Below are 55952 nucleotides of genomic sequence, written 5' to 3'. Positions count from 1 at the left end.
TTTTGAAGCCTTCACGTCACACGGTGTCATGTGCTTTGCCCCTGGAGGCCCGTGCGCAGTTCCTCTATAGCCATTCGTGCTTTCAGGATTAACGCAAGGTCGTCTTCGTAATGCGGGCTTGCACTGTTGTTTCCCTTGCCTTCGACCGTTGCTCGCATTTGTTGCAGCTCCTCGTCAAATGCCTTGATAGAGGACGCATCAATAATGCCGCTCTGGTTCATCGAGCGGATAACACTGCTGACAATCGCTGCGCAGCGCTCATGGATCTGGCGGTTGTTGGGTGTGTAAGTATCGAACCCGTCGAACAGCGCGGATTCGACAGAGCGTCGTTGCGTGGTTGTGATGGGGTGCAGCTTGCCATGCTTGGCCGCGTAGCAATGATCGTACGGATGGAAGGCGTTGGCAGTGATCACGGGAGAGTGGGTGGCCACGACGAAGCTGCATTCAAGGCTGCGGCTCAGGCTGTCGAGCAGCGCTGGCAGGGCTTGTTGCCAGGTCACGTGCAGGCTGATTTCTGGCTCGTCGATCAGCACCACCGAGCCGGGGGTGGCGTTGGCGGTAATTTTGATGATGAGTGACAGCAGTTGTTGTTCGCCTGAGCTCAATTCATCGAAGGGTGTGATAGCGCCGCCTCCGGAATCCCCGACCACACCTAGCTTGTAATCGGGGTGAAGGTCGAAGTCACTCATTAAGTTGTCAATCCGGTTTATATCGGAAAGCCCCCGGTCGTTCTCGATATCTGCCGATGTCATCCTCCAGGGCATTACATAATAACGCCCGGACAAGCCGAGGGCGCTGGAGGCTGATTGGAAGGCTGCGGTTCGAGACGCCGAGCGGTACAAGAGGCACATCATACCGGCCAGAGAGGTGCAGTGGTGCTTCAGCGCATTGGTACTACGCGGGCAACCGGTGCCCAGATATTGGAATGCGGCGGGCTTGTGGGTCGCCGCATAACCGAATCGATCTGTAAGACCAAAGGCAATACCAAAGGTGCTAACGCAACGTTCTGAAAGGGAAACGACCAGGTTGCGCAGTAGAAAGCTTTTACCTACGCCATTGTTGCCTATGACGTATAGGCACGCGCGGTCGCCGGTGTCGGGCGGTAATCCAGCAAGGAGTGGGGTGGCGTCCAACCCAACTGGAATCTGTGACTCATTCACCTGCGTAAGATAATTTGCCGCTCTGATCACGTTGGCTTTATAACTCAGCTTATCAGGGCTCAGGCGTTCGCAAATGCCGCTGACGTCTTGGTATCCCTCACTGAAGTTGGACAGGAAAAAGTTGTTCAGCAAGGTGGCGTAACGGTGTTCGCCAGAGAGGGGGTTGGGCTTTCCTCGATTCAGCCCCAGGGCCAGAATGTTGCCCGCCAATTCGGCAGCGGTTGTCAGCACGGCAGCATTGTTCCAGCGAGTCAGCTTGGTCACGTCGATGAAAAGAACCTTTTCATCAGCCAGTAAAGGGCTACGGCCAAGTATCACAGCCGTGGCGGTTTTAGTCCGCCCGGTAGGGCTGAGCGTCTCGAAATCGATGACGGCTCGGATCTGCTGGCTGGCGATGAGGCGCCTAGATACAGTGATTGGGAGCGGATTATGCAAGACCACCATGCTCAGCGGATAAAACCATGCGGGGGGGACGAGTATGTGCTCGATGATTTCTGGAAGCGGAGCGATATTCTGCTTTTTCAGCTGCTGGGCAGTTCGACCTCCCTGGTCGACCAACAGGAATCGTTTGGCGATGCCGAAATGCTCGGATGGAAATGTCGAGGCAGTTTCGAGGTTTATTTTGTACGCAAGCAGGCGTAAACGGAGCAGCCCATGATGGGGGGCTGTGTGGAACGTTGAAAGCTTACCTGACGTGTAACCACGTGCGTGTAGTGCAGCAATTTGAAAATCCCCCGTGTAGGGGAAGTACTCGTCCGCGAGTTCAAATGCTGAGAGCAGCGCTTTACTCAGCTGCGTGCTAATCAAGCAGTGCTGAGGGTGAACCACCTGTTGCAGGGCGACGATTTTTTCGAAAACAAATTCGAATATCGGGCGCCGCGCCCGGCGGTCTTGGAACGAGCGGTCGTTTGCAATGTGTTCCAGCGTTGCGTCAAGGTGCTCCTTGAGCAGCGCCTCTATCCTGTTAAAGTCGTCTTCTGAATAGTCGGCAGCTCGTAATGCGCGCCACACATGCTGGCGATAAAAGCCGTTTTTTAAAGCGTTTCCTGGTTCAGGTATTTCTCTGAAGCCCCAGAGGCCCAAGTCATGGGTGATAGCAAGTTCGCAATAGGGCGCAATAGCGTGGAATAAAACATAGCCGAGGTCTGTTTGCGATTCGAATCGGTCCATCAATACAAGGCTGCGTTCCCAAAAGTGTGCCGCGTCGACCTTCAACTCATCCTGCATAGGCTTCCCTGACAAAAAACGGTTCGCTGATGGTATTGTGCCATGCCAGGGTGAAGGATGCGATTTTGCCAATGGCTCAAGCCCAGTCAACTCAGTACGTGCAGGATCTTGTCGAATGTCCGTGTTCAGGAATGATGCATCAGGGTTCATGGCTTGCGACCGATTCGTCATCGAGCACCCAGCGATCTACAAGATGATGACCTACGGTGACCAAGAGGGACCGGGCAGCCTCCGCTTGCCTATCGTCAACTGGAATACCTGGGGTTTACCACCCCGCGGCATCCTAACGTGGCTTGGCGCACAAGCTCTGGGGGTTTACCGCTATCCGTGGCACCCTGACCAGTGTCAGGTCATGACGCCTCTAGGGAAAGACAAAGCCGGGGCGCTGACGGTACTCAGAGATCATTTTGGTACCCCAGAACAGGTACAGCTTGGCGTCAAACAGATGCAGCTTATTTATGCGCACACGCAGGCTGTGTTTCGCCGGCGCAATCAGAAAACCATCGTCCTGCACCGCAGCTTTCGCGACGATCTGCACACTGTAGAGGGGTATGCTGATCGGCTGATAAGCCAGCGATGCGCCGCCTTGCATCTAGGTCTGGACAGTTTCCAACTCAATACCAACCTGCTGACCTCCTGGTCCGAGAGCGACGGTTATGGGGGCTACCCTGTCACCATCAGCGTCGAGCACCCTGTCGAGAATGTCTTCTGGGGCAGCGACCTTATCGCTTCCAAGAGCTGGCACCCAGAGAAAGCTGCGGTAGAGGCGGGCGAGTGGGTCATTATCGACCGCAGTTTCGACGGCCGGCTGACAGTCCCTGTCAGCGGTGTGTCTCCGGGCCAGTTACCTGTCAATTGGAGGCCGCAGTATGAGCGGGGCTCGCATCGCACCTTGTCGGCTAACGGCCGCGCTGCGGCCGCGCAAGCCTACCTGTCAGCACAGGCCGATCGCCTTGAACCGTTGCAGCATCCGTTCCCCCCGTACTACCCAAGCAGGCGCTTGATGCTCTCTTTCAAGCAGCGTCTGAAGTTGGCTTGCTGGATCATCCGTGGCAAAGGGTAGTGTTCTCGCGGCCTTGCCCGCAAAGGCGGCTGCAAGCTTTTTGCTGGCAGGCACTCCGCCCGCTTGCTTAGCCGTGATTCGCGGCGTCTGCGGCAATCTACTGGATCCATTCCCGGCGCAAAATCCCGTGCGTTTCGCCAACGCTTGAGTACAATCGTCAGCTTTTCGCGGGCCCCCTGTCCCGACGCTGGAACTTCCAATGCTGACCGGTAGTTACTCCTCTTCGCTGGTGTTGATTTCACTGTGCGTGGCCATTCTTGCCTCCTATACCGCCCTTGACCTGTCCGGCCGCATTGCCACGGCCAAGGGCCGGGCCGTCTACCTCTGGATGGGCGGGGGGGCATTGGCGATGGGGATAGGGGTGTGGTCGATGCACTTCATCGGCATGCTCGCCTTCAGCCTGCCGGTGGATCTGGGCTACGACATTGGCCTCACCGCATTTTCATTACTTATCGCCATACTGTCGTCAGGGTTCGCCCTATGGTTGGTGAGTCAGCCACGCCTGCCGCTGTTGCAGCTGGCCTTTGGCGCGCTGGTCATGGGCGCCGGTATCGCCTGCATGCACTACACCGGCATGGCGGCGCTGCGCATGCTCCCGGGGATCGATTACGACCCGGGACTGTTCGGGGCGTCGCTGGCCATCGCCGTGGGTGCATCGGCGGCCGCCTTGTGGATCGCCTTCCGCCTGCGCCAGCACACGCCCTATGTCCGGCAGATCCGTGGCATGGCGGCGGTGCTGATGGGGCTTGCCATCGTCGGCATGCACTATACCGGCATGGCCGCGGCGAACTTCCCTGAGGGCAGCTTCTGCGGTGCCCTGGCGGGTGGCTTGCGAGGCGAGGGCCTGGTCTATCTGGTGCTCATCACCACCTTGGCGGTACTCGCGGTGGCGTTGCTGACGTCGGTGCTGGACGCTCGCCTGGAGGCCCGCACTGCGGAACTGGCCCGTTCGCTTACCCTGGCCAACCAAGAGCTGACCCAGCTGGCTTTGCATGACACCTTGACAGGGTTGCCGAACCGCACGCTGTTGTCCGACCGCATCGAGCAGGCGATTGGCAAGGTGGCAGAGCAGGGCGGTTGTTTTGCGCTGATGTTCATCGATCTGGATGGGTTCAAACCGGTCAATGACGCGTTTGGTCACCATGTCGGCGATCTGCTGCTCAAGGCGGTAGCTGCACGTTTGCGTGGCCACCTGCACAGTCAGGACACCCTGGCACGCATTGGCGGCGACGAGTTCGTATTGCTGGTGGAACTGCAGGAGCCGGACGACGCCATGGATGTGGCCGTCAAGCAGGTCAACCTGGTGTCGCGGGCGTTCCGCGTGGCCGAGCATGACCTGCAATTGACTGCGAGCCTGGGCATTGTCCTGTACCCCGGTAACGGCCAGGACCAGCAGGAGTTGCTACGCAACGCCGATGCCGCCATGTACCACGCCAAAAGCGGCGGCAAGAACGGCTACAGTTTCTTCGATGTCTCGATGAACAGTAACGCCCGCCAGCAGCTGCAACTGCTGCAAGACCTGCGCATGGCCCTTGAACAGCGCCAGTTCCGCTTGCACTACCAACCCAAGTTCGACGCCCAGGCGTGCCAGCCGATCGGCGCCGAGGCGTTGCTGCGCTGGGAGCACCCACAGCATGGCCTGCTGTTGCCGGATCGTTTCATAGGCTTGGCGGAGAAGACCGGCCTGATCATCCCGATTGGTGAGTGGGTACTGGACGAAGCCTGCCGGCAGATGCGTCAGTGGCTGGACCAAGGGCACCTGCAATGGCGTATGGCGGTCAACCTGTCTGCCATTCAGTTCTGTCACGCCGGCCTCGTCGACAGTGTTGCCCGCGCATTGCACGATAGCGGCTTGCCGGCGAACCACCTGACCTTGGAAATCACCGAAACCACGGCGATGCATGATGCCGATGCCAGCCTGACGGTATTGCAGCGTTTGTCCGACATGGGGGTGGACCTGTCGATCGACGATTTCGGGACTGGTTATTCCAGCTTGATGTACCTCAAGCGCTTGCCCGCCAATGAACTGAAGATCGACCGCGGCTTCGTGCGTGACCTTGAGCATGACAGAGATGCCGCAATCGTCTCGGCGATTGTCGCGCTGGGTCAGGCCTTGGGGCTGCGTATCGTGGCCGAAGGGGTGGAAACCGACCGCCAGCAGGATTTTCTGACCCGCTTGGGCTGCGATTCGCTGCAAGGCTACTTACTCGGCCAGCCGGTGCCAGCCGAGCAGTTCATGGGGACATTGCAGGCGTTGCACGCCGGTGCCGACGCGTTGGCTTAACCGGCGTCACGCAGGACGAAGGCGGGCAAAAAGGCATCCATCTCAGCCTCGACAGCCTCGATGATGCGTTCGACATCCGCCGCTGCCATGATGGAGGTGCACGGGATACCGGCAATGGCCAGCAAGGTCTCGCCCGTGGCCCTGTCGAACAGGCGGGCAATCATGCTGCGCGGCGCATCCATGCTGGCTTCGAAGCCCAGCGGGTGGAAGTGCCAGCGCATCACCTGGCAGGCGTTGGGGAACGTCATCTTGTTCATGCCAGCCTCCTTGTCCATGCCTGGACGCGGTGATTGGTTGGCCGCGAGCACGGCCGCCGGGAAACTAACCATAGCACCTGGCTGGGCAGCGCTGCGGTGAAAACCAGACCGATGTACTGATGCATGACGCCGTTCACACATCGCTCTTGGACGCCGTTTGGCAGCAAATGGCGTGGCAAACGTTTTCTCTGCACAGCGGCAGTAATCCTGATGCTCGGCTCTGCTATTTTTAACCCCGGTTTGACGCACGACAGTTTCGGACGAGCGGCGCGTGCTAGCCGAGCAGGCCGGCGGCGATATTGATGGTGAACCCGATAATCGCTGTATTGAAGATGAACCCGATCAGTGAATGGGCCAGCACCACCCGGCGCATGCCTCGGCCTGCGACGCCAATGTCGGATGTTTGCACGGCAACGCTGATGGTGAACGAGAAGTAATGGAAGTCCCAGTAATCGGGGTTGCATTCGCCGTCGGCGAAGCGCAGCACAGGTTCGCGCCCGTTGCCGGTATAGAACAGCCGAGCGTAGTGCAGGCTGAAGATACAGCCGATCAGCAACCAGGAGCCCGCCACTGTCAAACCGGTGTAAAGGTAGTGCAGCGCCAGGGCGTTGCCCTGCAGGCCACGGCTGGACACCAGTTGCAGCGTCACCGCCGCAAGGCTGGCAACAGCGGCAATGCTGACGGTGAACAGCACCAGGCCGGCGTTTTCGTCCTCCACCTGAGCAACGTTACGAACCCGGTCGGGCGTCGCCCGGCACGTCAGCCATAGCACCAGCACCAGGTACAGCCACACCCCCAGGTTCCAGCCGGCCAGGATATGCTGGATGATGTCGGCAGCCGGGATCAGCCAGGCGCCGGTGATGCCGACCAGCGCGGCGATGCTCAGGCGGGGATGGGTACGCGTCAGACGGTGAAGGGCCATGGAGTCTCATCGACAGGGAGTCATGGCTACCACGATAGCCTATGGGATAACATTTCGGCTCATGCCCGTGTCGAATCCCTTGAAAAATCAAGGTAATGGCATTGTTCGCTTCACGCCTGGAGGCTATCGCTCGCGCCAGGCTTCGCTACAGGATTCACGTTTTGTCCGACCTTTCGCAAAATCCGCTGTTGCAGTACCTGGCACGGCTGGCCCCCTCCAGCCAGCAGACCATGCGCTATATCCTTCAGGACGCCGCCGACCGGCTTGGTTTCGTCGATTGCAACCTGGTCGACGTGCCATGGCATCGGCTGGAACCGGGTCAGGTGATTGCCCTGGTGGCGGCCCTGCGTGCCGACGGCTACGCCCCCAACAGTTCATCACTTTATGTGAACGCTGTACGCGGGGTAATGAACGAAGCCTGGCGCCAAGGCCTCATCGGCCACGAGCAGTTGCTGCGTATCCGGGAAGTCAAACCGGCAACGGGCAGCCGCCTGCCGCCTGGGCGCAACCTGCGCCGCAGCCTGATCCGTGAATTGATGGACGTGTGCGCTGCTGACCCACGTCCCCAGGGCGTACGTGATGCGGCGATCATCGCCTTGCTGTACGGCACGGGCATGCGCAAGTCAGAGTCAGTGGACATAGACCTTGACCAGGTAGACTTCGAAGCACGCTGCCTTCAAGTGCTGGGCAAGGGCAACCGGCAGTTGATCAAGTACGCCCCGGCCTGGGCTTTTGAAAAGCTTCAGGCCTGGTTGGACCTGCGTCGCGAGGCCTTGCCCGAGGGCGCAACGGACGATCCGTTCCTGTTCAACCGCATCCGCCGGGGCAACCACATCACTCGCGCGCGCATCACCAAGCATGCGATTTACTACATCGCACGCCAACGGGGGGCACAAGTCGGGGTGAAGATCATGCCCCATGATTTCCGCCGGGCATTCATCACCCGGGTAATCGAGGAGCATGACCTGTCGATTGCGCAAAAGCTGGCCCACCATGCCAATATCCAGACCACTGCCAGTTATGACCGGCGGGATGACAACGAACGGCGGCGCGCGGTGGACCGGTTCGATTACTAGCCAGTGCCGCTGGCCCCTGGCGTGTCGAGTTTGGAGCGCTAGGGCGCCTTGATGCCTATTGGCTGCGGCCGCCCTCGCCAGCCCCCGACCCTGCGCTGCCTTCCGAGCCACTGCCATCCATTCCGGGCAGGTCGCGGTTGTCATTCTGCTGGGCAGGTGGACTCTCCGGGTCGTTACCCTGGATCCGTGGGTCAGTATCCCGAGGCATAGGCTTTTCGATTGGGTTGAGCGTGCTGTCGACCCCCGGCTGAGGAGCCGGATTGTGTGGGTCGTCGGGGTAGGTCGGGCCGGTGCCGACCGCCAGGGCCAGCGGCGAAGCAAGCAGGGCGGCGAGCAGCAGGGTTGATCGAGTCATGGGGCAGTCTCCTTTGCGAGGTAGGGCGGTATTACTGTTCGGCCCTACCCGCAACGACAAGGTGCCATTACCCCGATCAGCGGTCACACCACCATCGACAGCAACATGATGAAGAGGATGCCGACCACTGAAAGAATGGTCTCCATCATGCTCCAGGTCTTGAAGGTTTCAGCCACGGTCATGTTGAAGTACTGCTTCACCAGCCAGAAGCCAGCATCGTTCACGTGGGACAGAATCAGTGACCCGGCGCCGGTGGCCAGCACCAGCAATTCGCGGTTGACCCCGGGTACCAGGTCGATTACCGGGGCGACAATGCCAGCGCCGGTAATGGTCGCCACTGTCGCCGAGCCCGTGGCGATGCGGATCACCGCCGCCACCAGCCAGGCGAGCATGATGGGCGAGATCTCCGCCTGCACTGCCATCTGCCCGATCACGTTGCCGACCCCGGTATCTACCAGCATCTGCTTGAAGCCGCCCCCCGCGCCGACAATCAGCACGATGGCTGCTGTTGGCGCCAGGCTCTGATCAAGCATTTTCATGATCTGCTGGCGGTTGAAGCCCCGCGCCGAGCCGAAGGTATAGAACGCCAGCAGCAAGGCGGCGAGCAGGGCCGTGATGGGGTGCCCGATCAGGTCCATCCACTGGCGAATGATGTGCTCGGCCGGCAGCACTACGTCAGCAAAGGTCTTGAGCAGCATCAACGCCACCGGTAGCAGCACGGTGACCAGCGTGATGGTGAAGCTGGGCAGGTTGCTTTGGTCGGATTCCTTGGCAATCTGGTCCATCAGCGCCTGCGACGGGTTGCCGGGGATGTAGCGGGCAATGAAGTTGCCGTACAGCGGCCCGGCGATGATTGCCGTAGGCAGCGCAATTAGCAGGCCGTAAAAGATGGTTTTGCCGATGTCGGCGTGGAAAATGCCAATCGCCAGCAAAGGCCCAGGATGCGGTGGCACCAGCCCATGCACCACCGACAGCCCGGCCAGCAGCGGGATGCCGATCTTGATCAGGGAAACGCCCGAACGTCGAGCGACAATGAATACCAGCGGTATCAGCAGCACAAAGCCAATTTCGAAGAACAGCGGGATGCCAACCAGGAAGGCGGCGAACATCATGGCCCAGTGCACGTTCTTCTTGCCAAAGGCGCGGATCAAGGTTTGCGCGATCTGATCGGCGCCGCCGGAGTCGGCCATCAGCTTGCCGAGCATGGTACCCAGCGCGAGGACGATGCCGACAAAGCCCAGCACGCCACCGAACCCGTCCTGGAACGACTTCATGACCTTGGCCACCGGCATGCCGGAGGTCAGGCCGAGGAAGCCCGCCGCCAGGGTTAGGGCGACGAAGGGGTGAACTTTGAAATGGGTGATCAGCAGGATCAGCCCGACGATGGTTACCAGAGCGTCGAGCAGCAGGTAGGTATCTGTAGCCAGTCCGAACATGGTGTGTATGCCTCGGTCTTATCGTTGTTTTTGGCGTTGCTTAAATTGAACTTTTGCCGCCATCAGGCGTCGAGGTAGCGCTATCTTTGGTGAGCCGGAAGGACCGCCAGGTTCAGGCAGTCCGCGCCAGGGTCCGCTCACCGCGTGGCTTTAGCCAGGCATCGACCTTCTCGGCCAAGGCGGTTATCGGCAGGGTGGCGTCAAGAGGGAGCGTCAGGGGCTCACCGTGGGGCGGCTCCAGGGCCGCGAACTGGCTGTCGATCAAGCTGGCCGGCATGAAATGGCCTGGGCGGGCGAGCACGCGTTTTTCCGCTTCGGCGGGGGTCAGCTCCAGAAACACGAAGGCCAGCCCCGGCATCGCTTCGCGCAGCGTGTCGCGGTAGCGGCGTTTGAGCGCAGAACAGGTGAGGATCGGGCGCTCGCCGGCATTGACGGTGGCTTGCAGTTCCTCGCCCAGACGCACCAGCCAGCCCGCACGGTCGGTGTCGTCCAGTGGGATGCCGGCGCTCATCTTGCGGATGTTTTCGGCAGGGTGGAACGCGTCGCCTTCAATCAGACGACCACCGCTGCGGGCGGCAATGGCGGAGCCGACGCAGCTTTTGCCGCAACCAGCCACGCCCATCACCACGATGGCGGACAGCGAAGAATTCATCAGTACCTCCTGCGGGGTGAGATAGCGCTGTCTCGTGCTGAACGAAACGCCATCTGCCCGGTGTTATTGATCTTGTCGTTAAGCAGTATGGACGCATGGCAGGGAGCATGGGGTAGCCGCTACCAAAGATTACATTGCCTGCGTCCTGAGACAGCGCTACCTTAGTGGCCGTTCACATCCCTTGGCAAGTAGTAAAATTACAACATTCATGTCCCGCTCAGGCTCTCGTACTACCGGTCGTCCCACTCTGGCGGAAGTCGCCAGGTTATCCGGGGTTTCCCCGATTACTGCTTCGCGCGCCCTGCGTGGTGTCAGCACTGTTGCCCCGGCGCTGGTGGAAAAGGTCATTGCCGCAGCGGCGAGCCTGGGTTACGTCGCCAACCCGGCGGCGCGGGCGCTGGCGTCTGCACGCAGCCAGTCGGTCGTGGTGCTGATCCCGTCGTTGTCCAACCAGCTGTTCATCGACACCCTGGAGGCTATCCACGAAGTGATGCGCCCACGCGGGCTCGAGGTGTTGATCGGCAACTATCACTATGACAACGACGAAGAAGAAAACCTGATTCGCAACTATCTGGCCTACCAGCCGTGCGGCATGCTGCTGACCGGCTTCGATCGCAGCGACGCCGCACGGCAGATGCTGGCGGCCAGCGGTGTTCCTTGTGTGCACATGATGGAGCTGGGCGGCGAGGCGGGGGCGCTGTCGGTTGGCTTTTCCCAGCAGCAGGCCGGACGTGCTGCTGCCAGGCATCTGATCGAGCGGGGCCGGCGACGCCTGGCGTTCATCGCGGCGCAACTCGACCCACGGGTCATGCAGCGAGCAGAGGGTTTCCGCCAGGCGCTGGCCGAGGCCGGCCTGGCTGCCAACGAGCTGGAGGTATTGGCACCGCAACCATCGTCAATCGCGCTGGGCAGTGAACTGTTCACCCGCTTGCTGGCGCAGGCGCCGGATGTGGACGGCATCTTCTTCTGTAACGACGACCTTGCCCAAGGGGCTGTGTTACAAGCCCTGCGTCAAGGCATTGAAGTGCCACGCCGGGTGGCCATGGTCGGTTTCAATGATTTGCCCGCCTCGGCGCACATGGTCCCGCGGCTTACCTCGATTCGCACGCCCAGGGCTGCCGTTGGGCGAGGCGCGGCACTGGCCTTGCTGGCGTTGCTCGACGGCAAGCGTGTAGCCACCGAGCAGCAGGACCTGGGCTTCGAACTGGTGGTGCGAGAGAGTTCCTGATCGCCGAGCAATAGCAATGTGCTTGCATGCCGAGAACGCCGATCTATGCTCAGGAAACCCCGCGCATAAAGGACCCAGGCGCCATGTTCGACTTCCACCGCAAGTCAGATTTGATCGAGATTCAACGCACTCGCCAAGCCTTGGCCGACGCGCAAGCCAAGCTGGCCGCGATCAGCCGTTCCATGGCAATGATCGAGTTCTCACCTGACGGTACCATTCTCGACGCCAACGCCCATTTCTGTCAGGCGATGGGCTACAGCGTCGAAGAATTGCGCGGAAAGCACCATCGGCTGTTTTGCGACCCGGCCTATAGCAAAAGCGCCGAGTACCGTCAGCTATGGCTCGAATTGGGGCAGGGCAAGGCTATCAGCGGCACGTTCGAACGGGTCGACAAGGCAGGCCGCGAAGTCTGGCTGGAGGCCAGCTACATGCCAGTGCTCGATGAGCACCTGCAGGTCACCAGTGTGATCAAGGTGGCTGCCGATATCAGCCAGCGCGTAAAGGATGAGCATGAAAGCAAGAGCTTGCTCACCGCCATCGGCCGCTCCATGGCAGTCGTCGAATTCAGCCCAGAGGGGCGGGTGATCAAAGCCAACCAGAACTTTCTGACCACCATGGGCTACCGCCTGGAGGAGGTCGCTGGCCGTCACCATGGGCTGTTTTGCCATGCACACGAGCGAGAATCGGCTGGCTACCGTGAGTTCTGGGCTTCGCTGAACCGGGGCGAGTATCACGCTCACCGTTTCGAACGGGTCAACAAGCACGGCCAGACGGTGTACCTCGAGGCTTCCTACAACCCGATTTTCGATAACAAAGGCCGGTTGTACAAGGTGGTCAAGTTCGCCAGTGATATCACTGCCCAGGTCAGTACTCAGCAAAGCGCTGCCGAAGCGGCTCATGCCAGCTCGGTACAGACCGATGCCTGTGCGCGCAAAGGTACCGAAGTGGTGCAGCAGACCGTTCAGGTGATCGAGCAGATTTCCCAGGAACTCAACGACGCGGCGCGTAGCATCGACGCGGTCAGCAAACAGTCGGACGTGATCGGGCAGATTGTGCTGACCATTCGCGGCATCGCTGACCAGACCAACCTGCTGGCCCTCAATGCCGCCATCGAGGCAGCCCGCGCGGGTGAGCATGGTCGCGGCTTTGCCGTGGTCGCCGACGAGGTGCGCAACCTGGCTGCGCGCACCAGCAAGGCAACGCTGGAGATCGTTGATGTGGTGCGGCAGAACCACGACCTTTCGCTCACCGCGGTGGCCAGCATGCAGTCGAGCCTGTCGCGGACCGGGCGAGGGGTTGCCTTGGCCAACGAAGCCGGTACGGTGATCATGGAGATCCAGCAGGGCTCACGGCACGTGGTCGATGCCATCAGCCAGATCAACTCGACGCTTCAATTGCACTGAGGGCTTCGGCCAGCTCGCGCAGCAAGGTTCGTAGGCTGGTTTCGAGCTGCTGGCGTAGGGCGTCGGTGGGTATCCCCTGGGCGTGGGCCTGTTCAATGGCTTCGCAATCGCGCACCACGCCGCGCACCCTGAGCATCTTGGCGCCACCTTTGATACGGTGCACGACGGGGCGCAGGTCGTTGCCTTCCGGGGTGGCGCCGAGCGCGCACAGAGCAGCAAGGTCTTCACTGGCACTTTGCGCAAGTTGCTCAAGCAGGCGTCGAGCCAATTGCTCGTCGTCCTGGGTCAGGTGACGGAGTTCGTTCAGGTTGAAACCGCTGGCCCTGGCGGCCGGTGCGCTGGGGTCAGCGCCTGCTTGTGGCAGGTGTGCTTTGAGGGCGTTCAGGCCGATCGGCTTGAACAGGCAATCATCCATGCCGCTGGCCAGGCAACGCTCGCGTTCCTCGGCCTGGGCGTTGGCGGTGACACCGAGGATTCGGCAGCCGGGCAACCCGCGTTCGCGCTCCAGTTGGCGAATTCTGCGGGTCAGTTCGTGACCGTCCATGACCGGCATGCTGCAATCGGTAATCACCAGGTCGAACGCCGCATTCTGCCAGCAGGCCAGCGCTACTTCGCCATTTTTCGCCAGGGTGGTGCGATGGCCCAGGGTCGTGAGCTGTTTTTCCAGCAGCAGCAGGTTGGCGGGGTAGTCATCGACCACCAGAATGTCCAGCGGCCCGCGTTCGCCTGCCTGGGCAGGTGCGTGGTGTTCATCGGGCGCGGGTGCTTCGCAGGTCGATAGCAGCAAATGCACCTGCACCTTGGTGCCGATGCCCTGAACGCTTTGCAGGGTCACGGTGCCGCCCATCAGTTCGGCCAGCGTACGGCTGATCACCAGGCCCAGGCCGGCGCCCTGGCGCGCCCGCGGGCCTTCGGCTTGAACGAAGGCGTTGAACAACCGAGCCTGGTCGGCCGCGGCAATGCCAACGCCTGTATCCCGGACGCACAGCGCGACCTGCACCTGGTTGCCAGCGTTGGCTGGGGTAAGCATCAGGCTCGTGTGTACCTCCCCTCGCTCGGTGAACTTGATGGCATTACTCAGCAGGTTGGAGAGGATTTGCTTGATGCGCAGCGGGTCGGCCAGCACCCAGGCTGAGCCGTTGGGCAGCTCGCTTTGCAGGTGCAGGCCCTTGGTCCTCGCGTTGCCCTCGAACACTCGCACCGTGCCGCGCACCAGCTCGACCAGGTCGGTGGCGACTGGTTGCAGGGTCATGTGCCCGGATTCGACCCGTGAAATGTCGAGAATGTCGCCAATCAGGCCAAGCAGGCCAATGGCCGAATCGTAGGCGGTATGCAGGGTGAGGGGGTCACAGCGGCCGGCACGGCTGTCTTCCAGGGCCAATTCGAGCAGACCGATCACCGCATTCATGGGCGTGCGGATCTCGTGGCTCATGGTGGCCAGGAACGTACTCTTGGTCTGGCTGGCGAGCTCGGCGTCGTCTTTGGCCTGGCGCAGCTGTTCGAGCAGGCCACGGCTGAGGGCCAACTGCACCTGCAGCGCGCGCTGTGCTTCGGTACGTTGATGGATGAGCTTGCGCAGGTAACTGTTCCAGAACACCACACCCGCCAACAGCAGGGCAGACAACAGCAGCACCTGCAACACCAGCGTGCGGTAGTTTCGCCAGGGGCTGTCGCTGACCAATGAGCTGGTGCGCCAGCGATTGATCAACTGATCCAGCTCTTCCGGGGGGATGCTCAGCAGCGCCTTGTCCAGGATGGCCTGCAACTGCGGCTCGCCGGGGGTAACGGCGAAAGCCGCGATGGCTTGTTCATCGCCGAGCACACGGGCGATGCGCAATCGATCCTTGAATACGTGGCTGATGTAGTACGACGCGTTGATGTGGCTGCTGTACGCGACTTCTGCGTCGCCATTGGCCACCGCTTCCATCAAGCCCAGCGGATTGTTCACCTCGACAATCTGTGCATCCGGGTATCGCCCCTGCACATCTTCGCGCAGGTGCGAGCCATGCAGCAGGGCGATGCGCTGGCCAGGTAGGCTGCGGGTCAGCAGCGGCCAGGCAGGCTGGTTGCGGGTTACCAATACTCTGGGGCTGACCAGGTAGGGCCGGGTGTAGCGCAGATGTGTGGCGCGCTCGCTGCCGTAGCCCAAGGCACCGATCATCTGCGCCTCGCCACGTGCCACCTGTTCGACCATGGTTTGCACGCTGTCGCGCTCGATGAACCGGAACTGTAACCCGGTACGCAAACTGATCTGCTTGAGCAGGTCGACGGTAATACCACTTATGCGGTGCTGGGCGTCATTGAAAGTGAGCGGGGCCAGCGCCGTGTCCACCAGCACCGTGACGTTCGGATGGCGAGCTATCCACGCCTGCTCCTCATCGGTAAGGGCTGACAGCCGGCGCTCGAGCAACAAGCTGGTGTTGCCGCTGGTCCAGCGGCGCAGAATAGTCAGCCGCTCGCTTTCGGTGATCCTGCCCAGCGCGGCATTCACCAGACGGTGCAAGCGTACATTGTCATTGGCCATGGCGAAGGAGAAGCTGCCTGCAGGCCCTTGGCAGAAATGGTCGATCTTCAACGTACCCTGGAAGCTCTTACCGATCAGAAAGTCGGTACTGATGGCATCGCCCAGGTAGGCATCGGCCTCACCCATTTCGACTGCGGCCAGGCCGGTCAGGGTGGAGCGGTAGAGGCTCAGTTGTGCCTTGGGGTAAAGCGAGCGCGCGGACTCACCCGGCAGGTAGTGATCGACCATCGCCAGGCGCAGGCCGGCAAGGTCGGCGTCGTTTTTCAGTGTCCGTCCTTCGCGGGTGACAATGACGGGCAGATCATCAGCATAGGGAAGGCTGAGGCTGATGTGGGCATCGGCCGCCTCGAAGCCGTTGGAGCTACCCAGCAAGTCGATCTTGCCTTCACGCAGGGCTGTAATCGCTTCCTGGCGGCTGGAAAAGCGCCTGACCTCAATCGGTATGCCCAGCTGCTCGGCAATCAGCCCAGCATAATCGGCGCTGAGGCCTTCGTAGTCGGCCAGGCTGACATTGATCTCGAAGGGCGGGTAATCGGGGCGCGAGCTGCCCAGTAGCAACACGTTGCGCTGCTGTAGCCATTGCCGGTCTTCAGGGGCCAGTTGCATGGGTTGCGCCGCGCTGGCGGCGCGGGCCAGCAGGTGCCGTGGCTCGCTGTCGGCAAGCGCGGCGAGCGAGCTGCAGGCCAGGGCCATGACCAGGAGCACGGCTACCGGCACGCGTGTGATCATGGCTAAACGTTCAATTGACGTTGTTGCGCTTGGCCAGATCAACCATTTCCACCAATGACTCAGTCTTGAGTTTATCCATGATGCGGCCACGGTATGTGCTGATGGTTTTGGCGCTGAGGTTCATGCACGCGCCGATGTTCTTGTTGTTTTCGCCGCGGGCCAGACGCCTCAGCACTTCCATCTCTCGATTGGACAGGCTTTCCAGGCGCTTGGGTTCGCTGTCGAGGGTATTGCTGTTGACCGACATCTGGGGAAAGGTGGAATACCCCTTGACCAGCGCCTTCAACGCAAAGATCAGGGCTTCATGATCTTCGTCCTTGGTCACGAAGGCACCGATGCCAGCATCCAGACAGCGGCGCACGTACAAGTCTGTAGCCTGCCCGGTGAGCACCATGATTTTCGGTGCCGGCTCCAGCAACTGCAGGCGCTTGATGACCTCCATGCCATCCAGGCCTGGCAGGCCGATATCCAGTACGACCACATCAGGCCGCAGTTTGGAGGCGACTTGCGTCACTTCGCTGCCATCACCGAGTTCGCCAACGACTTGAAAGCGCTCACGCTCGAGAAGCAGGCGCAGGGAAAGCCGAACGATGGGGTGATCGTCGACGATCAGCACAGTTGTCATGAAGCTAGCTCCTGTCGGAATGGGGTCAGTTTCCTGCGGTTAAACAGGAAATGGCTGTAAGGGCGTCTGCAGGGCAGCACGATACGTCCATTCCGGTCACTTGATAATGGCGAGTATAGATCTGTAGAACAAGTACGGCGGATTTGTTGAAAAGTCCTACAAAATTCCCGAAATCAGGCATAGGTTGGCCATTTTCGACGCGGCTTAGGTAGCGCCAGGCCCACCCCGGCAGGGCGGGCCAGTCGGCCTGCGGCTTCTGCCGGTCTGGCAGTGTTCAGTCCGCTGGCCGATAAAGGTGAGCATGGCCAGCGCGGTACAGGGCCGAGTTTGCGAATGGGGCGTCGCCCAGTACATGGCCCACGAGGATCAGCGCGGTGCGCCGGAAACCCTTGGTGGCGACGCGCTCGACGATATCGCCCAAGGTGCCGCGCACCCAGTCCTGGTCTGGCCAGGTGGCGCGATGAACCACGGCGATCGGGCAGTCACGACCGTAATGGACAAGCAACTCATCGACAATGCGCGCCAGGTGCTTGACCCCGAGGTGAATGGCCAATGTAGCACCATGCCGGGCCAGGTCGCCCAGTTGCTCGCCCGCCGGCATGGGCGAGCTGTCGCCGTAACGGGTGAGGATGACCGTTTGTGCCACCTGCGGAAGGGTCAGCTCACAGCCGAGCAGCGCGGCGCTGGCGGCAGTGGCGGTAACCCCAGGGATGATCTGATAATCGATGGCCAGTTCGCGCAGGTGGCGGATCTGTTCGCCGATAGCGCCATACAGGCTAGGGTCACCACTGTGGACGCGGGCAACATCCTGGCCTTTTTCATGGGCCGCACGCATGGCGGCGATGATCTGTTCCAGGTGCAGTTCGGCACTGTTGATGACCGTCTCGGCCTGATGGCCTTCAAGCACCGCGGCAGGCACGAGGGACCCGGCATAGATGATCACCGGGCATTGGCGGATCAGGCGCTGGCCCTTGACCGTGATCAGTTCGGGGTCGCCGGGGCCGGCCCCGATGAAGTAGACCGTCATGGGAAATCCTTGCAGGTAAATAGAGGTAGCGATTATCCGCCGCAGGCGAGGGCGAGGGTAGCGGCGCCGAGCGATTGGCGCGGTACCAGCAGCGTGGCGGTGCCGTGCGCGTGGTAGGCCATGGCCAATGCGGCGCTTTCGGCAACGCCCCAGCAACCTGTGTGGGCGTAGGCCACGGCAGAACGGTGACTGAGCATAGGCTCGAAGGTTTGCAACCGGCTGGGCTCGAATGCCACAAGCGGCAGATCGTGGAGCTTGGCCAGTTGCTGCAGGCCAGGCTCATCGGCTTTCAAGGCAATGCTGGCAATGCCACGCAAGGCACTGAGCGGTAAACCCTGCTGATTCAAAACCTGGCGCAGCACTGTGTCGAGGACCTCCAGCGGGCAGCCGCGTCGGCATCCGAAGCCGGCGTATAGCGCCGGCTGGGTGCATTCGCTGGCCATCAGGCCTGGCTGGAGCGGCGATACAGCCAGGCGCTGAGCAAGCCCAGGGCCAGCCAGAAAGCCGCGTTGGTGACCCAGGAAGCGATCTTGAACTGGGTTTCCAGTGCCTCGGGAGCCAGGCTTTGGTGAACGTCTGGCTGTGGCGCGCCGATCACATGGGGCACGACCAGCAGAACCGCACCGAGTACCTTGAACAACCAATGCCGGGCGAACACCAACAGTGCCAGGCCGAGCGCGGTCGCGGCAGCGGTACCGATCCACCAGCTCTGTCGCTGGCCGAGGTCAGCGGCGGCGGTGCCTGGCAACTCCGGCGGCAGGCCAAGGGTGGGCGCGAGGCAAAACACGGCAAAACCGGCCAGGCCCCAGAGAGCGCCGGTGGTGACGCGGTTGGGTTCGCGCAGGCTGTACAAGGCTGCCAGGATCAGGGCAAAGCCGACCGCGACGACCAGATTACCGCCGGTGGTCGAAAGGATGCGCTGCCAGCCGTCTTCCGGCGACCAGGCTTCGTCGTTGTGCTCGTGGCCACCGGCCTCTTCGCCATGGCTGTGATGCTCGGCGGCCGGGGCTGCCGACTCATAGGTTTCCGCCTGGAGGATCAACGGTGCGACCCAGAAGCTTTGCAGCAGCGTCAACAACAGGGCTGCAAGCAGGCCGCTGAACCCGGCGGTGCGGGCAATGCGCTTGATCATGGGGCGGTCTCAGTGGCAGGGGAAGGCGGCGCTGTGACGGGTGTCGTGCGCGGCGTTATGCACCGCTTCGATGTGCGAGAAGCCGGCGAAATAGATCAGGCACAGGCCCAGCAGGCTGGCGCCGAAGGCAATAACCACGCGCTGGCTGAGGGTGACGGGGGTGGCGATGCTGTGTTTGGCGCTGGTGACGGGCATGTCGCGTTCCTCTACTTGCTTCTATTAAGGGGCAACGGGCAAGCGCGGCAGCCCCGGGTGCGGATGGCCCAGGGGAATGCGACAGCGCCCGCCCACCGCGGGGTGTTCATAAGCGCCAGGCCGGTCTCCGGGCTTGCGAGGAAGAGCAGGGCTCTTGGAAAGCATCACCTTCCCATGCCTGACGACGTGGCACAGTGGTCTGGACGCTTCGCTCGCTTACCGTTGCGGGGGCAGCACCGGCTCTGTCCGGCCCTGATCGAGGGCCTGCGACGCACCGGTTTCCCGTTTCACCCCCGTGGGGGCACCTGAACGCAAGGTGTAAGGAGAGCACGGGGGAGGGGTTGCGTCAATCGCAGCGCGCGCCAACAGTTGACCACCCGCCACCCCCCGCGTAGCCTTGCCGCTTCGAGGTTCTTCGGCCACGCCGAAGCTAAGACGGGAACGCGGTCCAAGCCGCGGCTGCCCCCGCAACTGTAAGCACCGACAACGGATCGACACTGCCACTGCGCCCTGGCGCGGGAAGGCGTCATCCGACCAGGCCTTGTTCGACCAGGCCGGGACGGTGCAAGCCAGGAGACCTGCCTCGAGACGATTTCGACTCTCAACCGGGCGGGGTGATCCGGTGGCGAACGAGCCCGGCCAGCCTGGCCTGCGGCTTTCGTCCCGCATGCCCGCGCCATCCTGCCAAGGGCAACGCGACATGAAAACACTGGCCAAGCTCCCCGTCACCATCGTTACCGGCTTCCTCGGCTCGGGCAAGACCACCTTGCTTCGGCACATGCTCGATAATGCCCAGGGCCGCCGTATTGCAGTGATCGTCAACGAGTTCGGTGAGCTCGGTATCGACGGTGAGATCCTCAAGCAGTGCAGCATCGGCTGTACTGAAGAAGAGGCCACTGGCCGAGTGTATGAGTTGGCCAACGGCTGCCTGTGCTGCACCGTGCAGGAAGAGTTCTTCCCGGTCATGCGGGAACTGGTTGCCCGGCGTGGCGACCTTGACCACATCCTGATCGAAACCAGCGGCCTGGCCCTGCCCAAGCCCCTGGTGCAAGCTTTCCAATGGCCAGAAATTCGCAATGCCTGCACCGTCGACGCCGTGATCACCGTTGTCGACAGCCCGGCCGTGGCTGCCGGTACCTTCGCCGCCTTCCCGGACCAGGTCGACGCGCAGCGCAAGCTTGACCCCAACCTGGACCATGAATCACCGCTGCACGAACTGTTCGCCGACCAGTTGGCCAGTGCCGACCTGGTGGTGCTCAACAAGGCCGACCTGATCGACGCCGAAGGCCTGGCCAAGGTGCGCGCCGAGGTTGCCGAAGAACTGCCGCCGGCGGTGAAGGTGATCGAGGCCAGCAGCGGCCGCCTGCCAGTGGATGTGCTGTTGGGGGTCGGCGCGCAGTCCGAGGTACACATCGACGGCCGCCGTACCCACCATGATTCGCACCACGACGGCGACGATCATGACGACCATGACCATGATGCCTTCGATTCCATTTCCATCGACCTGCCCGAGGCCGACGAGGCCCTGCTGCTCGACGCCCTCACTCAGTTGGTCGTGGAGTTCGGCATTCTGCGCGCCAAGGGGTTTGCAGCGATCCCTGGCAAGCCGATGCGCCTGCTGATCCAAGGAGTAGGCACTCGGTTCGACAAGCACTTCGACCGCGCCTGGCGTGCCGACGAGCCGCGCATCACGCGCCTGGTGCTCATTGGTCAGGACCTGGACGCCGTGCAACTGGAAGCTCGCCTGCGCAACGCGCTGGGCGCCTGACCCATGCACCTGCTGCGGGCCCAGCCCGGCGGCTTCGTGCCGGACGACAGCATCGCCGACCTCGGCCAGACACCCGCCGAGCTGGTGATTCTCTGCAGCGGCGACTCACACCTGGCGTTGCTTGCCGAAACCGCCGAGCAGTTGCCGGGTGATTTCCCCAGCCTGCGCCTGGCCAACCCGATGCAGGTGCAGAACCATGCCTCGGTCGACCTGTATGTCGACCAGGTGCTGCGCCATGCCAAGGTCATCCTGGTGTCGTTGCATGGCGGCGTCGGCTACTGGCGTTACGGTGTCGAACAACTGGTGGCGCTCGCATCGCGGGGTGTGCAACTGATTCTGGTGCCCGGTGACGACCGCCCAGACCCGGAGCTGACCGGGTTGGGCAGCGTCACCGGTGCGCCAGCCGAACGCCTCTGGCACTACCTGCGCCAAGGCGGCAAGGCCAATGCCGTGAACCTGTTCCACTGCCTGGCCAACCAATGGCTGGGCCGCGACTACCCGTGGGACGAGCCCCAGCCGCTGCCACGCACCGCCCTGTACCACCCGGCCAAGGCCAGTGCGGTGCTCGACGATTGGTATGGCCAGTGGCACCCGGACTTTCCCATGGCGCCGCTGCTGTTCTACCGCTCTCACCTGCAGGCGGCCAATACGGCCTTCATCGACGTATTTTGCGAACGCCTGCAGGCGGCCGGGCTCAACCCGCTGCCCATTGCCGTCGCCAGCCTCAAGGAGCACGCCTGCCTGGAGCAGGTGGAGAGCTGGCTGGATGAGGTTGGTGCCGAGGTGCTGATCAACACCACCGGTTTTGCCCTGTCCAGCCCGGAGCGCCCCAATCTGCGGCCGTTCCGCCGTGACATCCCGGTGCTGCAGGCCATCTGTGCGCAGGACAATCAGCCCGGTTGGGAGGCCAGCGAGCAGGGGCTGGGTGCCCGCGACCTGGCCATGCACATCGTCCTGCCCGAGCTGGATGGGCGTATCATCACCCGCCCAGTGAGTTTCAAGGACATGGCGTGGCGTAGCGAGCGCAGCCAGTCCGATGTGGTCTGCTACCGTGCCCACCCCGAGCGCATGGACTTCGTCGCCGAACTGGCCAGGCGCTGGGTGGAACTGGCGCGCCTGCCCCATGGGCAAAAGCGCGTGGCGCTGGTGCTGGCCAACTACCCGACCCGTGACGGGCGTATTGGCAATGGCGTTGGGCTGGATACCCCCGCGGCCGCGTTGAATATCCTCAAGGCGCTGCAGGCCGAAGGCTATCCCGTGGGCGGACTGCCGAGCAGCGGCACGCAGTTGATCCAGCAACTGCTGGGCGGAGTGACCAACGACCTCGATCACCTCGACCAGCGCCCCTGCGCCCAGAGCCTGAGCCTGGTTGACTACCAGGCGGCGTTCGAGCGCCTGCCCGAGGCCAACCGCCGGGCCGTCCTGGAGCGCTGGGGAGCGCCCGAGCAAGACCCAATGCACCGCAGCGGCCGCATGATGGTGGCCGGCCTGCGTTTTGGCCTGACGTTCGTGGGTATTCAGCCGGCCCGTGGTTATCAGGTCGACCCTAGTGCCGTGTACCACGACCCGGATCTGGTGCCGCCGCATGGTTACCTGGCCTTCCACTTCTGGTTGCGCCATACCTTTGCCGCCGATGCGGTGATCCACGTAGGCAAGCATGGCAACCTGGAGTGGCTGCCTGGCAAGGGTGTCGGTCTGTCTGCCGAGTGTTGGCCCGATGCATTGCTTGGCCCGCTGCCCAACATTTACCCGTTCATCGTCAACGACCCCGGCGAGGGTGCCCAGGCCAAGCGGCGCACCCAGGCGGTGATCATCGACCACCTGATGCCGCCATTGACCCGTGCCGAAACCTACGGCCCGTTGCGCCATCTGGAGCAACTGGCCGATGAGTTCTATGAAGCGCAGATGCTCGATCCACGGCGCGCCCGTGAACTGCAGCGCGATATTCTTGAATTGGTCAAGGCCAACCACATCGACCGCGAACTGCAGCTTGAAGGGCAGCTCGACGATGCCACGGTGTGGTTGCCGCGTCTGGACACCTATTTGTGCGACCTCAAGGAGTCGCAGATCCGCGACGGCCTGCATGTGTTCGGTCAATCCCCGCAGGCACGGCTGCGCATCGACACGTTGCTGGCTTTGCTGCGGGTGGAGCGGGCTGATGGGCGCGGGGGCAATGCCAGCCTGCTGCGCATGCTCGCCAAGGCGCTGGAACTGGGCTTCGACCCGCTGGACTGCGACCTTGGGCAACCTTGGCCAGGCCCGCGCCCCGCGCGGTTGCAGGCCTTGAGTGACGCGCCATGGCGCACCTGCGGTGACACCCGCGAGCGCCTTGAGCTGTTGGCACTGCAGGTGATCGAACAGGCGCTGGGCGATCACCTGCAACTGCCTGGGGATGCGCAATGGCAGCCTGTGCACGAGGTAGTCCGAGCATTGCGCGAGCAGGTAGCGCCTGACCTGGATGCCTGCGGCCCCGCGGAGCTCAACGGCCTGCTTGCGGCCCTGGCGGGGCGCTTCGTGCCAGCAGGCCCCAGCGGCGCACCCAGCCGGGGGCGCCTGGATGTGCTGCCCACAGGGCGCAATTTCTATACCGTGGATGTGCGCAACTTGCCGACCACCACGGCCTGGCGGCTGGGGTTCGCGTCGGCGAACCTCATCCTCGAGCGCCATTTGCAGGACCATGGCGACCACCTGCGCCAGCTCGGCTTGTCAGTATGGGGCACCGCGACCATGCGCACCGGGGGTGACGACATTGCCCAGGCCATGGCGCTGATGGGCGTGCGCCCGGTATGGGCCAACGGCAGCCAGCGTGTCGACGATTTCGAAATCCTGCCCTTGAGCGTGCTCGACCGCCCTCGGGTGGACGTCACCTTGCGTGTCTCGGGCTTTTTCCGCGATGCCTTCGGCAACCTGATCCGCCTGTTCGATGCAGCGGTGCAGGCGGTGGCAGCGCTGGACGAACCGGAGGCGTTCAACCCCTTGGCAGCGCGGGTGCGTAGCGAACGCGAGACGTTGCAAGCACAGGGAGTGGCCGCCGAGCAGGCTGCTCGTCAGGCCGGCTGGCGGGTATTCGGAGCCAAGCCTGGCGCCTATGGTGCCGGAGTGCAGAATGCCATCGATGGCCGCTTGTGGCACAGCCGAGACGACCTGGCCGAGGTGTATCTGAACCATGGCGGTTACGCGTATGGCGCCAGCGACGACGGCACACCGGCGCGGGCGCAGTTTGCCCGACGCCTGGGCCAGGTCCAGGCCGTACTGCAGAACCAGGACAACCATGAGCATGACCTGCTCGATTCCAATGACTACTACCAGTTCCAAGGGGGCATGCTGGCGGCGTCCGAGACGTTGTCCGGCGCGGCGGTGGCCAGCTATCACGGTGATCACAGCCAGGTCGACAGGCCGCGCATCCGTACCCTGAAAGAGGAACTTAACCGCGTCATTCGGGCCCGCGCCTTGAACCCCAAGTGGATCGACGGGGTGAAACGCCACGGCTACAAGGGTGCGTTCGAGCTGGCGGCAACGGTCGACAATCTGTTTGCCTTCGATGCCACCACGCACCTGATCGACGACCACCACTACCAGGCGTTGGCCGAGGCCTATGTGCTTGACCCAGCGACCCGCGACTTCATGCGTGAGCATAACCCCGAGGCGCTGCGCGACCTCACTGAGCGCCTGCTGGAAGCCCAGCAGCGTGGGCTATGGGAAGCCCCCGGTGACTATCGCGAAGCCCTTGAGGAGCAACTGCTCGATGGCGAGGAACAGGCTTGAAATGAGTGAACCCGTGCAATTTCCACTGGCCGCCGTCGTCGGTGCCGACGACCTCAAACTGGCTCTGTGCCTGACCGCCATTGACCCGAAGATTGGTGGTGTGCTGATCGAGGGACCGCGTGGCATGGCGAAAAGCACCTTGGCCCGTGGTTTGGCTGACCTGCTCGGCGAGGGGCCGTTCGTCACCTTGCCGCTGGGCGCCAGTGAGGAGCGCCTGATAGGCACGCTCGACCTCGATGCCGCGCTGGGCCAGGGCAAGGCCCAGTTTTCGCCCGGCGTGCTGGCCCAGGCGGACGGTGGCGTGCTGTATGTCGATGAGGTCAACCTGCTGCCCGATACCTTGGTGGATCTGCTGCTCGACGTGGCCGCAAGTGGCACCAATCGGATCGAGCGTGATGGTATTTCCCATCGCCACAGTGCCCGTTTCGTTCTGATTGGTACCATGAACCCCGAGGAAGGCGAGCTGCGTCCGCAGTTGCTGGACCGCTTTGGCCTGAACGTGGTGCTCGAAGGTTTGCCAGCGCCAGAGGCACGCCAGCAGATCATTCGCCGGCGTTTGGCCTTCGACACTGACCCACAAGGTTTCTGCGAACAGTGGGCTGCGGCTCAGGCACAACTGCGCGAGCGCTGTCGGGCCGCGCGACAACAACTGGCGGCCATTGCCCTGGATGACCAGGCGCTGGCCTGGATCACCGAGCGTTGCTACGCCGCTGGGGTTGATGGCCTGCGTGCAGACTTGGTCTGGTTGCGTGCTGCCCGGGCACATTGTGCCTGGCGAGGGGGTGAAACGATTGAGCAGGGCGATGTGGACGCTGTGGCGGAGTTCGCATTGCGCCATCGGCGCCGCGTGTCCCCCGACACCGTGCAGCCGTCTACCCCGCCTCCGGCCGGCCGCCAGGATACACAAAGCCAGGGCGGGCAGGGCGATTGGGGGGCGCTGCCGGCGCAACCGGTGGCCAGCGGTGCCCGGCGCGAGGTGCCAGACTGGGCAAAAAAGCCCTGAGCATCCGCCCATCTGGCTTGAAGGTGACGGATGCCATGCCCCGGCTTGGTAAGCAGCCTGGCGCCACCCGTGGCCGGGCAGTGGCGGCCGGTATAGGTGCCGTGGCTTGGCTTCCCACGTTGCTCAAGGGCCGCCCGCGACTGCGCCAGGACCTCTGCTGGCAGCAGCGCAAGGCCCGCACTGCCGAGTTATGGCTGGTGATAGTCGATGCCTCGGCGTCGACCCGACGTCACCAGGCGCTGGCCCAGAGCAAAGGGCTGTTGGCCACTCTGTTCGACCAGGCGTATCGCCAGCGCGCCCGTTTGGCATTGCTCACGGCCAGCGGCGGTACACCGCAGTGGCAACGCCATGGCCTGAAGGCTTCGGCAGCTTTGCAGCCATGGCTGCAAGCACTGGGGGCTGGAGGGGGGACACCGCTGATCGCCGCGTTGGAACAGGCCCAGCGTTGGTTACAAGCGCGGCACAAGGCCCACCCTCACGAGACGCAGCGCTGCCTGATCTTTACCGATGGTCGCCTGCAGCGTTGGCAGGCCGTGCAACCGCTGCCTTGTGCCACACTGCTGGTGGACATGGAGTTGGCGCCGGTTCGCCTGGGGCGTGCACGTCTTTTGGCCGAACAATTACAGGCCCAATACCAGCATCTTGAGCAGTTCAAGGTAAAGAACTGAGTAATAACCAACACAGCTGGCGCGACACTATGTCGCAATAGGAATATTATCGCACAGGGTAATTAGCGCGTGATGCAAGTGCGCGCCGGGTACGCACTTGCAAGCCACCGCGGCTATTACTTGGGCATCGACCAAGGCTGCAGGTCATAACCTTTCTGGCTCAGTTCGGCGCGCACTTCTTCGATCAGGCTGGCCCACTGGGCCGGGTCAGAATAGATGCGCGAGGAGACTTGTTTGCTGCCAATGCGGGTGCTGGTCCGGTCGATCACTGCCAGGCTCAGTTCACCAGTGCCATTGGGTGCATCCCAGGCTACGCACTGGAAGGGTTCGAAGGCGTGGTCAGCAATCAGCAGTGCTTCGTTGACACGGAGCGGGGCATTCATGGTTCGGTCTCTCTGTTGGTCCCAAACATTCATATGAAGTCCGCGGTACTGCAATGTCGCTTCAGTCGATGGCGATCTGCAGCGCGGGGTTACTTGTACTGATGCTCCAAGTTAGGGGTGGAGTCACACCCGCGTTGTATTTTTTTTCATGCAATAAAGATTTTTTTCCTGCGCCGCCTGTGACGCTGATAACGTTGAAAAATTCCCGGCGTTGCGCAAAAAAGAAGAGAACTTGGCAGACAAACGGTACTGGGCGCCGTCAAGTTCGTTGCTACTGTTAAACAGGCGCCGCAACTTACTGTTTTGTCAAAAAAAACCACAAATTGGCGCCAAGGATCGGTCATGCCGGAAACCGCCTCCCTTCGCCGCTTGCTCATCGTCGACCCGTGCGACGATTGTCACCGTCTGCTTCCAGGCCTGGAAAGCGCCGGCTGGGACGTCCACAGCTGCAGCCTGGATCTGGCGTTGGAGCACCGTTGCGATATCGGCCTGTTGCGTCTGCACGCGTCGCACCTGCGCCACCCGGATGCCGTCAAGGACATGATCAAACGCAGCAACACCGAATGGATCGCGGTGCTCAACGCCGAGCAGTTGCGGATGCAGAACGTTGGTGACTTCGTCTGCGAATGGTTTTTCGATTTCCATACCCTACCGTTCGACGTTTCACGGGTATTGGTAACGCTGGGGCGCGCCTTTGGCATGGCGCGCTTGCGTGGCAAGGGTGCAGTACCGGTCGACGGGCTGGCGCACGAGCTGTTGGGTGACAGCCAACCGATTATCGAACTGCGCAAATTGCTGGGCAAACTGGCGCCCACCGAATCGCCGGTGCTCATACGCGGCGAAAGTGGCACGGGCAAGGAATTGGTGGCGCGTACACTGCACCGCCAATCACAGCGTTGCGAGATGCCGTTCATTGCCATCAATTGCGGGGCCATACCGGAGCATCTGATCCAGTCCGAGCTGTTCGGACATGAGAAAGGAGCCTTCACCGGTGCGCATCAGCGCAAGGTGGGCCGCATCGAAGCGGCGCATGGTGGCACGTTGTTCCTCGACGAGATCGGCGACCTGCCGCTGGAGCTGCAGGCCAATCTGCTGCGGTTCCTGCAGGAGAAGCATATCGAGCGGGTCGGGGGCAGCCAGCCGATACCGGTTGATGTACGGGTGTTGGCAGCGACCCATGTCGACTTGGAAAAAGCCATCGAGCAGGGGCGTTTTCGTGAGGACTTGTACTACCGGCTGAATGTGCTGCAGGTGGTGACTGCACCCTTGCGCGACCGGCATGGTGACCTTTCGATGCTGGCCAACCATTTTTCGCATTTCTACAGCCTGGAGACAGGCCGCCGGCCGCGCTCGTTCAGCGATCACGCTCTGGCAGCCATGGGGCGCCACACCTGGCCGGGCAATGTTCGAGAGCTGGCCAACCGTGTGCGGCGGGGGCTGGTGTTGGCCGAAGGCCGGCAGATCGAAGCCCAGGACCTTGGCCTGCAGGAGCTGGAGCGCGGGGAGCAGCCGCTGGGCACCCTGGAAGACTACAAGCATCGGGCCGAGCGCCAAGCACTGTGTGACGTACTGGACAGGCACAGCAACAACCTGAGCATTGCTGCCAAAGTGCTGGGGGTATCGCGCCCGACCTTTTACCGCCTGCTGCACAAGCATCAGATCCGCTAACCCCCGGCAATTACAGCAGCACAGGCGGCGGATTAGCTCGATTGGGCAATATGCCCGTCGGACAGATCCTCAAGCGGTTCTTCCTCGCCCGGCAGCGCCGTGATCACACTGAACTCACTGACCTCGACCTCGCCACCGCCATAGCCCAGCAAGTGGAAGGAGAACGCTTTGCGCAGCGTCGGGTTGTCGAAGCCGAACTCCATCTCCAACGGCTCGTCGGCGGTTACCCGGATCTCTTCGGGCAAACCCAGTGCTACATCCTGTTCCCGCTCCTTGGCTTTAAGCTGTATATAGGCAGCGTGCTGCGGGTCGAGAGCACGCACCTTGACCCGTACCCGGGTGTGCGAACCTTCTGGCATTTCCAGGTACTGCGCGCCAATCAGGTTATCTGCCCAGTCATCACGAATGCGTGCCTGTAGCTGGATCGGCGACGGCCCCCCGAACTGGTAACGCAGGTTGAGCGGGGTTTGCAGCAGGGACTGGTCGAGCACACCAGCAAGGCCGGTGATCTGCTGCCCCAGGACATTGTCGCCAAGGCCGAGGTATTGAGCCTGGTCGGCGATGAACCCCTCACTGGCATAGCGACGGCAGCGCTGCTGGAAGTCGCACTCGGTGAGGACGCCCTGGCCGTCGTGGTACCGCAGCATGCCGTTGGTGTACGAGATCATCTCCCGGCCACTGTCGTAGTCGCGATACAGGGAGCGGCCCGCCAAAGCGACTGGAATCGGCAGGGCAAAGTAGTCGAGCAGCGACGTGGCCAGGTCAATGTGGCCATAGGTGCCTTGCTTGATGCGTGGCAATTGCGCCTGTTCGGGGGCCAGGGTCAGGTTGAAACCCCAGGAAGAAGCCAGGCGTACGCCGTCGATGCCGTGTGATTCGTCCGAGGTCACGACGACCAGGGTGTCCTTGAGCACACCCTGGCGCTCGAGGCTGTCGAGGAACCCACCGATCGCATCGTCCAGGTAAGCTACCGCCGCTTGTTTGGGGGTGTCATAACGCTCCAGGTAGTCGGCGGGCGCCGAGTAGGGCTGGTGGGTGCCCACGGTCAGCAGGGTGAGCATCCAAGGGCGCTGCTGTTGCCGCAGTTGGCCCACGTAGTCAAGGGCACCCTCGAAGAACGCCCGATCATCCTTGCCCCAGGGGAACTCCAGGTAATTGTCATTGCTGAACCATTCCAGGCCATGAACCGCGTCGAAGCCGATGTGCGGCATGATGCGGTCCTTGGCCATGAAACGCAGGCCCGCGCCCTGCAGGTAATGGGTGGTAAAGCCGGCCTCGCGCAGTTGCGCCGGCAAGCAGGCCTGGTTGCGCTGGTGCTGGGTGAGCAGTTCCACACCTTTGGGCGTGCCATTGGCCAGCTTGTCGTAGTCGCCGCACAGCATGGCATACAGGCCGCGAATGGTCTGATGGGTATGCACGACATAGTCGGGCGTGTTCATACCGCGCTCCGCCCAGCGGCTGAGCTTGGGCATCAGATCTTCTTCGAAGCGGCTGTGCAGCGCCTGGCGATTGGGCCGTACATAGGCGCCCGGGATGCCTTCGAGGGTGATGACCAGCAGGTTGCGGGCACTACCGGGGGCGCTCAGCAGTTTCTGGCCATGCAGGTCGGACTGGGTCAGGCCACTGCTGGGCAGTGGGGTGACTGGTTGTTGCTGTCCGGCCCATCCAAGGGCGCGGTACTGCAGGTTGGCAACGCCAGCGGAGAGTAGCTGGTGGGAGAGGGTGTACTGACGCCACTGGTCGGCATCGGAGGGGGCCAGGCGCTGGCTGCCCCAATGCAGGCCGAACAGTACCAAAGGCACGGCCAAGGTGCTCAGTGGCAAGCGTGCAGCCAGTCGTGCACGACTGCGCCACACGCTGACCGACCAGCTCAGCAGACCTGCAGCCAGCAAACCGGGTAGCCAAGGGTGGGCCAGCCCGCCACCGGTGGAGTTCTCCATGAATTGGGGGTCGAACAGATAGCCCAGGTCGGCGCTGGTCGGTAGCCGGCCAACGGCACTGACCAGTTCGGCTGACGCCACCCACAGCACGGCCCATGCCAGCAGCACAGGCGCGGCGAGCCACCAGGGCCGGCCGTGCAAAAGCACCAACAGCAGGCTACCGAGCGCCAGGTCTGAGATAAAGCCGAGCGGGTTGGACCACCCCAGAAGCGCGCGCGCAGCAAGGGGTATCACCAGCACCAGGGACGCCAGGGCGACGAGCCGGGTATGCGGGTGGCCGAGCAGGTTTTTCACGAAAACTTTCCTTAATTGCCGTTAAAACGTCACATAACTGTGGGCGATGATAACAGGCTGGGGTCAGGAAAGCCGGGGGCTACAAGGTTGGTTACCAAAAGCCGAGCCCGCACCGCGGGCCCGGCCTGGCAAGGTCAGAAGTAATACGGGAATTTCAGGCTGAAGGAGAAGTCCGGTGCGTCGTCGGTCAGGCCGATCGACAAGTTGGGCACGATGGTCAGGTTGTTGCTGGCGGCGAAGGTCAAGCCGATGTTGAAGTTGGCGGCGTTGTAGTCGCTGTTGCTGATCGACTGCCAGTCACCGCCATCGGGTTTGATCTTGCTCTTGCGGGCGAACTGGTCGGTGACCGAGAACGACATGCTCATCTTCTCGTTCAAGGCGAATGCAATACCGCCGCCGATCTGCCAGGAGTCGCCGAGTTTCACGTCGCCCGGCACCTTGGTGTTGACCGTGGGGCTGATGTCGCTGAACGAATCCTGCATGTTGTAGGTGTAGGACAGGCTACCGAACAGCACGGCCGGGTCGAATGTCTTGACCAGCGAGATGCCGGGCGTGATCGCCCACACACCGTTGCCGGTCGGCAAGTCTTCTGGAATGGCCAGGTTGTCGTTGCCAGGATCCTGGATGAGCTTGATGCCGTAAGGGTCCTTGCCGGTCGGCGCTTTGACACGCAGCGTGGCCACCGCATCAGGCCAGTTTTCCGATTCGTCGATGAACTTGTAGGCCACGCCGACGTTGATGTCGCCGATGGTCGGGTCACGGGTGACGGTGCCGTCCGAACTCACCCCGGCAGCCCCCCCGGCACCGCCGGAAGAGTAGGTCGACTCACGATAGACGACCGGAACGTTGATATCGAACTGCCAACGCTGGTCGACGTTGTAACGGGCAGTCAGGTCCAGGGTCCAGTTGTCCGCCTTGATGCGGTCGATATTGATATTGCCGAGGAAAATCGAGTCGAGCGCCAGAAAGCCGTTGAGCGTCAGGGCACGGGTGTCGTAGTGGGTGTAGGTCAGGCCGGTCTCTACGCTGAACTTGCCGCCCCCAAAGAAACCGCTGGCCTCGTCATAGAGGTTGGAAACGCTTTGCGCCGGTTCTGAGTCGTCCTTGAGCGATTGCCCATAAGAGCTGGACGAGCTGCCTGGCGCACCGGACGCCACCGTCTGGCCGCCCTTGACCCCTTCGCTTGGCGACTTGGTCAGGCGCCTCGGCGCCGGAGCGGGCGGTGCTTCTTCGACCTGGCGCAGGCGTTGTTCCAGTACCATCAATGCATTCTGTTGGGCTTCGTAACGTTGTTTCAGCGCGATAAGTTCTTGTTTTAGTGCTTCAACCTGTGGGTCGGATGCCGCTTCAAGCAGGCCAGCCGGAGCCAAGGTAGTCAAACAAACGATAGCTCTCAACGTAAACATACGATGCATGGATTAGCCGTCCCTTCTGACTACTTGTTCGATGAGACTGAGCGTAGATCAGTATCCGGAATTGCGAAGGCCTTTGAGCTGATCAAGATTGGCGTTCATCGGGCCGGCAGCGGCGGGGCCGTCGCGCAGCACCACATTGAGCGAGGTCAGGTTGCGCACCTGGTTGCCGGCGCCCAGCAGGGTAGCGTTCTGCATCAGCCCACCTTGGGCCAGTCGTTGCATGGTGCTGCCCTGGTTGTTGTTGGCAACGATATCGAGCTGCACGCCGGAACCTGCAGCCGAAACGCTCAGTGAACCGGCACCGTTGGCGCCTACCAGGGTCGAGCCTGCGGCCAGAGCCTGGCCCTGCGGCTGCACGGCGGGTGCTTCGTTGCCCTTGCTGACATTGATGTCGACGTTGTTGTAAGCCGTGTTGTAGTCGCCGGCAGCGCGTACCGCCTGGGTCACGCCTTGGGTGGTATTGAGGCCGCCGCCACCGGTGACGGTGCCAGTGCCGGGGTTTTGCGGCTGTGAGGAGCCATTGCCTTTCTCGTTGATCATCGATACATAGAACTGCGGCTTGATGGTGTTTTGCTGGATCTGCATCGAGGACGTTGCGCCAATCACTTCGCCGTTGGCGTTTTGCCAAGTGCTGGTCATGACGATGCCAAAGCTGACGATCCGCCCTGGTAACACATAACGCCCGCGCAAGTTCGCCAGCTCCTGATCCTTCAGTTCAATGGGTTTGAACGTCTGTGCCTGGGTCGGCAAACTGGCGGCCAGGCAAATGGCAGCCAGCCACAGTGCAGTCTTCATGGGATGCTCCTGGACGTCTTGGGCGTCATGCCCCTTGTCATTAGAAGAAGTCGCTTTGGATAAAGCCAAAATCCATCAATTCCGCGTCCTTAACCGGGCTGAAGTTATTGATGCGGTTCTTGGCGCTGAGCGGCAGCGGTGGGTCGAGCAGGGCGTTGGTCTTGTCGTAGCCCTGGCCGATGATGGCGAAGATGATGCCGTTCCAGCCTTTGACGAAATCGTCGATCTTGAAGCGTTTGTGGCCCAGAACCGGATCACCGATGTACACCCAGCCGCGGTCGACCTTCTGCATCACGACGAAGTGCTTGTAGCCGCGGATGTCCATCAGCACTACCACCGGAATGCGAATGTCGTGCAAGGTCTCGGGAGCCACTCGGTAACCCCGTGCACGCATGCCCAGGCTTTCCACGTAGCGTTTCATGTCGAGCATCGAGAAGCCTTGGGTGCGCACCAGGTCCTCGTCGGCGTTGGCCAGCATGCCTTCGATGACGTGTTGCTCGTCCACGTCCAGCCAATAGGCCTGGCGCAGGATGGTCGCCAGCGACGCGGCGCCGCAACTGAAGTCGGTCTTCTGTTGCACCAGGTCGGCGAACTTGCGTTCGCGTATGCTCTGGATAGGCTTGTAGATCACCGCGCCGCCCGGCAGGACGGATAGCGGCATTTGGGCTGCCTCGCTCACACTGGCCATGCACAGCAGCAATGCCAAGGCGATAATGCGCATGTTCGATGCCCCCGATGATTACGGTTGAAAGAAGGCCCCCCGAAGGGGACCTTCCAGGCCACAGCGGTTACATCGAGGTGTTGGAGATGGCCAGCGAGTTGCTTTGCTGGTTGCCCACACCGGCTGCCACGTTGACGCCCAGGTTGCCGCTGCCACCATTGACCGAACCACTCAGGGTTGCGGTGTTGGTCACAGGGTTGGCCCAGCCGGTCGGGGTCAGCACTTGGAAGGAAACAGTGTTGCTCAGGTCAAACGAGTTGGCCTCGCTGTAGCTCTTCGAGATGCTGTCCGAAGATTGCGATGCTTTCTCACCGGATTTTTCGTACGCCGATTCGCGGGACTTGTCGTACGAGGATTGGCGGGTCTTGTCGTACGAAGAGTCATACGATTTTTCGAACGAACTATCGTGGGACTTGGTGTACGAGTTGTCGTAGGCGCTTTCATTCGACTTGTCGATCGACGCGTTGAGCGAGGCGTCGAGCGAGCCATCGAAGGTAGCGCTGCGGGTGCGCTCGCGGCGGCCATCATCCGTGGTCACAGTGGCGGCAGCGGTGGCGGCGGCGGTCAGCGAGGCGTTCACAGAAGCACTCGAAGAGGAGCTTGCGCTGCCACTGTTGGCGCCGCTGGCATTCCAGCTGCTGGAGCCGCTGGCATTGGCGCTGTTGGACCCACTCGCACTGCTGCTGTGGGAGCCGCTGGCACTGCTGCTGTTGGAACCGGCTACGTTGAAGCTGGAACTGGAGCTCTTGTCGACGCTGGCGTCGAACGTGCCATTGCGTGAGGACGAACCGCTGGACGAGGTGGTGAAGGTCAGCGTATCCACGCGGTATTCACGGTCTGCGTAGTTGTTGACGGTCAGGCCCGGGCCGTTCTGATTAGCAGACGCGGTAGCGGTGGAGGTACCAATTGGCGCACTGTTGTTGGCAATGGCCATGGTATTTTTCTGCTGGTTCAGGTCGCCGCCAGCAATGTTGATGCCCACGTTGCCGCTGCTGCCGTCAGCCGAGCCGCTCATGACGGCGGAGCTTTGGGTCGACCAGTTGCTGACCGTGTTGTTGTTACTGTATTGATCGACTTTGGCAGTGGCAGTAGCGCTGCCGAAGACGAAGCTGTTGTCGATCGCAGCATTGTCGGACGCGGTGTTGGCGATGGCCGCCGCGTTGTCTTGTTGGTTGCCGTTACCGGCTGCCACGTTGACGCCCACGTTGCCACTTGCGCCGGCGGCAGAACTGCTCATCTCGGCTTCGTTGACGGTGCCTTCGTTGTGGATGCGGTTACCGGTGCTGCTTTGTGCGTCTGTGGCCTTGGCCGTGGCACTGGTGTAGACCGCTTTTGCCGGGGGTGTGTGATTGTTGTTATTGCCGTGACCACGCCGGTCGTTCTGATCCGCTTGTGCGGCAACAGCCATGACCGCAGCAATTGCGAAAACCAGAGGCTTGATTGCCATCGAGGGTTTCATGGTGTTTCTCCGTCTTCTTTAGGTTAAGTGTTGTTCTTACCTGTTTGGGTCAGTCCGCGACCCGGACGCTGAGGGTGTTGGCCATGCGGTTTCCCACCCCTGCGCTCTGATTCAACTGGATCACCCCACGGCTACCGGTGAAGGCCTGGTCACTCGTGGTGACCTGGCGATGGCCAGGTGCAGAGCCAGTTGCATCGGAGTTGTAGACCAGCGCCACGTTCTGTTGCAGGAGGACGCTGTCGTCGAGACTTTGCGGCTGTGCACCGATGCTGATACGCAGCGCGTTGGCTTGTTGGGTGTTGGCACCGGCGCTCTGGTTCACACCCAGGGCGCCACTGCCACGGCTGAAGGCGTCACCCTGGATGCTGGAACGGGCGTCCATGTTGGGGTCTACGGGGGCATTCTGGCGTTGGCGGATCTGCGTGGTCGCGCTGGCCCCCTGGCCGATCGCGAACGCTCGGGCGTTGGCTTGCTGCTGCAGGTCGCCGGCCGCCTGGTTGACGCTGAAATTGCCTTGGTACTGCGCACCGGACGTGTCGATGGAGGCCTCATTGATCACAGGGACCGGGGATTGGGCCAGTGCCGAGGCACAGCAGAGCGAAGCCAGGATGAACAGCACATGCCTCATCTCATTGGCCTCCGGTCAGGATCTGCAGGGGCGCCAGGCCACGCTGCACGCTTGAATTGACCATGTTGGCGATGCCGCTGCCCGAGCCCGTGCCACGGCCTGCGGCAAGGTTGGGCAGTTGCGTCTGGGTATTGATGTTGCCACCCAGGTTGTTGGTCTGCTGGGTGATAAGCGAACTGATGCCTGCACCGCTGCTGATGCCGGCAAAGTCACCATCGCTCAACTCGTTGGTCTGTTTGAGCACGTACGCGGACGGGTTGGCGTTAGCGGTGGTCGGGTAGGGGTCGGGCGCCAGGGGCGCGCGGGTGGCGATGCGCGGCTGCACATCACGGGTGATGACGATGATCCCGTTCTCGGCCTGCACGGGCACGCTGAAGCTCGCGGCCAATGCACAACCGACCAACAGGAGGCGGCACGTGCCTTTATCCAGTTTCCCCATGACGGCAATTCCTTCTTCGAGCGCTGGCCAAATACAGCGTTGCGAGGAAGGAGAGCAGAACCCGTGCCGCTTTTTGGTAATGCTTTGCAATCAGCGGCTTACACCGACTGCTTGGGCGCGGCGGTAAGTTGCTGTATCAGCGCTGAGACAGTATTTCCGCAAAATGGCGTTTTGCCCGCAATGGGCGTTGCTCGAAGGGCTTTTTCCGGCGATGTATCACCCGTGTGACACTGTTCCCTCAAAGGGGGGCAGGAGCGCGCAACGACGGGGCTTACGCCGCTTCCAAGTGTGTCACCGGTTTAACACTCGGTGGCGCAGGCGGGTGTTTGCCCCTGTAGCAAGCGGTGTACCGCATGCAGCGCAGCTGCACTGCGTTGGGGCCAGTCACCTTCGATGATCTGCAGTGCTTGCCGATGGTGTTGCAGCCATTGCAGGCTGTCATCAAAGAAGGTCTGACGGTCTGCTAGGTCCGGCTGGCTGCGTTGGCCGTCGGCCACCCAACCCACCCCCTGCGGGCTGAGCAAAAGGTGCAGGTCGTAGTGGCGCGCAAGCAAGGCTTGCTCCAGCCAGGGCGGGCAGTCGTGAAACAGTGCGCGGCTCCAGAGCATGTTGCTGAGCAGGTGGGTATCGAGAATGAGCAGCTCCGGGGCCTGCCCCCGGGCCTGGTCTTCCCAGCGCAACTGGCCCTGGGCGATGGGGGTGATGTCGGCATAACAGGTGTCGCGGCATTGCTGGTCGATGAAGTGGCGCACGTATTCGCCCACCACCACACCGCCGAAATGTGCCTGGATCTCGCCACTGAGCCAGCTCTTGCCGCTGGACTCGGGGCCGCACAGTACCAGCACCTTCATGGCAGCACCTTGGCTGCTTGCAGCGCCGGGTCACGGCGCCACTCCAGCCAGCCACGCACGGCAATTACAGTGAGCACGGCGAAGAAACCGGCGGTGAAGTACAGCTGCTGGTGCAGGTACTGGCCCACATAGGCCACGTCGACCACGATCCACAGCAGCCAGCACTGCACGCGCTTTTGTGCCATCCACAGTTGTGCGACTAGGCTGAACCCGGTCAGCGTAGCGTCGAGCCAAGGCAGCGCCGCATCGGTCCAGTGCGCCATGGCCGCGCCCAATGCCCCACTGAGCACCAGGCCTGCCGTGAGCCCGCTAAGCAGGGCGCCGGTCCGCAGGCGCGACACCTGGCGGGCGTGCTCGACCTGCCCTGGGCGCTTCCATTGCCACCAGCCATACAGCTGCAGCCCGGCGTAGGCCAGTTGCAGGAGCATGCCCGAATACAACTTCACCTCGAAAAACAGCCAGCCATATATAAGCACCATCACCAGGCCGATCGGCCAACACCAGGCGTTCTGTTTCACGGTGAGCCACACCGCAGTGACGCCAAGCACGGCGGCGATGAGTTCGAGGCCGGACATCGGCGAATCCTTGGTGGCTGGAAAGGGGGCGCGATTGTAGCGTGTGTGGCAGGGTAGGAGTAGAAGGCCCGAGGTTTCGGGCCAAGCCGGCGCCCCTCGATGAGCGCCGCGCTGGCGGCGGTTGGGCCGATCAGCGCGATAAGCTCACACCCGGAACTGGCGCAGCAGTTGCTCCAGCTCTTCACTCAAGCGGCCCAGTGCCATGCCCGCATCGCTCGACTGGCGCGCAGCATTGGCGGTTTGCTGCGACAGCCCGGCGGTGTCGAGCACACTGCGGTTGATGTCTTCGACCACATGGGACTGCTGCAATGTGGCGCTGGCGATCGTGGCATTGAGCACGGTGAGGTTGTGCAGCGCCTGGCTGATGGCGTCCAGGCTCGAGCCTGCCTCGCGGGCCTGCTCGACGGTCTGGCGCGAGGCTTCGCTGCTGGTGTCGATGGCCCGGACTGCAGCGTCCGACTGGCTTTGCAGGTGCTCGATCATGGTGTGGATCTCCGCGGTCGACTGCGCACTGCGTTGGGCCAGCAGGCGCACCTCATCGGCCACCACGGCAAAGCCGCGGCCCTGCTCGCCAGCGCGGGCCGCCTCGATGGCTGCGTTGAGCGCCAGCAGGTTGGTCTGCTCGGCGATGGAACGGATCACGTCCAGCACCCCACCGATCTTCGAGCTGTGCCCGGCCAGGTCGCGAATCACCTGCACGGCCTGGTCGATGGTGGCCGAAAGGCAGTCGATCTGCTGCAGGCTGCCGTGGATGGCCTGCTGGCCATGCTCCACCTGCTGTTGCGCTGCGCGCATTTCAACGGCGGCCTGCTCGGCGGTCTTGGCCACGTCCTGTACCGCATAGGTCACTTCGTTGACGGCGGTGGCTACCTGGTCCATTTGCATCGACTGCTGGGCGCTGTGCTGTTGCGCGGCACCCGCGTTACTACCCACGTGCCCGGCTGATTGCGCCAGTGCATGCGCGGCCCCCTGCAATTGGCCGACCACGCCCTGCAGCTTGCCGTTGAAACGGTTGAAATGCTCGCCCAGATGAGTGATCTCGTCACGTCCATGCACGTCCAGGCGCCGGGTCAGATCACTTTCGCCACTGGCAATGTTGCCCATGGCTTGCACCGCCTCCTGCAATGGCCGGGCGATGCTGCGGGCGATGAGCCTGACTACCAGGGCCATCAGCAGGGCAATGCCCAGACCTAGCAGTGACGCGTCGCGCAACTGACGGGCGAACTCGGCCTGCACGTCGTCGATGTAGACACCAGAGCCGATGATCCAGCCCCAGGGCTTGAACAGTTGTATGTATGACGTCTTGGCAACCGGCTCGCTGGCACCGGGCTTGGGCCACCGGTAGTTAACCGGGCCTTCGCCCTGGCTGCGGGCGAGTGCGGCCATCTCGTTGAACACGGCAAAGCCGTCAGGGTCGCGAACGGCCGAGAGATCCTGGCCATCGAGCTTGGGGTTGGCCGGATGCATGATCATCGTCGGCCCCAGGTCATTGATCCAGAAATAGTCATCGTGGTCGTAGCGCAGCGTGCGCACTACCTGCAGGGCTTGCTGCTGGGCCGCTTCACGGCTCAACGTACCGGCGGCCTCAAGGCCCTGGTAGTAGGCCAGTACACCCGCGGCCGTCTGTACGACGTGACGGGTTTTCTCGGCCTTGGCCTGGTACAGATCACCATGGATCTGACGTAGCATGAGCAGGCCAAGAATGACCAGCATCGCTACTGCAACCAACAGGATCAGCCACAGGCGGCGGCTGATCGACATCGACCTCAAGCTCTTCATTGACGGCACTCCAGCCTTGTTCTTGTTATTCAAGTGCATCCAAGCATGCTTTGTGTCTGACCCCCACACGACTAATGGCTAAGTGCCATTTTTCGCCTAGTCTGCAGGTTGCCGTGCAAGCCATTGCAAAGCCGCTCTGATAGGATTTCGGCCGCGAAAGATGAAACCTTTAGGCAGACTGAACTTTTCTGCTGGCGCTGGTCCCAGCATCGCTGTAAAAAGCCGCGCCGCATTCGGCAAACACAAGCAAACCAAGAACAAGGGGCCTGCAACGTGCAGCGCTCCAACGGGGGAATGATGGATTTTTGGACTGCCTTCCAGGCAATCATCTTAGGCGTGGTCGAAGGGCTGACAGAGTTTCTGCCGATCTCCAGCACCGGGCACCAGATCATCGTTGCCGACCTGATCGGCTTCGATGGCGAACGGGCCATGGCCTTCAACATCATCATTCAGCTGGCGGCCATCCTTGCGGTGGTGTGGGAGTTTCGGCGCAAGATTTTCGAGGTGGTCTTCGGCCTGCGCAGCCAGCCGACGGCGCGGCGCTTCAGCGCCAACCTGCTGTTGGGGTTCCTTCCGGCCCTGGTGTTGGGTGTGTTGTTTGCCGACCTGATCCATGAATACCTGTTCAACCCGATCACCGTGGCGACGGCGCTGGTGATCGGCGGTGTGATCATGCTCTGGGCCGAGCGCCGCACGCACCGTGTGCAGGTCGAGCATGTCGATGAAATGCGCTGGTCGCACGCCCTCAAGATCGGCTTCGTCCAGTGCCTGGCGATGATCCCCGGTACCTCGCGTTCAGGTTCGACCATCATCGGCGGCCTGCTGTTTGGCCTGTCGCGCAAGGCAGCCACCGAGTTCTCGTTCTTCCTGGCGATGCCGACCATGGTCGGCGCGGCGGTGTACTCGGGTTACAAGTACCGCCACCTGTTCCAGCCCGACGACCTGCCGGTGTTTGCCCTGGGGTTCGTCACCTCGTTCATCTTCGCCATGATCGCGGTGCGTGCATTGCTCAAGTTCATCGCCAACCACAGCTATGCGGCGTTTGCCTGGTACCGTATCGTCTTTGGCCTGCTGATTCTGGCGACCTGGCAGTTTGGTTGGGTCGACTGGTCGACGGCGCACCCCTGACATGGCGCGCACACAAACGGCCAAGGAGGGCGCCGCTCGCAAAGTGGAGGGTGTACGCAACGTACGCCTGAAACTGCTGATACTGGCTGCGCTGTGCCTGCTCCCGGCAGTGGGTGCGGCGCAAATGGCGTGGCGCGGGGGCTCATGGTGGCCGTTGGCGGTATATCCGGCGGCGAGCCTGATCACCCTGTTGCTGTACTGGCAAGACAAGCACCAGGCCCGCACCCAGGCGTGGCGCACGCCCGAAAAGGTGCTGCACGCCAGTGAGTTGCTGGGAGGCTGGCCGGGCGCACTGGTGGCCCAGCAGTTGTTTCGCCACAAGACCCGCAAGGTGTCGTATCAGGTCGTGTTCTGGGGGATTGTGCTGGTACATCAAGCGTTCTGGGCCGACCACCTGTTTCTGGGGCAGCTTGCGTCGTTGATATAACGGCTGCCTGGCGCCCCAGGCGATTCACATCAGCAAACCCACCTGCAATCGCTTCGCCAGTCGTCGCACCACCAGTTGATGCGAGCGCTGCAGCAGGTCGCATAGCTCATCCCTGCCCATGGGGTAGGGCGGTGCCATGCTGATCCACCGCGCCCGCGCCAGATAGGGGGCCGGGCGCACGCCGGGCCGGTCGCAGTAGCCCAGAAACAGCTCATCGGCCACCTTGAACGACAACCCCGCACCCGCAAGATCGAGTACCGCGAACATCTTGTTGCCGGCGACCGAAAACACCCGGATACCGCCCCATTTGTAGTCTTCCTGCGCCCCAGGCAGGCTCAGACAGAAGGCGGCAACCTGCGCTTCGTTCATTGTGTGTTTAGACATAACGCTCTCCACATGCCTCGAACGACGCCGCCAGGTGGTCGATCCATACCCGTACTGCCGGCAACAAACCACGCCGGTGGGGGTACACCGCCTGCAGGTAGCCGCCAGGCAACGACCAGTCGGGCAACAGGCGCACCAGTTCGCCGCGTGCCAGTTCTTCTTCGCAAAACATGCTGGGCAGGGCGGTAAAGCCTAGCCCGGCGCGCACGGCAGCGTTGCGCACCACAAAATCATCAATTGCCAGGCGCGGCTCCAGGGCAATGTCCTGTTGGCGGCCCTGGGGCCCGAGCAGGCGAAAATGCACCAGCCGGTCTGCCTCTGCTGCGCCAAGCACCGGCAACGAGGCCAGTTCGGCCGGCTCGCGGATATGGTCGGCGAAGCCCGGCGCGGCGACCAGTTGCATCTGTGCCTGACGCAGCCGGCGGGTGACCAGTGCCGGGTCTTCGTCACCCAGGTCACGCACCCGCAGGGCAACGTCGATGCCCTCCGAAATGAGGTCGACGCGGCGGTTGAGCAAGACCATGTCCAATTGCACTTGTGGGTATTGTTCCAGGAAGCGGCTGATCACCTGCGGCAGGAACGCATGGGCCAAAGCCACCGGGCAAGACACCCGCAAGCGCCCACGGGGTTCGCTGCTCATGCTTGCCACCACCTCGTCGGCGGCCTCGGCCTCCAATAGCATGGACTGGCAATGGTGCAGGTAGCGTTCGCCCACGGCGGTCAGCTTGAGCTGGCGCGTGGTGCGTTGCAGCAAGCGGGTGCCCAGGCGCTCTTCAAGCTCGGCGATGCGTCGCGACAGGCGCGACTTGGGGATGCCCAGCTGGCGCCCGGCAGCCGCGAAACCGCCGGCTTCGACCACGCGGGCGAAATAAAAGAGGTCGTTGAGGTCTTGCATCGCAGGGGCTCACTGTTCTATCTGTGGGACAAACTAACGCATTTTTACTGACTTATCACTCATTAGGCGCCTCGGTAGGATTCTCCCCATTGTGATCGCCCAACGCCGCGGTCTTCATTCGCAGGAGAGTCCCATGAAACTGTTGCACATCGATTCGAGCATCCTGGGCGACAATTCCGCCTCGCGCCAACTGAGCCGTGAAGTGGTCCAAGCCTGGAAAGCCGCCGACCCGAGTATCGAAGTGGTGTACCGCGACCTGGCCGCCGATGCCATCGCTCACTTCTCCGCAGCTACCCTGGTGGCTGCAGCTACGCCAGAAGACGTGCGTGACGCCGCGCAGGCGTTCGAGGCCAAGCTCAGCGCCGAAACCCTGGACGAATTCCTGGCCGCCGACGCCGTGGTCATCGGTGCGCCGATGTACAACTTCGGCGTGCCGACCCAGCTCAAGGCCTGGATCGACCGTGTCGCCGTTGCCGGCAAGACCTTCAGCTACACCGAAGCTGGCCCGCAGGGCCTGTGCGGTGACAAGAAAGTGGTGCTGGTATCGACTGCCGGCGGTGTGCACGCAGGCCAGCCGACCGGGGTTGGCCATGAGGACTACCTCAATGTGTTCCTGGGTTTCATCGGCATCACCGACCTGGAGATCGTTCGCGCCCAAGGCCTGGCCTACGGCCCGGAACACCGCAGCAAGGCCATCGACGCCGCCCAGGCGCAGATTGCCAACGCGCTGTTCGCGGCGGCCTGATCGGCCCTTGTGACAAACCGGCTGTCGCAGACGCGCCAGCCGGTTTTTTCATCCATTTTTCATCTGCCATCACACTGGGCAGTTCTATCCTCACGCTATCCCCTCGCTGCGCGTGGAATAGCGGCTGATGAACATTGCCCCTTGCTTGCTGGCACTGCTCCTGCTTGGCGGCCTGTTGCCCACTGCCGAGGCGGCATCCTGGGTGGCCGGCCTGCACCACATGATCTTGGATGACCCGGTCGATGCCCGCCCCATGCAGGCACTCGCCTTTTATCCGGCCCAAGGTACTCCCCACAGCCTGCACATCGACGGTTACCCGGTCGAGGTCGCTGAAGAGGCTCCGGTCGCCCTTGGCCAGTTCCCGCTGCTGGTGCTCTCCCACGGCAACACTGGCAGCCCGCTGGCCTTGCACTACCTGGCCACCTCGCTGGCACGTCAGGGCTTTGTCGTGGTGGCCGTGGTGCATCCAGGCGACAACGCCCGCGACCATAGCCGCCTGGGTACCTTGAGTAATCTCTATGGCCGACCGCTGCAGGTCAGTGCCGCCATCACAGCGGCCCGTGACGACGCATTGCTCGGGCCTTATCTGAACGACGGCAAGGTGGGCGTGATCGGCTATTCGGCCGGCGGGGAGACTGCGCTGATCCTGTCGGGTGCGCAGCCCGATCTCGACCGTCTTCGCCAATATTGCCTGGAGCGCCCGACCGACGCCGACGCCTGCAAGACCCACGGTGTGCTGATTACCGACCGCAGTGAGCTGACACCCACGGCTGACGCCCGCGTGGGAGCCGTGATGCTGATGGCACCCTTGAGCCTGATGTTCGGTCGCCACGCCTTGGCCGGGGTCAAGGTGCCGGCCTTGATTTACACCGGGGACAACGACCAACTGCTGGCAGTGGACCGCAATGCCGAAGCGCTGGCCCGCAAGCTGCCGGTCACCCCGGATTATCGCCTGCTGGCCGGTGCCGGGCACTTTGTGTTCATGGCCCGTTGCGATGACGAGCAGCGGGTGCGCATGGCGGCCTTGTGCAAAGATGCCGACGGCGTCGATCGCCGCCATATCCACCATTCACTGCAACAGGACACCGCGGCGTTTTTCAGCCAGGCGCTGGGTGCCCCGGAGCAGGCTGAGCGCTCAGCCGCGCTGGCTGCGCCTGGCCAGCAGCAACGTTAAACCAACCCCGGCCAGCGCCAGCAGGGCCGCAACGCAGAATATCGAGGCATAGCCCAAGTGCACCGCCACGGCACCCATTAGCGGGCCGGCGATGGCCAATGCCAAGTCGAAGAACACCGCATAGGCACCCAGCCCGGCTCCGCGGCTGCTGCTGGGCACCTGCCTGATCGCTTCCACCCCCAGGGCCGGGTATACCAATGACAACCCGAAGCCAGTCAAGCCGGCGCCGATCAATGCCCAGGCAGGCGAGGGCGCGAGCCAGAGCAGGCTCAGGCCAGCCACCTCGGTGGCCATGCAAACGACGGCGACGTTGTAGCCGCCAAAGCGGTTTATCGCGTTGACGAACAGCAACCGCGAAATGATGAAGCACAGCCCAAAAGCGCTCAGGCACCAGGCCGCACCAACCCAGCCACGCTCTAGGTAATACAGCGTGACGAAGGTCGTCAGGGTGCCGTAACCGATCGATGCCAGGGTAAGCCCCAGGCCGCAAGGGGCCACGCGGCCGAATGCCGACCAGAACGGCAGGCGCTCACCGCGCACCACCACCACGTCCGGGCGCTTGTGCAGCACCACCAGGGCGAGCGCGGCAAGCCCTAGCAACGCTAGGCCCAGCACGCTGAAGTTCAGGCCATCGACTGCCAGCACGCCCAGCGGCGCGCCAATGGCAATGGCCCCATACGAGGCGATGCCGTTCCAGGAAATGACCCTCGCTGTGTGCTCAGGCCCCACCTGGTTGATGCCCCAGCTCAGGGTGGCGACACCGATCAGCCCTTGGGCGAGCCCCAGCGCCAGGCGCCCGACGAGCAAAAGCGCCAAGCTCAAAAGCGGCAAGCTCACGGTCCAGGCCGAAAGCAAGGTCAGCACCCCGCAGCCGGCAATGCCCAGCAGGCCATAGCGCACAGCGCGCTTGCCGCCGAGGGTGTCAGCCACCCGCCCGGCGAACGGGCGGCTGAGGAGGGTGGCCAGGTACTGCAAGCCAATGGTCAACCCCGCGATTACCGCACCAAAGCCCAACTGGTCATGCACATGGCTGGGCAACACCGCGATCGGCAGGCCGATGCAGAGAAACGCTATGAAGGTGTAGAAGACAATCGTCAGGATCTGCAGGGTGATAGTGAAGGTATGGCTGGCGGGGGCGGGTTGTTGCGCGGTCATGGGCTCGTTCGCGGGCGGGCGGTTGGGCGTGGCGTCATCATGGCCGTTGCGCGAAGAAAATGAAAGCAGGCTAACGGAAATGCCGTGCTTCGGGGGGAGTGCCTCTTCGCGGGTGCACCCGCGAAGAGGCTAGCCCAGTCCCCTCAAGGAAACCAAGCGTGCTCAGCGACCTTAGACCACCACACCCTGGCTGCGCAGGTAGTCGTCATAGGTCCCGCTGAAGTCCACCACACCATCCGCTGTCAGCTCGATGATGCGGGTCGCCAGGGACGACACGAACTCCCGGTCATGGCTGACGAACAGCAGGGTACCCGGGTAGTTTTCCAGTGCCAGGTTCAGCGCCTCGATCGATTCCATGTCCAGGTGGTTGGTCGGTTCATCCATCACCAGCACGTTCGGTTTTTGCAGGATCAGCTTGCCGAACAGCATGCGGCCTTGTTCACCACCCGAAATCACTTTGACCGATTTCAGAATCTCGTCGTTGGAGAACAGCATGCGGCCGAGCGTGCCACGGATCACCTGTTCACCGGTGGTCCATTGGCCCATCCAGTCGAACAGGCTCACGTCGTCCTCGAAGTCGTGGGCGTGGTCCTGGGCGTAATAGCCCACTTCGGCGCTGTCGGTCCATTTCACTTCACCCTTGTCCGGCGTCATTTCACCCACTAGGGTGCGCAGCAGGGTGGTCTTGCCGATACCGTTCGGGCCGATGATCGCCACACGCTCGCCGGCTTCGATGGTGAAGCTGAAGTCCTTGAACAGCACCTTGTCGTCGAAGGCTTTGGCCATTTTCTCGACGGTTACCGCCTGACGGTGCAGCTTCTTGGTTTGCTCGAAGCGGATGAACGGGCTCACCCGGCTCGACGGCTTGACCTCGGCCAGCTGGATCTTGTCGATCTGCTTGGCGCGCGAAGTGGCCTGCTTGGCTTTGGAGGCGTTGGCCGAGAAGCGGCTGACGAATGTCTGCAGTTCGGCGATCTGGGCTTTCTTCTTGGCGTTGTCCGACAGCAACTGCTCGCGTGCCTGGGTAGCGGCAGTCATGTATTCGTCATAGTTGCCCGGGAACACGCGCAGCTCACCGTAGTCCAGGTCGGCCATGTGGGTGCAGACGCTGTTGAGGAAGTGCCGGTCGTGGGAAATGATCACCATGGTGCTGTTGCGCGCGGTGAGGATGGTCTCCAGCCAGCGGATAGTGTTGATGTCCAGGTGGTTGGTCGGTTCGTCGAGCAGCAGCACGTCCGGGTCCGAGAACAGGGCCTGGGCCAGCAACACGCGCAGCTTCCAGCCCGGTGCCACTTCACTCATCGGGCCGAAGTGCTGTTCCAGCGGGATACCCAGGCCGAGCAGCAGCTCGCCGGCGCGGGATTCGGCCGTGTAGCCGTCCATTTCGGCGAATTCGGTTTCCAGTTCGGCGACGGCCATGCCGTCTTCTTCGGTCATTTCCGGCAGCGAGTAGATGCGGTCACGCTCGGCCTTGACCTTCCACAGTTGGGCGTGGCCCATGATCACCGTGTCGATGACGGTGAAGTCTTCGTAGGCGAACTGGTCCTGGCGCAGTTTACCCAGGCGCGTGTTGGGCTCGAGCATGACCTGGCCACCGGACGGCTCCAAGTCGCCACCGAGGATTTTCATGAACGTCGACTTGCCGCAGCCGTTGGCGCCGATCAGGCCGTAGCGGTTGCCGTTGTTGAATTTGACCGAAACGTTTTCGAACAGCGGCTTGGAGCCGAACTGCATGGTGATATTAGCGGTGGAGATCAAGGAGCTTACCTATCAATAACTTACGTGGCTTCTTCGCAGCTACGGACCAATTTCTGACCAATCTGGAGCTTTTCCAGCCCTTGCCAGTCGTGGGACGAGTTAATCCAGCGCGCATAAGTCGATAAGAGCATCTGCACGCTATGCCCGAGCTGTTGGGCGATAAATGCGGGGTTGAGACCAGACATTGAGCATATTGTCGCATAGGTGTGGCGGCAGTTATACGGGGGGCGGTATCTGATCCCCAATCCTTTGAGGATCAGGCGCCATTGAGGGTGCAGGTCCGGCGTCGGTGAATTGCCCTTTGCCCTGCCGGCGGATGAGTGGGTCTGTCAAATCAGTTTGCGGCAATAGCAATAGATGAACTTTTGCACCGTACCAAAGGGGGTGCGGTGATCCTCTTTCGCCTGGCCCAACAGCTCATACTGCGCACCGAAGGTGCCGTGCAAATCCTGTGCAGTATAGCGCTGCACTGGAAGGCCACTGCAGAGGTCTGGGCCATCCTCGGCGAATGTGCCGACGATGACGAATCCGCCGGGTTTAACCGCACGCTCTACTGCTTGAAGGTAACGTTCTCGATCTGCTGAATCAGTGAGAAAATGAAAAACGGCCCGGTCATGCCAAAGATCGAAGCGGTGCATAGGGAGCTCTACACGCGTGATGTCTGCCTCCAACCATTTGATGGCGTTGGCCCGTGCCCCTAATCTGGATTGGGCTACTTGGAGGGCAGCGACGCTCAAGTCGAGCACCGTGATATCGGAGAACCCCCCTTGCAGCAGGTCGTCGACCAGTGTCGATGCACCACCACCAACATCGATGATGGCTGCTGAGGGCTTAGCCCCAGTGCGATGAATAAGGTCCAGGGAACTCGCAGCATGCTCTTGATACCAGCTGACGCTGTCAGCATTTTTTTCGGTATAGACACGTTCCCAGTGGGCTTTGTCTCGCATTACAAATTCCTCGGTGTACTCAACATTACTCGGGATCCATCAGTCGACGTGAGCTTATTGAACTCACCGTCGGGGGGATTGGAACCCTCATCGTTACTATCTGCCGGTGGCGACGTCAGCTGTACTGAACACGACCCTGCAGCACCCACGTCGCTCGATTAGTCGATAGGTTCTATGTCCGTCAGCGTAGCGGCACTGGTTTCTTTGATCAGCTCGATGAACTCCACGATATAGGGCTTACTGCTGTCAGTCGTGAGGGTCGCGGCCCAAATCTCAGCGAACAGACCATCGCGCGTAATCGGCTTGGCGGTGATGTACTGGCGTTGCAGGTAGGTCTGCACTGCCCAGCGAGGCAGCACCGCGATTCCACGTCGGGTGGCCACTAGCATGAGGATGGCAACGGTCAGTTCAGTCGTGCGCCGTGACGGACTTATTCCTGCCGGCTTGAGCAACAACTGGAGAATGTCCAGCGCAGACTCTTCGACCGGGTAGGTGATCAGCGTCTCATCGCGAAAGTCGTCGGCATCTAAGTAATCCTTGGTGGCCAGAGCATGATCGTTGGCCACCAGGGCAACCAGGCGCGAGCGGAACAGGTGGTGAAAATCGACTCCCGCTTCTGGCTCGCGACACGACACCATGGCCAGATCCGCCTCACCTTGATGCAGCAAGCCGACAGGGTCGGCGTGGTACCCGGACACCAGATCCACTTCAACCTCCGGCCAGCGTGCCCGAAAGGCATCGACGGCAGGCATAAGCCAGTCGAAGCATGTGTGACATTCGATGGCGATCCTCAAGGTGCCGGTGGTCCCATGGGCAATCTTCAGAACATCACGCGTTGTCTCGTGCAAAACAGGGATGACTTTGTCGGCAGTCTCTAGCAGACGCTTTCCGGCGGGCGTGAAGATGACAGGTGATGATTTGCGGATGAATAAAGGCACGCCGTAGAAATCTTCCAGCGCCTTGATGTGATGGGAAAGCGCCCCCTGTGTCAGCCGCATCCAAGTGGCCGCCTTTGAAACGCTGCCGCTGTCACGCAGGGCCGTCAGGGTCTGCAAGTGCCTGACGTCTATCGGTATCCTGTTCATTAATTTTTTTGAGTCAGTTGGCGAATATTATTCGGTTGAATAATGTTAAGTCGATTCCAATAATTTGCCAATCCACTACACCAACCGGTCGGACGGTTCCGACCACCAGAAAGGACACCCCATGATTGGCACAAGAATGCACCGACAGGTTTTCCTGTTGGCCTGCGCCCAAGCACTCTTCCAGACGGTCTCGGTAGCGGTGATGACAGTGGGGGGATTGGCTGGCACGCTGATCGCCGACCGCGCGGACCTGGGGACGGTGCCAATCGCGAGTATGTTTATGGGCACCGCCGTGGCGATGTTTCCTGCATCCAGCTGGATGGCTCGCCGAGGTCGCCGGGCAGGCTTCCTGCTAGGCGCACTGCTCGGCGTGCTGGGATCGCTGATAGCGGCCTATGGTGTTTGGAAAGCATCGCTAGCGGTAATGGCAGTCGGCACCTTTCTCATCGGTAGCTATCAATCATTCGCCCAATTCTATCGCTTCGCGGCGAGCGAGGTCGCAGACGATGCCTTCCGACCTAAAGCGATATCACTGGTCCTCGCGGGGGGAGTAATCGCGGCCCTATTGGGGCCTACCGTAGGACGTATCGGAGGCCCTCTGCTGCCAACGCTGTATGTCGGCTCCTTCCTCATCCTGGCGGTGGTTTCTGCAACTGCGGCAGTCGTTCTACTGTCACTGCGCATGCCGAATGTCCAGGCAGACCACGCCGATCCCAGATTGGGCAGACACTGGTGGAAGGTCGTGTCTCAGCCCGTGTACCTGGTTGCCTTGTTTGGCGCCGCCACCGGCTACGGGGTCATGATCCTGGCCATGACAGCCACTCCCCTTGCCATGTTGCATCACCATCACAACCTCAGTACGGCCTCGACAGTGATCCAGTTGCATGTTCTTGGAATGTTCCTGCCGTCGTTCTTCACCGGCACGCTGATTGCCCGCCTTGGCGTGCTCAAGGTCATGCTGGCGGGCGTCGTCACGCTCATGGCGCACGTCCTGATGACCTGGACAGGCACGAGTTTCCAATCTTTCGCCACCTCTCTGGTCCTGCTAGGCGTGGGCTGGAACTTTCTATACATCGGTGGGACTACCTTGCTCACCTCCAGCTATACATCTGCGGAAAAAAGCCGGGCGCAGGCCATCAACGACATGGTGATCTTTGCAGTAGGGCTGAGCTGTTCATTCGGCGCGGCATCCCTGCTGCAGAAACTGGATTGGCAAATGCTCAATACATTGCTATTGCCATGGCTGGCATCCGCAGCGTTGGCCATTCTCTGGTTTGGCTGGAACAAAGGTCGCAGTTCATTTAGCGCATCAGGCTCCATTCAGCGATAAAGAATTGGAAAACACCCTAGTGCTATGCAGCTGTCGCCGGTGGAGTATGAGAAACGGTATTTTCTGAGCTTGGAGGGTGTCTATGAAACCAGGGCGATTCCCAGGTCCCTACGGGCCTGACTCCCCAAGCCTGCTTCTGTCATTCTATTCGTAATTTTTTATTGACACCCCGAAGACCTCTCAGTACTTTTCTTTCCTCCCTCCTTTCCGGCCACCTCTGCCGTGAACCGCCCAGGCGTTAACTCGCGAAGCGGTCATACACGTTGCCGACACTTATACGGTCGCGATCGACTAGCGCCCCTCATTTCCGATATAAAGTGTTAAGGATGATTCTATGATCATTCGTCAGGCTACTAACGCCGACCATCCGCACCTGCTCAACATTTGGCTGCGCTCCGTTCGCGCCACCCATCACTTCCTGCAAGAATCCGATATTGGGGCATTGCTTCCTCAGCTCCGCGATATTTACCTACCCGCTGTTGAAGTATGGGTTGCGGTAGATGCCGAGGACTGCCCGCTAGGGTTCATCGGGCTCAATGAAACCCATGTAGAAATGCTCTTCATCGAACCCGATCTGCGAGGGAAAGGGATTGGCCGCGCGTTGCTGGATCATGCCCGCAGTTCGCGCAGTCAGATGAGTGTTGATGTGAATGAACAGAACCCCGAAGCGGTAGGGTTTTATTTACATTACGGGTTTGTTCAAACAGGTCGTTCTCCGCTGGATGGCGAGGGCCGTCCCTTCCCCTTGCTGCACCTGAGCCTGCCCGGATAGGGCTGTAATGGTGAATCGCTCCTAAGCTTCTGCTTTGGGGCGATTCATTATTCATCAGGCAAGCATTCATTGACTGGGTAGCAATTGCCCAATCTCACTGGCTCATGATTGCAGCCGCCCGTATCCCGCTACGTAGCGAACCGGCAAATAACCCGTTCGAACGGCACTGGTCACCCTCAGAACTGGATCGGAGCAGGCGCCTGGTCGGCTAGTCTTGCCGCCAGGCTACCCGGCTGACGCATTAGAGTTTGTACTGAATCGTGTAGGACTCATCGGTTCGAGGTTCAATGGTAATCGGCATGCCGAATAGCTTCCCGTTGCATTCACTGACGACGCAGCGGTACACGGACCCCTGCCTGAGCAGGGCCCACAAGCCTTCGTCATGTATCACGATACGCACGACACGGGTTTCCGGATCTTCTCTTACTTGTGCCACATGGTGATCCAGGTCGCAGCCGAATTCAGGCGTGGTAAACTCAGGATCGTAGCCGATCAGCACCCCGTGCCTTTTCAATTCGTCCCGGATACGCTCAATCACGTCGTCTGCTTCTTGTTTAAGCATGATCGTTATCTCACGGTCTTGAACTCATAAAAAACTCTAGCTGACCCTGACGATTTTCGCTGTGGTTGGTGCAACCAGCGATCCACCCTCATTCCTGACGTAGCCAGCGCCTTCATTCCAGATGCTCCCAGGCGACGTTCTCAAATAACGAACGCTTTCAAAGGGAACGCTCGTTAGAAAGCATTAGTCATATCTCCATCAGCGGCGCAATCCTGGCGCCCAGTTGGAGACATCCTAAAGCCGTTTTTCCATGACGATGGTGCGCTCAGCCCCATGGAACTCGTCGCGGATTTTCTGATAACCCAACGCGGCATAAAACTGTTCAGCGGTAATCGACGATGGCACACGCACAGCGTCAACACCGGCGCGGGCAGCGATGGCATGAATGGCACCCATCAGCTGCCGACCGATACCGCCTTTTTGATGCGCAGGATCAACGAAAACGCTCCTGACTACCTCACCGTCGAGACTGGCAGTGCCGATGATGGTATCGCCCAGCAAGGCTACCAGAACCTTGCGCTGGACGAGTTGTACCGTGACGGCTTCAGGAGCAAAGTTGCGCTCAACCTGAGCGATGATATCGGGCGCGTAGTCCTGTGAATTTGACTGACGCAGAGCGGCAATTACCACGTGGCTAATCGCTGCTGCATCTTTGCTCGTGGCGGGACGAACGTGACATTCCATGCTCAGACCTCGATCCTAAACGATCACAACGTCACTCATCATAATGTGCCTGGCTCTGTGCGACAGTCCTGCCGCTTATCGCTGGCCAGGCCATGCAGGCTCCGTCCTTGCCTTCGCGCTACTTCGGCATGTAGGCCCGTTGCCAGCGATGCGGAATGACAATCGAAGCGGTGGCTAGCAGTGCCGCCAGTAGGCCGTTGATTGCCAGCGCCGTCATACCAAACGTGCTTTGCAACAGCGCGCCCGCTACCGCCCCCAGCAACATACCAAGCCAAGGTACCAGTTGCACCCGCCACCCAGGCTTGCGCTCACCCATTAGCCAGCGACCCAGGCCGCGCCCGAAGCGAGAAAGGGCGCCCGTCACATACGTCAGCCCGATGGGCAGCCCATTCACTTCCTCCACGACCGCATTGATCATGCCCATGGAAAGCACGGCACAGACCAGTGCCACGAGCGGTGTCGGCAGCACCCCAGCCAGGCACAGCAGGCCCCCCACACACAGGAGCAAGGGCCAAGAGCGCCGATTTACCCAGCGCGCCACGATCACGCCCATGGCGTTGCCGACGACGAACGCCACAATCAGCGTTGCGATGGTGAGGATGGCGCAAGAGTCGCCCTCGCCAATCGAAACGGCCAGTCGCGTGGTATTGCCACTCATGAAGGAGACGAAATCGCCCGTTGCGGTAAAGCCCACCGCATCCGTCATGCCGGCCAGGAAGGAAAGTGCTGCCACAAAACACAGCCCGACCTTGCCACGTATCTGTGCAATGCGCTTGCCGCGCGCGGTGTAATGACTTGATTGAGGAAGCATTAGGCATCGAACGGCGTGTTTTACCTGAGAGTGCTTTTAACATGAATAGTGGGAGGCCTCTAGTCGATAACCCGTCGGCTAGTTAGCACCCCCAGCGGCAACCGCGGGTATCGAGGTGTTTGCCTGGTCAGGCGTACAAATGTGCTCTTGTCGCATCAAGGCAGAAGTTGCGTGCGTGCCAGTGCTAATCTGCCCTGGTTAGGTGAGCGTATTGAATCAGGAGGTGTGAATGAAGCGGCATTTGCTAGGGTTGGCCTTGCTAGGTGTTTCGGGGATTGCCAGTGCAGAAATACCGCTCGTGAACGCCACATGCCCGGGCAACATCGAAGTGCATGCGGATGAGGGCGGCCCCGTTTACATAAATGGTAAGCAAGCCAAGCTGAAGAAGTTCAGCGATACGTATTTCGAGGCCAAGGGCAGTGGGGTAACCCTGTCGCTGATGGTCAACCCGGATGGCACGGTGAGCGTTTCCTACACCGGTAAGGGCCGTGCGAATGGCGTCTGCGAACTGACAGAGCAGGACTGACACACCTAGCGCAACGTTTCAACATCATCAAGGAGCAAGACCGGTCATGATCGGTATAGGCGTATCAATGTTGGCACTGGGGTTGGCCACCGCAAATCCTGCCTTCTGGATCCCCGGGCTGGTTTTTACAGTTATCGGCAGTAGCGGGCGCATGGGTCGACGGCGGCGAATGTAGCAGGCCTATTTCTGCTGGAGGGCGCTTCAGTCAGCACACGTTCGATATAACGAACAAGCATATTACCTTGAAACTAACGAGGGGTAGTATGTAGGCCACAGAACGAAAAAAAGGGTATTGCTGTTTCGATGGCCTTGGTTCACCACCGCGGGGGCAGCAGGAGTGTGTCGCGTGAAGAGTTTCAGGTCAGCCGCAGGCGCAATACTGGTATCCGCTGTTTTCACAATCTTGATGGGAGGGTGTGCACACAACCCGGATGTTCGTGAAGGACACGATTATACCTTTGGCACTACCGATAAAAGCCCGCCCGATTATCTGGGGTGCGTCAAAGGTGAACTTCAGCGTAATGCGACCACCTATGAAGTGGGTAGCGGCGACTCGGTGCAACTGTTCGTGGACAGCACAGACCCCACTACAGCCAACGGCCTTGTCGAAGTGCACGGCACCGGTACGCATCATCAGTTCACCGCCTATCAACGCGACGCCTGGTATGACCATGGGCGGTTGCTCGATGCTGCGCTCATGTGTTCAAAAGCCTAGCCAAGCCCATAAACCGGTGGCAACAAGACAAAAAGCCCGCACCGTAGAGCGCGGGCTTTTTGCGATGGGTGCTGATCCATCAGCGGGTCGAAGTCTACGGCTGCCTGGGAGCCGGTGAAATGCGACAGAAGTCTTGCGCGCTCATGCGTCCGGGCAGAGCACGACCTTGGTTGATTAGTGTTGGCGCGCCAGTGAGGGTAATATGCCCCAGGTCCATATCGGTCAATTGCAAATGCCTCTACTTCGTATTCTGTTCTGCTCTGTTCTGGTTGCGGGCCTGGCCGGCTGTGCCAACCCGGGCAAGCCTACTGCCAGTAAACTTACCAAGAAGTCGCCCAGTGATTACGCCGCCTGTGTGCTGCCCAAATGGCAAGCACTCTCGCCGCAGACCACGCAAAAATCCATCAGCCACGGTTATCGCCTGACTGCACCCAGTGCCGTGACTTCAGACGTGGTCCTGGAAGTGGTCGAGTACCACGATGGCAGCCGTGCAACGTTTTACAAGGGCAGCTTCCTGACCGGCGATAAACTGCGCCAGGTGGCTCGGGATTGCCTCGAGTGATCACCCGTCAATAGCCCGATCCGCCAAAGCCGCCCATGCTCGGTGAAGGCCGCCTGGCTTTCTGCTGAGCAGCGCTCCATTCGGCGCAGGTCATGAAAGTGGTCCTGTCCACCTTGCCATTCCCGTCGAAGCTGACGCTGTAGGGTTGAGTCTGGCCCGACCTGACCAGTAGGTAGTCAAAGCACGAACCGGGTACCACGGTGCGCTCGGACTCAGCCGTCGGCTTGCCGCCTATCTGCAGCACTTGCTCCTTGCTCATGCCGTTATCGACTTTCGATACCAGCGGCTGGTCATGGTAGAGGGATGCGGTGCTCGAACAGCCGGGCAACGCGCCCAGTGCCAACATCAGTGGGAAGATCGATGTATTCATGGCAGTGCTCCCGTCAGAGAACGCCGGCATGGCACAGCATCAACCCAGTCGGCTATTCATCATACGCCTGTACTGCCTCACCCGGCGCAGGGTGCACCATTGCTCCAGCAGCACGGCGCGCAGTGGCCAAGCCTGTCCCTTGGCTCGGCTTCCGGCCGCCAGCCGGCGCATTTGCATTTTCACCAGCGCCATATAGGCGAGCGCGGCGAACGCCTTGCGCTTCCAGCGGATGGGCTGCAGTTGGGCCGTCGCGCTGGCTTGGCCGCCTTGCCAGCGTTTGGGCAGCGTGGGGTCTATGGCCAAGGCGGTGGCGATTCCGGCCATGGCCACGCCACTGTCGAGCACCTGTTCGACCACCGGCAGACGGCGGATGCCGCCCGTAACCATCACGGGCATTCTGGCAATGCTGGCAATTTCGCTGGCGAATGTCAGGAAGTAGGCTTCGCGGGCCAGGGTACGGCCGTCACGGGTATCGC

Annotated in this window: 54 protein-coding genes, 3 pseudogenes and 2 riboswitches (2 of these 59 only partly in view); of the genes and pseudogenes, 20 read left to right on the top strand and 37 right to left on the bottom strand. The window is 61.4% G+C overall.

Features of this window, described 5'->3' with window-relative positions; genetic code table 11:
* Together L6D80_RS03100 and L6D80_RS03095 are read right to left on the bottom strand one after the other, a co-directional pair.
* Nucleotides 1-30, bottom strand: partial view of an HNH endonuclease gene (locus tag L6D80_RS03100; RefSeq protein WP_176514067.1) — the 5' end (the start) only. Its footprint begins 756 nt before the window's first position; 30 of the gene's 786 nt are visible here — the first part of the coding sequence; it begins with the start codon at nt 28-30; its stop codon lies off the left edge, out of view.
* The gene (locus L6D80_RS03095; protein WP_176514065.1) at nt 27-2387 is read right to left on the bottom strand and encodes an AAA family ATPase; all 2361 of its coding nucleotides are present in this window, start codon (nt 2385-2387) and stop codon (nt 27-29) included. Before L6D80_RS03095 ends, L6D80_RS03100 begins: the two co-directional genes overlap by 4 nt.
* A gap of 115 nt (nt 2388-2502) precedes the next feature.
* Between L6D80_RS03095 and L6D80_RS03090 the strand changes: the two genes are divergently transcribed.
* A complete protein-coding gene (locus L6D80_RS03090) occupies nt 2503-3450 on the top strand; it encodes a hypothetical protein (protein WP_176514063.1) in 948 nt (315 codons plus the stop codon).
* A 199-nt stretch (nt 3451-3649) separates the two neighbouring features.
* Nucleotides 3650-5734 (top strand): putative bifunctional diguanylate cyclase/phosphodiesterase, encoded by a 2085-nt coding sequence (locus tag L6D80_RS03085; protein WP_176514060.1) that lies wholly within the window; start codon nt 3650-3652, stop codon nt 5732-5734.
* Here L6D80_RS03085 and L6D80_RS03080 read toward each other — a convergent pair.
* Nucleotides 5731-5991 (bottom strand): DUF1652 domain-containing protein, encoded by a 261-nt coding sequence (locus tag L6D80_RS03080; protein WP_054899584.1) that lies wholly within the window; start codon nt 5989-5991, stop codon nt 5731-5733. The two genes, L6D80_RS03085 and L6D80_RS03080, sit on opposite strands and share 4 nt — an antisense overlap.
* Nucleotides 5992-6265: 274 nt before the next feature.
* On the bottom strand, nt 6266-6913 hold the full coding sequence (locus tag L6D80_RS03075; protein WP_176514058.1) for a DUF1345 domain-containing protein: 648 nt from the start codon (nt 6911-6913) through the stop codon (nt 6266-6268).
* A 161-nt stretch (nt 6914-7074) separates the two neighbouring features.
* Here L6D80_RS03075 and L6D80_RS03070 point away from each other — a divergent pair, with 161 nt between their 5' ends.
* A complete protein-coding gene (locus L6D80_RS03070) occupies nt 7075-7989 on the top strand; it encodes a site-specific integrase (protein ID WP_176514056.1) in 915 nt (304 codons plus the stop codon).
* Between the two features lie 55 nt (nt 7990-8044).
* Here the strand turns inward: L6D80_RS03070 and L6D80_RS03065 are convergent, their stop codons facing one another.
* The 3 genes from L6D80_RS03065 to L6D80_RS03055 form a co-directional block, all read right to left on the bottom strand.
* A complete protein-coding gene (locus tag L6D80_RS03065; protein ID WP_176514054.1) occupies nt 8045-8344 on the bottom strand; it encodes a hypothetical protein in 300 nt (99 codons plus the stop codon).
* Nucleotides 8345-8427: 83 nt separating this feature from the next.
* Entirely contained in the window at nt 8428-9780 is a 1353-nt protein-coding gene (locus L6D80_RS03060) for a GntP family permease (protein WP_054899580.1), read from the bottom strand.
* Nucleotides 9781-9892: 112 nt separating this feature from the next.
* Nucleotides 9893-10432, bottom strand: coding sequence for a gluconokinase (locus tag L6D80_RS03055; protein ID WP_054899579.1), 540 nt, complete (start codon nt 10430-10432; stop codon nt 9893-9895).
* A 208-nt stretch (nt 10433-10640) separates the two neighbouring features.
* Here L6D80_RS03055 and gntR point away from each other — a divergent pair, with 208 nt between their 5' ends.
* The 3 genes and pseudogenes from gntR (at nt 10641) to L6D80_RS30215 (ending at nt 13063) form a co-directional block, all read left to right on the top strand.
* Nucleotides 10641-11660 carry an HTH-type transcriptional regulator GntR gene (gntR, locus tag L6D80_RS03050; RefSeq protein WP_176514052.1) on the top strand — a complete coding sequence of 340 codons (1020 nt, stop codon included), beginning with the start codon at nt 10641-10643 and terminating at the stop codon, nt 11658-11660.
* A 26-nt stretch (nt 11661-11686) separates the two neighbouring features.
* A pseudogene (locus tag L6D80_RS30220) lies at nt 11687-12526 on the top strand (PAS domain-containing protein); the annotation flags it as partial.
* Nucleotides 12527-12604: 78 nt separating this feature from the next.
* A complete protein-coding gene (locus tag L6D80_RS30215) occupies nt 12605-13063 on the top strand; it encodes a methyl-accepting chemotaxis protein (RefSeq protein WP_371418573.1) in 459 nt (152 codons plus the stop codon).
* On the opposite strand, the gene L6D80_RS03040 is transcribed toward L6D80_RS30215, so the two are convergent.
* From L6D80_RS03040 to L6D80_RS03015, 6 genes are all read right to left on the bottom strand, one after another.
* Complete coding sequence (locus L6D80_RS03040; RefSeq protein ID WP_302474970.1) at nt 13038-16316, bottom strand: transporter substrate-binding domain-containing protein; 3279 nt, start codon at nt 16314-16316, stop codon at nt 13038-13040. The two genes, L6D80_RS30215 and L6D80_RS03040, sit on opposite strands and share 26 nt — an antisense overlap.
* Before the next feature lie 10 nt (nt 16317-16326).
* Nucleotides 16327-16941: a response regulator transcription factor gene (locus L6D80_RS03035; protein WP_054899577.1), complete on the bottom strand. Its 615-nt coding sequence runs from the start codon at nt 16939-16941 to the stop codon at nt 16327-16329.
* Between the two features lie 274 nt (nt 16942-17215).
* The gene (cobM, locus tag L6D80_RS03030; RefSeq protein ID WP_176514048.1) at nt 17216-17968 is read right to left on the bottom strand and encodes a precorrin-4 C(11)-methyltransferase; all 753 of its coding nucleotides are present in this window, start codon (nt 17966-17968) and stop codon (nt 17216-17218) included.
* A gap of 32 nt (nt 17969-18000) precedes the next feature.
* Nucleotides 18001-18411, bottom strand: a complete 411-nt coding sequence (locus tag L6D80_RS03025) for a cobalamin biosynthesis protein (protein ID WP_176514046.1) — start codon at nt 18409-18411, stop codon at nt 18001-18003.
* Entirely contained in the window at nt 18411-19100 is a 690-nt protein-coding gene (locus tag L6D80_RS03020; protein ID WP_054899574.1) for a CbtA family protein, read from the bottom strand. The genes L6D80_RS03025 and L6D80_RS03020 overlap by 1 nt, the downstream gene beginning before the upstream one ends.
* 9 nt (nt 19101-19109) lie before the next feature.
* Nucleotides 19110-19295 carry a CbtB domain-containing protein gene (locus tag L6D80_RS03015; protein WP_054899573.1) on the bottom strand — a complete coding sequence of 62 codons (186 nt, stop codon included), beginning with the start codon at nt 19293-19295 and terminating at the stop codon, nt 19110-19112.
* A 101-nt stretch (nt 19296-19396) separates the two neighbouring features.
* A riboswitch (cobalamin riboswitch) is annotated at nt 19397-19619 on the bottom strand.
* A gap of 67 nt (nt 19620-19686) precedes the next feature.
* A riboswitch (cobalamin riboswitch) is annotated at nt 19687-19895 on the top strand.
* A 100-nt stretch (nt 19896-19995) separates the two neighbouring features.
* On the opposite strand from L6D80_RS03015, the gene cobW reads away from it, so the two are divergent.
* Genes cobW through L6D80_RS02995 form a run of 4 tightly spaced genes read left to right on the top strand, consistent with a single transcriptional unit; the run spans nt 19996 to nt 26499 of the window.
* Entirely contained in the window at nt 19996-21063 is a 1068-nt protein-coding gene (gene cobW, locus L6D80_RS03010) for a cobalamin biosynthesis protein CobW (protein ID WP_176514044.1), read from the top strand.
* A gap of 3 nt (nt 21064-21066) precedes the next feature.
* Entirely contained in the window at nt 21067-24828 is a 3762-nt protein-coding gene (gene cobN / locus L6D80_RS03005) for a cobaltochelatase subunit CobN (RefSeq protein WP_176514042.1), read from the top strand.
* Nucleotide 24829: 1 nt separating this feature from the next.
* Nucleotides 24830-25831 (top strand): magnesium chelatase ATPase subunit I, encoded by a 1002-nt coding sequence (locus L6D80_RS03000; RefSeq protein ID WP_176514040.1) that lies wholly within the window; start codon nt 24830-24832, stop codon nt 25829-25831.
* Nucleotides 25832-25866: 35 nt separating this feature from the next.
* Nucleotides 25867-26499 carry a vWA domain-containing protein gene (locus L6D80_RS02995; RefSeq protein ID WP_054899569.1) on the top strand — a complete coding sequence of 211 codons (633 nt, stop codon included), beginning with the start codon at nt 25867-25869 and terminating at the stop codon, nt 26497-26499.
* Nucleotides 26500-26615: 116 nt separating this feature from the next.
* Here the strand turns inward: L6D80_RS02995 and L6D80_RS02990 are convergent, their stop codons facing one another.
* The gene (locus tag L6D80_RS02990; protein ID WP_054886513.1) at nt 26616-26882 is read right to left on the bottom strand and encodes a hypothetical protein; all 267 of its coding nucleotides are present in this window, start codon (nt 26880-26882) and stop codon (nt 26616-26618) included.
* Between the two features lie 342 nt (nt 26883-27224).
* Between L6D80_RS02990 and L6D80_RS02985 the strand changes: the two genes are divergently transcribed.
* The gene (locus tag L6D80_RS02985) at nt 27225-28550 is read left to right on the top strand and encodes a sigma-54 dependent transcriptional regulator (RefSeq protein ID WP_176514038.1); all 1326 of its coding nucleotides are present in this window, start codon (nt 27225-27227) and stop codon (nt 28548-28550) included.
* Between the two features lie 32 nt (nt 28551-28582).
* On the opposite strand, the gene L6D80_RS02980 is transcribed toward L6D80_RS02985, so the two are convergent.
* The 11 genes and pseudogenes from L6D80_RS02980 to L6D80_RS30205 form a co-directional block, all read right to left on the bottom strand.
* Complete coding sequence (locus tag L6D80_RS02980) at nt 28583-30784, bottom strand: LTA synthase family protein (RefSeq protein WP_176514036.1); 2202 nt, start codon at nt 30782-30784, stop codon at nt 28583-28585.
* A 134-nt stretch (nt 30785-30918) separates the two neighbouring features.
* Entirely contained in the window at nt 30919-32199 is a 1281-nt protein-coding gene (locus L6D80_RS02975; protein WP_176514034.1) for a coiled-coil domain-containing protein, read from the bottom strand.
* A gap of 48 nt (nt 32200-32247) precedes the next feature.
* Nucleotides 32248-32994, bottom strand: a complete 747-nt coding sequence (locus L6D80_RS02970) for a hypothetical protein (RefSeq protein ID WP_054899565.1) — start codon at nt 32992-32994, stop codon at nt 32248-32250.
* Between the two features lie 40 nt (nt 32995-33034).
* On the bottom strand, nt 33035-33715 hold the full coding sequence (locus tag L6D80_RS02965) for a C39 family peptidase (protein ID WP_054899564.1): 681 nt from the start codon (nt 33713-33715) through the stop codon (nt 33035-33037).
* A gap of 67 nt (nt 33716-33782) precedes the next feature.
* The gene (locus L6D80_RS02960) at nt 33783-35174 is read right to left on the bottom strand and encodes a heme utilization protein (protein ID WP_176514032.1); all 1392 of its coding nucleotides are present in this window, start codon (nt 35172-35174) and stop codon (nt 33783-33785) included.
* Nucleotides 35175-35223: 49 nt separating this feature from the next.
* On the bottom strand, nt 35224-35802 hold the full coding sequence (locus L6D80_RS02955) for an adhesin (RefSeq protein WP_176514030.1): 579 nt from the start codon (nt 35800-35802) through the stop codon (nt 35224-35226).
* Between the two features lies 1 nt (nt 35803).
* The gene (locus tag L6D80_RS02950; RefSeq protein WP_054899561.1) at nt 35804-36241 is read right to left on the bottom strand and encodes a hypothetical protein; all 438 of its coding nucleotides are present in this window, start codon (nt 36239-36241) and stop codon (nt 35804-35806) included.
* 299 nt (nt 36242-36540) lie between these two features.
* On the bottom strand, nt 36541-37092 hold the full coding sequence (locus L6D80_RS02945; RefSeq protein ID WP_176514029.1) for an AAA family ATPase: 552 nt from the start codon (nt 37090-37092) through the stop codon (nt 36541-36543).
* The gene (gene pnuC, locus L6D80_RS02940; protein ID WP_054899559.1) at nt 37089-37667 is read right to left on the bottom strand and encodes a nicotinamide riboside transporter PnuC; all 579 of its coding nucleotides are present in this window, start codon (nt 37665-37667) and stop codon (nt 37089-37091) included. The genes L6D80_RS02945 and pnuC overlap by 4 nt, the downstream gene beginning before the upstream one ends.
* A 144-nt stretch (nt 37668-37811) precedes the next feature.
* Nucleotides 37812-38546, bottom strand: a complete 735-nt coding sequence (locus L6D80_RS30210; protein WP_371418571.1) for a methyl-accepting chemotaxis protein — start codon at nt 38544-38546, stop codon at nt 37812-37814.
* A gap of 138 nt (nt 38547-38684) precedes the next feature.
* Nucleotides 38685-39356, bottom strand: a pseudogene (locus L6D80_RS30205) (cache domain-containing protein); the annotation flags it as partial.
* A 387-nt stretch (nt 39357-39743) separates the two neighbouring features.
* Here L6D80_RS30205 and L6D80_RS02930 point away from each other — a divergent pair.
* Nucleotides 39744-40574, top strand: a complete 831-nt coding sequence (locus L6D80_RS02930; protein ID WP_054899837.1) for an undecaprenyl-diphosphate phosphatase — start codon at nt 39744-39746, stop codon at nt 40572-40574.
* Nucleotide 40575: 1 nt separating this feature from the next.
* A complete protein-coding gene (locus L6D80_RS02925; RefSeq protein ID WP_176514024.1) occupies nt 40576-41001 on the top strand; it encodes a DUF1294 domain-containing protein in 426 nt (141 codons plus the stop codon).
* A gap of 24 nt (nt 41002-41025) precedes the next feature.
* Here the strand turns inward: L6D80_RS02925 and L6D80_RS02920 are convergent, their stop codons facing one another.
* Nucleotides 41026-41370 (bottom strand): MmcQ/YjbR family DNA-binding protein, encoded by a 345-nt coding sequence (locus L6D80_RS02920; RefSeq protein ID WP_371418570.1) that lies wholly within the window; start codon nt 41368-41370, stop codon nt 41026-41028.
* A gap of 7 nt (nt 41371-41377) precedes the next feature.
* On the bottom strand, nt 41378-42280 hold the full coding sequence (locus L6D80_RS02915) for a LysR substrate-binding domain-containing protein (RefSeq protein ID WP_054899555.1): 903 nt from the start codon (nt 42278-42280) through the stop codon (nt 41378-41380).
* Nucleotides 42281-42413: 133 nt separating this feature from the next.
* Here L6D80_RS02915 and L6D80_RS02910 point away from each other — a divergent pair, with 133 nt between their 5' ends.
* Both L6D80_RS02910 and L6D80_RS02905 read left to right on the top strand, forming a co-directional pair.
* On the top strand, nt 42414-43025 hold the full coding sequence (locus L6D80_RS02910) for an FMN-dependent NADH-azoreductase (protein WP_176514020.1): 612 nt from the start codon (nt 42414-42416) through the stop codon (nt 43023-43025).
* A 127-nt stretch (nt 43026-43152) separates the two neighbouring features.
* Entirely contained in the window at nt 43153-44199 is a 1047-nt protein-coding gene (locus tag L6D80_RS02905) for an alpha/beta hydrolase family protein (protein WP_176514018.1), read from the top strand.
* Here L6D80_RS02905 and L6D80_RS02900 read toward each other — a convergent pair.
* The 5 genes and pseudogenes from L6D80_RS02900 to L6D80_RS02880 form a co-directional block, all read right to left on the bottom strand.
* Nucleotides 44161-45354: an MFS transporter gene (locus L6D80_RS02900; RefSeq protein ID WP_176514016.1), complete on the bottom strand. Its 1194-nt coding sequence runs from the start codon at nt 45352-45354 to the stop codon at nt 44161-44163. The genes L6D80_RS02905 and L6D80_RS02900 overlap by 39 nt on opposite strands.
* A gap of 171 nt (nt 45355-45525) precedes the next feature.
* The gene (locus tag L6D80_RS02895) at nt 45526-47112 is read right to left on the bottom strand and encodes an ABC-F family ATPase (RefSeq protein ID WP_054899551.1); all 1587 of its coding nucleotides are present in this window, start codon (nt 47110-47112) and stop codon (nt 45526-45528) included.
* Between the two features lie 20 nt (nt 47113-47132).
* Nucleotides 47133-47399, bottom strand: a pseudogene (locus tag L6D80_RS02890) (site-specific integrase); the annotation flags it as partial.
* Between the two features lie 42 nt (nt 47400-47441).
* A complete protein-coding gene (locus L6D80_RS02885; RefSeq protein WP_054899550.1) occupies nt 47442-48059 on the bottom strand; it encodes a class I SAM-dependent methyltransferase in 618 nt (205 codons plus the stop codon).
* Nucleotides 48060-48217: 158 nt separating this feature from the next.
* Nucleotides 48218-49114, bottom strand: coding sequence for a LysR family transcriptional regulator (locus L6D80_RS02880; protein WP_236183030.1), 897 nt, complete (start codon nt 49112-49114; stop codon nt 48218-48220).
* 151 nt (nt 49115-49265) lie between these two features.
* Here L6D80_RS02880 and L6D80_RS02875 point away from each other — a divergent pair, with 151 nt between their 5' ends.
* Nucleotides 49266-50474, top strand: coding sequence for an MFS transporter (locus tag L6D80_RS02875; protein ID WP_176514012.1), 1209 nt, complete (start codon nt 49266-49268; stop codon nt 50472-50474).
* Between the two features lie 334 nt (nt 50475-50808).
* A complete protein-coding gene (locus tag L6D80_RS02870; RefSeq protein WP_176514010.1) occupies nt 50809-51246 on the top strand; it encodes an acetyltransferase in 438 nt (145 codons plus the stop codon).
* A 241-nt stretch (nt 51247-51487) separates the two neighbouring features.
* Here the strand turns inward: L6D80_RS02870 and L6D80_RS02865 are convergent, their stop codons facing one another.
* The 3 genes from L6D80_RS02865 to L6D80_RS02855 all read right to left on the bottom strand — a co-directional run bounded on the left by L6D80_RS02865 (nt 51488) and on the right by L6D80_RS02855 (nt 53303).
* Nucleotides 51488-51808, bottom strand: coding sequence for a hypothetical protein (locus tag L6D80_RS02865; RefSeq protein ID WP_054899546.1), 321 nt, complete (start codon nt 51806-51808; stop codon nt 51488-51490).
* 234 nt (nt 51809-52042) lie between these two features.
* Nucleotides 52043-52492, bottom strand: coding sequence for a GNAT family N-acetyltransferase (locus L6D80_RS02860; RefSeq protein WP_176514008.1), 450 nt, complete (start codon nt 52490-52492; stop codon nt 52043-52045).
* Between the two features lie 118 nt (nt 52493-52610).
* Nucleotides 52611-53303, bottom strand: a complete 693-nt coding sequence (locus L6D80_RS02855; protein ID WP_054899544.1) for a YoaK family protein — start codon at nt 53301-53303, stop codon at nt 52611-52613.
* Between the two features lie 229 nt (nt 53304-53532).
* Here L6D80_RS02855 and L6D80_RS02850 point away from each other — a divergent pair, with 229 nt between their 5' ends.
* The 3 genes from L6D80_RS02850 to L6D80_RS02840 all read left to right on the top strand — a co-directional run bounded on the left by L6D80_RS02850 (nt 53533) and on the right by L6D80_RS02840 (nt 55106).
* A complete protein-coding gene (locus tag L6D80_RS02850) occupies nt 53533-53829 on the top strand; it encodes a hypothetical protein (protein WP_054899543.1) in 297 nt (98 codons plus the stop codon).
* A gap of 346 nt (nt 53830-54175) precedes the next feature.
* Nucleotides 54176-54544 carry a hypothetical protein gene (locus L6D80_RS02845; protein WP_176514006.1) on the top strand — a complete coding sequence of 123 codons (369 nt, stop codon included), beginning with the start codon at nt 54176-54178 and terminating at the stop codon, nt 54542-54544.
* 232 nt (nt 54545-54776) lie between these two features.
* Nucleotides 54777-55106, top strand: a complete 330-nt coding sequence (locus L6D80_RS02840) for a hypothetical protein (protein WP_371263287.1) — start codon at nt 54777-54779, stop codon at nt 55104-55106.
* 7 nt (nt 55107-55113) lie between these two features.
* Here L6D80_RS02840 and osmE read toward each other — a convergent pair whose 3' ends face one another.
* Complete coding sequence (gene osmE, locus L6D80_RS02835; RefSeq protein WP_054899836.1) at nt 55114-55476, bottom strand: osmotically-inducible lipoprotein OsmE; 363 nt, start codon at nt 55474-55476, stop codon at nt 55114-55116.
* A gap of 39 nt (nt 55477-55515) precedes the next feature.
* Nucleotides 55516-55952: the final stretch of an NADH:flavin oxidoreductase/NADH oxidase family protein gene (locus L6D80_RS02830; protein WP_176514004.1), read on the bottom strand. The gene runs 799 nt beyond the window's last position; only the last 437 of its 1236 coding nucleotides appear in the window; its start codon lies off the right edge, out of view — the gene reads right to left on this strand; the stop codon is at nt 55516-55518.

Source organism: Pseudomonas ceruminis (assembly GCF_021602025.1).
Taxonomy (GTDB): Bacteria; Pseudomonadota; Gammaproteobacteria; order Pseudomonadales; family Pseudomonadaceae; genus Aquipseudomonas; species Aquipseudomonas ceruminis.
This window is presented reverse-complemented; position numbering and strand designations above follow the sequence as displayed.

Coding starts and splice junctions, on each gene's coding strand:
- cobM (WP_176514048.1), bottom strand. CDS start 17,968: ATGACGGTCTACTTCATCGGGGCCGGCCCCGGCGACCCCGAACTGATC.
- L6D80_RS02870 (WP_176514010.1), top strand. CDS start 50,809: ATGATCATTCGTCAGGCTACTAACGCCGACCATCCGCACCTGCTCAAC.
- L6D80_RS02865 (WP_054899546.1), bottom strand. CDS start 51,808: ATGCTTAAACAAGAAGCAGACGACGTGATTGAGCGTATCCGGGACGAA.
- L6D80_RS03015 (WP_054899573.1), bottom strand. CDS start 19,295: ATGCCCGTCACCAGCGCCAAACACAGCATCGCCACCCCCGTCACCCTC.
- L6D80_RS02930 (WP_054899837.1), top strand. CDS start 39,744: ATGGATTTTTGGACTGCCTTCCAGGCAATCATCTTAGGCGTGGTCGAA.
- L6D80_RS03065 (WP_176514054.1), bottom strand. CDS start 8,344: ATGACTCGATCAACCCTGCTGCTCGCCGCCCTGCTTGCTTCGCCGCTG.
- L6D80_RS02995 (WP_054899569.1), top strand. CDS start 25,867: ATGCCCCGGCTTGGTAAGCAGCCTGGCGCCACCCGTGGCCGGGCAGTG.
- L6D80_RS03075 (WP_176514058.1), bottom strand. CDS start 6,913: ATGGCCCTTCACCGTCTGACGCGTACCCATCCCCGCCTGAGCATCGCC.
- L6D80_RS02960 (WP_176514032.1), bottom strand. CDS start 35,174: ATGAAACCCTCGATGGCAATCAAGCCTCTGGTTTTCGCAATTGCTGCG.
- L6D80_RS02955 (WP_176514030.1), bottom strand. CDS start 35,802: ATGAGGCATGTGCTGTTCATCCTGGCTTCGCTCTGCTGTGCCTCGGCA.
- L6D80_RS02910 (WP_176514020.1), top strand. CDS start 42,414: ATGAAACTGTTGCACATCGATTCGAGCATCCTGGGCGACAATTCCGCC.
- L6D80_RS02860 (WP_176514008.1), bottom strand. CDS start 52,492: ATGGAATGTCACGTTCGTCCCGCCACGAGCAAAGATGCAGCAGCGATT.
- L6D80_RS02855 (WP_054899544.1), bottom strand. CDS start 53,303: ATGCTTCCTCAATCAAGTCATTACACCGCGCGCGGCAAGCGCATTGCA.
- osmE (WP_054899836.1), bottom strand. CDS start 55,476: ATGAATACATCGATCTTCCCACTGATGTTGGCACTGGGCGCGTTGCCC.
- L6D80_RS30210 (WP_371418571.1), bottom strand. CDS start 38,546: ATGGACCAGGTAGCCACCGCCGTCAACGAAGTGACCTATGCGGTACAG.
- L6D80_RS02900 (WP_176514016.1), bottom strand. CDS start 45,354: ATGACCGCGCAACAACCCGCCCCCGCCAGCCATACCTTCACTATCACC.
- L6D80_RS02950 (WP_054899561.1), bottom strand. CDS start 36,241: ATGGGGAAACTGGATAAAGGCACGTGCCGCCTCCTGTTGGTCGGTTGT.
- L6D80_RS03035 (WP_054899577.1), bottom strand. CDS start 16,941: ATGACAACTGTGCTGATCGTCGACGATCACCCCATCGTTCGGCTTTCC.
- L6D80_RS02965 (WP_054899564.1), bottom strand. CDS start 33,715: ATGCGCATTATCGCCTTGGCATTGCTGCTGTGCATGGCCAGTGTGAGC.
- pnuC (WP_054899559.1), bottom strand. CDS start 37,667: ATGTCCGGCCTCGAACTCATCGCCGCCGTGCTTGGCGTCACTGCGGTG.
- cobW (WP_176514044.1), top strand. CDS start 19,996: ATGAAAACACTGGCCAAGCTCCCCGTCACCATCGTTACCGGCTTCCTC.
- gntR (WP_176514052.1), top strand. CDS start 10,641: ATGTCCCGCTCAGGCTCTCGTACTACCGGTCGTCCCACTCTGGCGGAA.
- L6D80_RS02915 (WP_054899555.1), bottom strand. CDS start 42,280: ATGCAAGACCTCAACGACCTCTTTTATTTCGCCCGCGTGGTCGAAGCC.
- L6D80_RS02905 (WP_176514018.1), top strand. CDS start 43,153: ATGAACATTGCCCCTTGCTTGCTGGCACTGCTCCTGCTTGGCGGCCTG.
- L6D80_RS02970 (WP_054899565.1), bottom strand. CDS start 32,994: ATGAAGACTGCACTGTGGCTGGCTGCCATTTGCCTGGCCGCCAGTTTG.
- L6D80_RS03080 (WP_054899584.1), bottom strand. CDS start 5,991: ATGAACAAGATGACGTTCCCCAACGCCTGCCAGGTGATGCGCTGGCAC.
- L6D80_RS03085 (WP_176514060.1), top strand. CDS start 3,650: ATGCTGACCGGTAGTTACTCCTCTTCGCTGGTGTTGATTTCACTGTGC.
- L6D80_RS02850 (WP_054899543.1), top strand. CDS start 53,533: ATGAAGCGGCATTTGCTAGGGTTGGCCTTGCTAGGTGTTTCGGGGATT.
- L6D80_RS03095 (WP_176514065.1), bottom strand. CDS start 2,387: ATGCAGGATGAGTTGAAGGTCGACGCGGCACACTTTTGGGAACGCAGC.
- L6D80_RS02885 (WP_054899550.1), bottom strand. CDS start 48,059: ATGCGAGACAAAGCCCACTGGGAACGTGTCTATACCGAAAAAAATGCT.
- L6D80_RS02990 (WP_054886513.1), bottom strand. CDS start 26,882: ATGAATGCCCCGCTCCGTGTCAACGAAGCACTGCTGATTGCTGACCAC.
- L6D80_RS02985 (WP_176514038.1), top strand. CDS start 27,225: ATGCCGGAAACCGCCTCCCTTCGCCGCTTGCTCATCGTCGACCCGTGC.
- cobN (WP_176514042.1), top strand. CDS start 21,067: ATGCACCTGCTGCGGGCCCAGCCCGGCGGCTTCGTGCCGGACGACAGC.
- L6D80_RS03000 (WP_176514040.1), top strand. CDS start 24,830: ATGAGTGAACCCGTGCAATTTCCACTGGCCGCCGTCGTCGGTGCCGAC.
- L6D80_RS02975 (WP_176514034.1), bottom strand. CDS start 32,199: ATGCATCGTATGTTTACGTTGAGAGCTATCGTTTGTTTGACTACCTTG.
- L6D80_RS02920 (WP_371418570.1), bottom strand. CDS start 41,370: ATGAACGAAGCGCAGGTTGCCGCCTTCTGTCTGAGCCTGCCTGGGGCG.
- L6D80_RS03025 (WP_176514046.1), bottom strand. CDS start 18,411: ATGGCCAGCGAATGCACCCAGCCGGCGCTATACGCCGGCTTCGGATGC.
- L6D80_RS02925 (WP_176514024.1), top strand. CDS start 40,576: ATGGCGCGCACACAAACGGCCAAGGAGGGCGCCGCTCGCAAAGTGGAG.
- L6D80_RS03040 (WP_302474970.1), bottom strand. CDS start 16,316: ATGATCACACGCGTGCCGGTAGCCGTGCTCCTGGTCATGGCCCTGGCC.
- L6D80_RS02875 (WP_176514012.1), top strand. CDS start 49,266: ATGATTGGCACAAGAATGCACCGACAGGTTTTCCTGTTGGCCTGCGCC.
- L6D80_RS03020 (WP_054899574.1), bottom strand. CDS start 19,100: ATGATCAAGCGCATTGCCCGCACCGCCGGGTTCAGCGGCCTGCTTGCA.
- L6D80_RS03060 (WP_054899580.1), bottom strand. CDS start 9,780: ATGTTCGGACTGGCTACAGATACCTACCTGCTGCTCGACGCTCTGGTA.
- L6D80_RS02840 (WP_371263287.1), top strand. CDS start 54,777: ATGCCTCTACTTCGTATTCTGTTCTGCTCTGTTCTGGTTGCGGGCCTG.
- L6D80_RS02945 (WP_176514029.1), bottom strand. CDS start 37,092: ATGAAGGTGCTGGTACTGTGCGGCCCCGAGTCCAGCGGCAAGAGCTGG.
- L6D80_RS03090 (WP_176514063.1), top strand. CDS start 2,503: ATGTCCGTGTTCAGGAATGATGCATCAGGGTTCATGGCTTGCGACCGA.
- L6D80_RS03055 (WP_054899579.1), bottom strand. CDS start 10,432: ATGAATTCTTCGCTGTCCGCCATCGTGGTGATGGGCGTGGCTGGTTGC.